At 73.6% G+C, this 55958-nt stretch carries 54 protein-coding genes, 1 tRNA gene and 1 pseudogene (1 of these 56 only partly in view); 27 read left to right on the top strand and 29 right to left on the bottom strand.

Features of this window, described 5'->3' with window-relative positions; translation table 11 throughout:
* The 3 genes from ACQ614_RS03310 to ACQ614_RS03300 form a co-directional block, all read right to left on the bottom strand.
* Positions 1-288: the 5' portion of an aldo/keto reductase gene (locus tag ACQ614_RS03310; protein ID WP_431676630.1), read on the bottom strand. 705 nt of this gene lie to the left of the window's left edge; 288 of the gene's 993 nt are visible here — the first part of the coding sequence; its start codon is at positions 286-288; its stop codon lies beyond the left edge, outside the window.
* Between the two features lie 229 nt (positions 289-517).
* Complete coding sequence (locus tag ACQ614_RS03305; protein ID WP_431676629.1) at positions 518-1513, bottom strand: hypothetical protein; 996 nt, start codon at positions 1511-1513, stop codon at positions 518-520.
* 102 nt (positions 1514-1615) lie between these two features.
* Positions 1616-3205: an oleate hydratase gene (locus ACQ614_RS03300; RefSeq protein ID WP_431676628.1), complete on the bottom strand. Its 1590-nt coding sequence runs from the start codon at positions 3203-3205 to the stop codon at positions 1616-1618.
* Between the two features lie 283 nt (positions 3206-3488).
* Between ACQ614_RS03300 and adhE the strand changes: the two genes are divergently transcribed.
* The 3 genes from adhE (at position 3489) to pflA (ending at position 9393) form a co-directional block, all read left to right on the top strand.
* Positions 3489-6125 (top strand): bifunctional acetaldehyde-CoA/alcohol dehydrogenase, encoded by a 2637-nt coding sequence (adhE, locus tag ACQ614_RS03295; protein ID WP_431676627.1) that lies wholly within the window; start codon positions 3489-3491, stop codon positions 6123-6125.
* A 126-nt stretch (positions 6126-6251) separates the two neighbouring features.
* Positions 6252-8519, top strand: a complete 2268-nt coding sequence (gene pflB, locus ACQ614_RS03290) for a formate C-acetyltransferase (protein ID WP_431676626.1) — start codon at positions 6252-6254, stop codon at positions 8517-8519.
* 76 nt (positions 8520-8595) lie between these two features.
* Positions 8596-9393, top strand: coding sequence for a pyruvate formate-lyase-activating protein (gene pflA / locus ACQ614_RS03285; RefSeq protein ID WP_431676625.1), 798 nt, complete (start codon positions 8596-8598; stop codon positions 9391-9393).
* Between the two features lie 255 nt (positions 9394-9648).
* Here the strand turns inward: pflA and ACQ614_RS03280 are convergent, their stop codons facing one another.
* The gene (locus ACQ614_RS03280; RefSeq protein ID WP_431676624.1) at positions 9649-10296 is read right to left on the bottom strand and encodes a hypothetical protein; all 648 of its coding nucleotides are present in this window, start codon (positions 10294-10296) and stop codon (positions 9649-9651) included.
* Complete coding sequence (locus ACQ614_RS03275; protein WP_431676623.1) at positions 10293-10562, bottom strand: SHOCT domain-containing protein; 270 nt, start codon at positions 10560-10562, stop codon at positions 10293-10295. Before ACQ614_RS03275 ends, ACQ614_RS03280 begins: the two co-directional genes overlap by 4 nt.
* Before the next feature lie 776 nt (positions 10563-11338).
* Between ACQ614_RS03275 and ACQ614_RS03270 the strand changes: the two are divergent.
* A pseudogene (locus ACQ614_RS03270) lies at positions 11339-11552 on the top strand (ATP-binding protein); the annotation flags it as partial.
* 134 nt (positions 11553-11686) lie between these two features.
* On the opposite strand, the gene ACQ614_RS03265 reads toward ACQ614_RS03270, so the two are convergent.
* Both ACQ614_RS03265 and ACQ614_RS03260 read right to left on the bottom strand, forming a co-directional pair.
* Positions 11687-12337 (bottom strand): Rv1733c family protein, encoded by a 651-nt coding sequence (locus ACQ614_RS03265; RefSeq protein ID WP_431676622.1) that lies wholly within the window; start codon positions 12335-12337, stop codon positions 11687-11689.
* A 50-nt stretch (positions 12338-12387) separates the two neighbouring features.
* A complete protein-coding gene (locus tag ACQ614_RS03260) occupies positions 12388-13263 on the bottom strand; it encodes a universal stress protein (protein ID WP_431676621.1) in 876 nt (291 codons plus the stop codon).
* 455 nt (positions 13264-13718) lie between these two features.
* Here ACQ614_RS03260 and ACQ614_RS03255 point away from each other — a divergent pair, with 455 nt between their 5' ends.
* The 8 genes from ACQ614_RS03255 (at position 13719) to ACQ614_RS03220 (ending at position 21227) form a co-directional block, all read left to right on the top strand.
* The gene (locus tag ACQ614_RS03255) at positions 13719-15131 is read left to right on the top strand and encodes an amino acid permease (protein ID WP_431683812.1); all 1413 of its coding nucleotides are present in this window, start codon (positions 13719-13721) and stop codon (positions 15129-15131) included.
* A gap of 15 nt (positions 15132-15146) precedes the next feature.
* The gene (locus ACQ614_RS03250; RefSeq protein ID WP_431676620.1) at positions 15147-16370 is read left to right on the top strand and encodes an arginine deiminase; all 1224 of its coding nucleotides are present in this window, start codon (positions 15147-15149) and stop codon (positions 16368-16370) included.
* A 23-nt stretch (positions 16371-16393) separates the two neighbouring features.
* Complete coding sequence (gene argF, locus ACQ614_RS03245) at positions 16394-17401, top strand: ornithine carbamoyltransferase (RefSeq protein WP_431676619.1); 1008 nt, start codon at positions 16394-16396, stop codon at positions 17399-17401.
* A gap of 2 nt (positions 17402-17403) precedes the next feature.
* The gene (locus ACQ614_RS03240; protein WP_431676618.1) at positions 17404-18381 is read left to right on the top strand and encodes a carbamate kinase; all 978 of its coding nucleotides are present in this window, start codon (positions 17404-17406) and stop codon (positions 18379-18381) included.
* A gap of 22 nt (positions 18382-18403) precedes the next feature.
* Positions 18404-19189 carry a ribosome hibernation promotion factor gene (locus ACQ614_RS03235; protein ID WP_431676617.1) on the top strand — a complete coding sequence of 262 codons (786 nt, stop codon included), beginning with the start codon at positions 18404-18406 and terminating at the stop codon, positions 19187-19189.
* Positions 19190-19377: 188 nt separating this feature from the next.
* Positions 19378-19824: a universal stress protein gene (locus tag ACQ614_RS03230; protein ID WP_431676616.1), complete on the top strand. Its 447-nt coding sequence runs from the start codon at positions 19378-19380 to the stop codon at positions 19822-19824.
* Positions 19825-19897: 73 nt separating this feature from the next.
* Positions 19898-20572 carry a CBS domain-containing protein gene (locus ACQ614_RS03225; RefSeq protein WP_431676615.1) on the top strand — a complete coding sequence of 225 codons (675 nt, stop codon included), beginning with the start codon at positions 19898-19900 and terminating at the stop codon, positions 20570-20572.
* Positions 20573-20681: 109 nt separating this feature from the next.
* Complete coding sequence (locus tag ACQ614_RS03220) at positions 20682-21227, top strand: hypothetical protein (RefSeq protein WP_431676614.1); 546 nt, start codon at positions 20682-20684, stop codon at positions 21225-21227.
* A gap of 74 nt (positions 21228-21301) precedes the next feature.
* Here ACQ614_RS03220 and ACQ614_RS03215 read toward each other — a convergent pair whose 3' ends face one another.
* Together ACQ614_RS03215 and ACQ614_RS03210 are read right to left on the bottom strand one after the other, a co-directional pair.
* On the bottom strand, positions 21302-21895 hold the full coding sequence (locus ACQ614_RS03215) for a hypothetical protein (protein ID WP_431676613.1): 594 nt from the start codon (positions 21893-21895) through the stop codon (positions 21302-21304).
* Positions 21896-22145: 250 nt separating this feature from the next.
* On the bottom strand, positions 22146-22688 hold the full coding sequence (locus ACQ614_RS03210) for a SixA phosphatase family protein (protein WP_431676612.1): 543 nt from the start codon (positions 22686-22688) through the stop codon (positions 22146-22148).
* A gap of 165 nt (positions 22689-22853) precedes the next feature.
* Here ACQ614_RS03210 and ACQ614_RS03205 point away from each other — a divergent pair, with 165 nt between their 5' ends.
* The 3 genes from ACQ614_RS03205 (at position 22854) to ACQ614_RS03195 (ending at position 25798) form a co-directional block, all read left to right on the top strand.
* On the top strand, positions 22854-23096 hold the full coding sequence (locus ACQ614_RS03205) for a ferredoxin (protein ID WP_431676611.1): 243 nt from the start codon (positions 22854-22856) through the stop codon (positions 23094-23096).
* The gene (locus ACQ614_RS03200) at positions 23093-24487 is read left to right on the top strand and encodes an NAD(P)/FAD-dependent oxidoreductase (RefSeq protein WP_431676610.1); all 1395 of its coding nucleotides are present in this window, start codon (positions 23093-23095) and stop codon (positions 24485-24487) included. Before ACQ614_RS03205 ends, ACQ614_RS03200 begins: the two co-directional genes overlap by 4 nt.
* Positions 24488-24562: 75 nt before the next feature.
* Positions 24563-25798, top strand: coding sequence for a cytochrome P450 (locus ACQ614_RS03195; RefSeq protein ID WP_431676609.1), 1236 nt, complete (start codon positions 24563-24565; stop codon positions 25796-25798).
* 99 nt (positions 25799-25897) lie between these two features.
* On the opposite strand, the gene ACQ614_RS03190 is transcribed toward ACQ614_RS03195, so the two are convergent.
* The 11 genes from ACQ614_RS03190 to ACQ614_RS03140 all read right to left on the bottom strand — a co-directional run bounded on the left by ACQ614_RS03190 (position 25898) and on the right by ACQ614_RS03140 (position 34374).
* Positions 25898-26557, bottom strand: a complete 660-nt coding sequence (locus tag ACQ614_RS03190; RefSeq protein ID WP_431676608.1) for an LURP-one-related/scramblase family protein — start codon at positions 26555-26557, stop codon at positions 25898-25900.
* Between the two features lie 56 nt (positions 26558-26613).
* On the bottom strand, positions 26614-27303 hold the full coding sequence (locus ACQ614_RS03185; protein WP_431676607.1) for a TetR/AcrR family transcriptional regulator: 690 nt from the start codon (positions 27301-27303) through the stop codon (positions 26614-26616).
* Between the two features lie 33 nt (positions 27304-27336).
* The gene (locus tag ACQ614_RS03180) at positions 27337-28488 is read right to left on the bottom strand and encodes an FAD-dependent oxidoreductase (RefSeq protein WP_431676606.1); all 1152 of its coding nucleotides are present in this window, start codon (positions 28486-28488) and stop codon (positions 27337-27339) included.
* 133 nt (positions 28489-28621) lie between these two features.
* A complete protein-coding gene (locus tag ACQ614_RS03175; RefSeq protein ID WP_431676605.1) occupies positions 28622-29833 on the bottom strand; it encodes a sensor histidine kinase in 1212 nt (403 codons plus the stop codon).
* Positions 29830-30537, bottom strand: a complete 708-nt coding sequence (cseB, locus tag ACQ614_RS03170) for a two-component system response regulator CseB (RefSeq protein WP_431676604.1) — start codon at positions 30535-30537, stop codon at positions 29830-29832. The genes ACQ614_RS03175 and cseB overlap by 4 nt, the downstream gene beginning before the upstream one ends.
* A 26-nt stretch (positions 30538-30563) precedes the next feature.
* On the bottom strand, positions 30564-31394 hold the full coding sequence (locus ACQ614_RS03165) for a hypothetical protein (protein ID WP_431676603.1): 831 nt from the start codon (positions 31392-31394) through the stop codon (positions 30564-30566).
* A 116-nt stretch (positions 31395-31510) separates the two neighbouring features.
* Positions 31511-32167, bottom strand: a complete 657-nt coding sequence (locus tag ACQ614_RS03160) for a class F sortase (RefSeq protein ID WP_431676602.1) — start codon at positions 32165-32167, stop codon at positions 31511-31513.
* A 31-nt stretch (positions 32168-32198) separates the two neighbouring features.
* Positions 32199-32582 (bottom strand): hypothetical protein, encoded by a 384-nt coding sequence (locus tag ACQ614_RS03155; protein WP_431676601.1) that lies wholly within the window; start codon positions 32580-32582, stop codon positions 32199-32201.
* 143 nt (positions 32583-32725) lie between these two features.
* Positions 32726-33184 carry an NTP pyrophosphohydrolase gene (locus ACQ614_RS03150; protein ID WP_431676600.1) on the bottom strand — a complete coding sequence of 153 codons (459 nt, stop codon included), beginning with the start codon at positions 33182-33184 and terminating at the stop codon, positions 32726-32728.
* Positions 33185-33225: 41 nt separating this feature from the next.
* Positions 33226-33648 (bottom strand): DUF1801 domain-containing protein, encoded by a 423-nt coding sequence (locus ACQ614_RS03145; RefSeq protein WP_431676599.1) that lies wholly within the window; start codon positions 33646-33648, stop codon positions 33226-33228.
* Positions 33649-33714: 66 nt separating this feature from the next.
* On the bottom strand, positions 33715-34374 hold the full coding sequence (locus ACQ614_RS03140; RefSeq protein WP_431676598.1) for an NADPH-dependent FMN reductase: 660 nt from the start codon (positions 34372-34374) through the stop codon (positions 33715-33717).
* A 210-nt stretch (positions 34375-34584) separates the two neighbouring features.
* Here ACQ614_RS03140 and ACQ614_RS03135 point away from each other — a divergent pair, with 210 nt between their 5' ends.
* Complete coding sequence (locus ACQ614_RS03135; protein WP_431676597.1) at positions 34585-34986, top strand: VOC family protein; 402 nt, start codon at positions 34585-34587, stop codon at positions 34984-34986.
* Positions 34987-35015: 29 nt separating this feature from the next.
* Here the strand turns inward: ACQ614_RS03135 and ACQ614_RS03130 are convergent, their stop codons facing one another.
* On the bottom strand, positions 35016-35663 hold the full coding sequence (locus tag ACQ614_RS03130; RefSeq protein ID WP_431676596.1) for a helix-turn-helix domain-containing protein: 648 nt from the start codon (positions 35661-35663) through the stop codon (positions 35016-35018).
* Between the two features lie 59 nt (positions 35664-35722).
* On the opposite strand from ACQ614_RS03130, the gene ACQ614_RS03125 reads away from it, so the two are divergent.
* From ACQ614_RS03125 to ACQ614_RS03115, 3 genes are read left to right on the top strand one after another with little or no spacing between them, the layout of a single operon-like run.
* Positions 35723-36175, top strand: a complete 453-nt coding sequence (locus tag ACQ614_RS03125) for a VOC family protein (RefSeq protein ID WP_431676595.1) — start codon at positions 35723-35725, stop codon at positions 36173-36175.
* Positions 36172-37191 carry a glutathione synthase gene (gshB, locus tag ACQ614_RS03120; RefSeq protein ID WP_431676594.1) on the top strand — a complete coding sequence of 340 codons (1020 nt, stop codon included), beginning with the start codon at positions 36172-36174 and terminating at the stop codon, positions 37189-37191. Before ACQ614_RS03125 ends, gshB begins: the two co-directional genes overlap by 4 nt.
* The gene (locus ACQ614_RS03115) at positions 37131-37532 is read left to right on the top strand and encodes an MAPEG family protein (RefSeq protein ID WP_431676593.1); all 402 of its coding nucleotides are present in this window, start codon (positions 37131-37133) and stop codon (positions 37530-37532) included. The genes gshB and ACQ614_RS03115 overlap by 61 nt, the downstream gene beginning before the upstream one ends.
* 7 nt (positions 37533-37539) lie before the next feature.
* Here ACQ614_RS03115 and ACQ614_RS03110 read toward each other — a convergent pair whose 3' ends face one another.
* Positions 37540-39099 (bottom strand): glycoside hydrolase family 10 protein, encoded by a 1560-nt coding sequence (locus ACQ614_RS03110; protein ID WP_431676592.1) that lies wholly within the window; start codon positions 39097-39099, stop codon positions 37540-37542.
* Positions 39100-39313: 214 nt separating this feature from the next.
* Here ACQ614_RS03110 and ACQ614_RS03105 point away from each other — a divergent pair, with 214 nt between their 5' ends.
* The 4 genes from ACQ614_RS03105 to ACQ614_RS03090 all read left to right on the top strand — a co-directional run bounded on the left by ACQ614_RS03105 (position 39314) and on the right by ACQ614_RS03090 (position 42882).
* The gene (locus ACQ614_RS03105) at positions 39314-40069 is read left to right on the top strand and encodes an alpha/beta fold hydrolase (RefSeq protein WP_431676591.1); all 756 of its coding nucleotides are present in this window, start codon (positions 39314-39316) and stop codon (positions 40067-40069) included.
* 121 nt (positions 40070-40190) lie between these two features.
* On the top strand, positions 40191-40481 hold the full coding sequence (locus ACQ614_RS03100; protein ID WP_431676590.1) for a hypothetical protein: 291 nt from the start codon (positions 40191-40193) through the stop codon (positions 40479-40481).
* Positions 40482-40687: 206 nt separating this feature from the next.
* Positions 40688-41650, top strand: coding sequence for a DUF4396 domain-containing protein (locus ACQ614_RS03095; protein ID WP_431676589.1), 963 nt, complete (start codon positions 40688-40690; stop codon positions 41648-41650).
* A gap of 227 nt (positions 41651-41877) precedes the next feature.
* A complete protein-coding gene (locus tag ACQ614_RS03090; RefSeq protein ID WP_431676588.1) occupies positions 41878-42882 on the top strand; it encodes an aldo/keto reductase family protein in 1005 nt (334 codons plus the stop codon).
* Positions 42883-42958: 76 nt separating this feature from the next.
* On the opposite strand, the gene ACQ614_RS03085 is transcribed toward ACQ614_RS03090, so the two are convergent.
* Entirely contained in the window at positions 42959-43252 is a 294-nt protein-coding gene (locus tag ACQ614_RS03085; RefSeq protein ID WP_431676587.1) for a hypothetical protein, read from the bottom strand.
* Positions 43253-43451: 199 nt separating this feature from the next.
* Between ACQ614_RS03085 and ACQ614_RS03080 the strand changes: the two genes are divergently transcribed.
* Positions 43452-44435, top strand: coding sequence for a cation diffusion facilitator family transporter (locus tag ACQ614_RS03080; protein ID WP_431676586.1), 984 nt, complete (start codon positions 43452-43454; stop codon positions 44433-44435).
* A gap of 112 nt (positions 44436-44547) precedes the next feature.
* Here ACQ614_RS03080 and pntB read toward each other — a convergent pair whose 3' ends face one another.
* From pntB to ACQ614_RS03065, 3 genes are all read right to left on the bottom strand, one after another.
* Complete coding sequence (pntB, locus tag ACQ614_RS03075) at positions 44548-46005, bottom strand: Re/Si-specific NAD(P)(+) transhydrogenase subunit beta (RefSeq protein WP_431676585.1); 1458 nt, start codon at positions 46003-46005, stop codon at positions 44548-44550.
* A gap of 3 nt (positions 46006-46008) precedes the next feature.
* Positions 46009-47568 (bottom strand): Re/Si-specific NAD(P)(+) transhydrogenase subunit alpha, encoded by a 1560-nt coding sequence (locus ACQ614_RS03070; RefSeq protein WP_431676584.1) that lies wholly within the window; start codon positions 47566-47568, stop codon positions 46009-46011.
* Positions 47569-48067: 499 nt separating this feature from the next.
* Positions 48068-50746, bottom strand: a complete 2679-nt coding sequence (locus tag ACQ614_RS03065) for a SpoIIE family protein phosphatase (protein ID WP_431676583.1) — start codon at positions 50744-50746, stop codon at positions 48068-48070.
* 121 nt (positions 50747-50867) lie between these two features.
* On the opposite strand from ACQ614_RS03065, the gene ACQ614_RS03060 reads away from it, so the two are divergent.
* Together ACQ614_RS03060 and ACQ614_RS03055 are read left to right on the top strand one after the other, a co-directional pair.
* Positions 50868-50944, top strand: a tRNA-Met gene (locus ACQ614_RS03060).
* Positions 50945-51072: 128 nt separating this feature from the next.
* A complete protein-coding gene (locus ACQ614_RS03055; RefSeq protein WP_431676582.1) occupies positions 51073-51567 on the top strand; it encodes a hypothetical protein in 495 nt (164 codons plus the stop codon).
* A gap of 41 nt (positions 51568-51608) precedes the next feature.
* Here the strand turns inward: ACQ614_RS03055 and ACQ614_RS03050 are convergent, their stop codons facing one another.
* On the bottom strand, positions 51609-52919 hold the full coding sequence (locus ACQ614_RS03050) for an MFS transporter (protein ID WP_431683811.1): 1311 nt from the start codon (positions 52917-52919) through the stop codon (positions 51609-51611).
* Between the two features lie 231 nt (positions 52920-53150).
* Between ACQ614_RS03050 and ACQ614_RS03045 the strand changes: the two genes are divergently transcribed.
* On the top strand, positions 53151-53810 hold the full coding sequence (locus tag ACQ614_RS03045; protein ID WP_431676581.1) for a GOLPH3/VPS74 family protein: 660 nt from the start codon (positions 53151-53153) through the stop codon (positions 53808-53810).
* A 658-nt stretch (positions 53811-54468) separates the two neighbouring features.
* Here ACQ614_RS03045 and ACQ614_RS03040 read toward each other — a convergent pair.
* A complete protein-coding gene (locus ACQ614_RS03040) occupies positions 54469-55068 on the bottom strand; it encodes a hypothetical protein (RefSeq protein ID WP_431676580.1) in 600 nt (199 codons plus the stop codon).
* Between the two features lie 63 nt (positions 55069-55131).
* Entirely contained in the window at positions 55132-55899 is a 768-nt protein-coding gene (locus tag ACQ614_RS03035) for an MBL fold metallo-hydrolase (protein WP_431676579.1), read from the bottom strand.
* Positions 55900-55958 lie beyond the last annotated feature (59 nt).

Raw genomic sequence — 55958 nt, 5'->3', positions numbered from 1 at the left:
GTTGGCTGCCACCTGGGGTGCGCGCCGGCCCATCTTCGTCGCCACGGTCGGCAGCGCCGCACCGCTCCGGGCACGGGATCTCAGCAGCCTGCCGATGATCTGCTCGCTCCGGCCGTCGCCGTACTCGTCGGCGGTGTCGATGAAGCTGACGCCGGACTCGAGCGCCGCGTCCAGCGTGCCGAGGGCGTCCGCCTCGTCCACCCGGCCCCAGTCCGCCCCGAGCTGCCAGGCCCCGAGCCCGATGACTCCGACCTTCCTGCCCGTCCGCCCCAGCGTCCTGTTCTCCATGATCCCGACTCTAGAGGGAGGACGGGCCTGCCCGCCGGGTTCTCGGGGGACGGGCGTGCGGATCGCGCCCGGCATGGAGGCGCACGGTCGCGCAAAGGGTTCGGCGGCCTCTGCCCATCCATGACCTGGCCCCGGGCAGAGGCCGTTCGGCGGTCACTCTGGCACACCGCCGATCCGGCTCGCCCGGCCGTCTCACCAGTCGAAAAGGCCGCGGTGGGCGGCGGTGCGGCTACGCCCCCGGGGCGGTCGCATCGCCGTGCAGCGGGTGCGGCGCCAGGCTCACCAGCAGGCCGCGCCGGGCGCAGCTGCGCTGCAGGGCCGCGAGGAACAGGCTGGGGTCGTCGTCCTCGTCGAGGTCGTCGGTCACGGCCAGCAGGACGTCGTACGACGACTGCCCGGTCACCTCCTCGATCGCCTCCAGGAGGGTGTCGGGCAGTGCCTCGTCCAGCTCGGAGGCGGGATCGCCCCCGGGATCGGTGAGGCGCCGCCACAGTTCCACCACGGTGGCCTCGTCGAGGTGGAAGGGGCCGGGCCCGGCGACCGCCTCGCCGGCTGCCAGCTGCTCCGCGCGCCGGATCAGGTCGCCGAACCGGGGATGCGGGGCGAAGGCGAGTTCGATGCCGTACTCGGCCGCGAGCCGTTGCAGGCCGACGAAGGCGAGGCTGCGGTCGTCGTCCGGCGCCAGCTTGTCCAGCGCCCAGCCGACGGCGATGAACGCCCGCTCGCCGCAGGCCGTTTCGAGTTCGTCGACCAACTGCTCGGGGAGCCACTCGGCCACCTCGCCCGCGCAGTCGTCGAAGCCGTCGGCGAGCGTGTCCCAGATCCCGGTGACGGCGTCCTCCCCGAGGTGCCACGGCCCCGGCTCGGGCAGGGGTTCGCCGGCCTCCAGTTTCCGGGCCCGTTCCAGCACGTCGCCGTGGTCGGGGTGCGGGGCGAAGACCGTCTCGATGCCGTACTTCGCGAACTCCCGCCGGAACGCGAGGAAGACCTCGCTCGGATCGCCCGGGGAGGAGTCCTCCACGGCCGAGACCAGCACGTCGAAGAAGTCCAGGCCCGACCGAAGTTCGGCCTCCTGCTGCCACTCCTCGGGGAAGACGCCGTAGAGCATCCCCTCCACCCACAGCTTGTTGCCGAACACCTCGCGCGTGTCGAGCCAGATCTGCCGCACCTGCGCGGTGTCGAACTCCCAGACCGTCACCGCGTCGCCGCCCTCACCGTGATTCACGGCGAGGATGCTACAGCGGGCGCTGCACGGTGGCCCCGGAGCCGTCGGGCCCGCCCGCCGGTACCAGGTCTCGGCGGATCACCCGGCCGGGCGTGCGGTTCCTCAGCCGAGGGCGGTTCGCAGCGCGGACAGGACGGCGGCCGGGTCGGCCAGGGCGTGGTGCACCGGCGGGACGGGCAGGTCGAGTCCGAGCAGTCGGTGGACGGCGTGCATGGCGCCGCGCACCGAGTACTCGACGGTGAACACGACGTCTTCCGGGATTTCGACGTACTGGCCGAGGAAGGCGAAGTTCCGCGCCCCGTGCGGGATCACCCGGGGCCGGTCGTGCACCGAGCGGCGGGCGAACTGGCTGGTGATGTAGGGCATCATCACCGTGGTGACCGTGGTGGTGGCGTGCACCTCCTCCGCGATGTCCTCGAAGCCCAGCTGGCCGAGGAGTTCGGTGAGGATCTCCCGCCCGGTGCACTCGGCCATGGCCTTGCCGGTGTACTCGCCCGGGGCGTCCATGAACAGGCCGTACCCCCACAGGGTGAACACGTCCTCGGGCTGGCCGTCGAAGTGCGGCGGGCGGGGGACGACGACCGACATCAGCCAGGGAGAGTCCTTGAAGGTCATCAGCGCGCCGGTGCCCGCCGTGTTGCCGCTGAACTTCTCGATCCGCTCGAGCAGCGCGGGGCTGCGCATGGTGAGGGTGAAGGACTCCCAGGCGGCCTCGGCGACATTGCCGTTGAAGACCGCCGGCCGGCCGAAGTCGGGCGCCTTGCGCGACAGGGTCTCCCACAGCGTCCAGCTGCCGTCCCTCTTGTCCCGGACCAGCTCGGGAACGGTGTCGTCGCCGCCGTGCGCGGCGTCGGCGGTCATCGAGCCGAGCGTGATGAACGCCAGGTCCAGGTCGGCGAGTTCGACCGTCTCTCGACCACTCTCCCGCCGAAGGTGGATGCGCCGGGCGCGGCGGATGCCGTTCTGCTCGATGAAGTCGACGTCGGTGACGGTGACACCGTGCTCGATGCGCACCCCGCGCTCCAGCAGCCACCTGGTGAGGGGCCGGACGATGGAGTCGTACTGGTTGAGCCGGGTGCGCCGGACGCCGGACAGGGTGTGGATGCGCGGGAACTCCTGGAGGAAGCGCAGGAAGTAGCGCTTGAGCTCGATCGCGCTGTGCCAGTTCTGGAACGCGAAGGTGGTGCGCCACATCGCCCAGAAGTTCGTGGCGAAGAAGTGCTCGGAGAATACCTCGTCGATCCGCCGGGTGCCGATCGCCGACTCGGGTGTGACCAGCAGCCGGGCCAGCTCCAGCCGGTCACGGGTGTCGAGACCGAGCCGGGACGCATCCACGATCCGGTGGTCGCGGTCGATCAGCCGGGCCCTGGCGTCGGTCGGCCACTCCCGGTTGAAGTCGATGATCTCCTGGCGGACGGAGACGCTCTCGTCGTCCAGGGTCGGGATCGACTCCAGCAGGTTCCACAGGCAGGTGTACGCCTCGTCCTCCAGCATCCGCCCGCCGCGGGTCACATAGGCCCCGTCCGGCGTGCCCCGCCCGTCGAGCGAGCCGCCGGGGAGGGGCATCTGCTCGAGGATGCGGATGTTCTCGCCGGGGACCTCGCCGTCCCGGATCAGGAAGGCCGCGGCTGCCAGAGCGGCTATCCCGCCGCCGACCATGTACGCCTTCGTGGTGCGCCCGCTGTCGATCATGCCCTGTCCCAGTCTCGTGGAGTCCGCCTGCACCCGTCGGCAGGCGCTGTCCAGCCTCCGGCACCCGGGAGCGGCCCGGGCAGGGACCCGAAGTCCCCTCTCCAGGGCCGCAGGTCCCTCCCGGAGGCCGGGACTGCAGCCGGGACCTTCGGCCCCTCGGTGTACCCCCACCGGCCGCTCTCCGGGGCGGCGCCCGGGCCGCAGTCTGGAGCCGGAAGCGCGGCGACCACCGCAGCGCCCCACCACACACCGAGCGACGCCGATCCGAAAGGCTGGTCCCGCCATGCCCCGCCGCCCGCACCCCGAGCAGCAGCCCACTCCGGGCGACGCCCCGGGAGCCGTCGCCGTGCTCGTCACCCGCGCCCTGACGGCCCTGCAGGAGTACGCGGACTTCACCCAGGAGCAGGTCGACCGCACCGTCAAGAAGGCGTCCCTGGCTGCCCTGGCCCGCCACACCGATCTCGCGGTGTCGGCGGTCGAGGAGACCGGGCGGGGCCCCTTCGAGGACAAGGCGGTGAAGAACGTCTTCGCCTGCGAGAACGTCACCCATGCGATGGCCGGGACGAAGACGGTCGGGGTGGTGCGCCGGGACGAGATCGACGGGATCGTGGAGATCGCCGAACCGGTCGGTGTCGTCGCAGGCGTCACCCCGGTCACCAACCCCACCTCGACCACGATCTTCAAGTGCCTGCTGGCGCTGAAGACCCGCAACCCGATCGTCTTCGCCTTCCACCCCTCGGCGCAGCGCTGCTCCGCCGAGGCGGCCCGGATCGTCCGGGACGCGGCGGTGGCCGCCGGGGCGCCGGAGCACTGCATCCAGTGGATCGAGGAGCCGTCGATGGCGGCCACCCACGCCCTGATGAACCACCCGGACGTGGCCACCGTCCTGGCCACGGGCGGCAATGCGATGGTCCGGGCGGCGTACTCCTGCGGCAAGCCGGCCCTCGGGGTGGGGGCGGGCAACGTCCCGGCGTACGTCGAGAAGAGTGCCGACCTGAAGCGCGCCGTGAACGACATCGTGCTGTCGAAGACCTTCGACAACGGCATGATCTGCGCCTCCGAGCAGGCCGTTGTCCTGGACGCCGAGATCCGCGAGGCCGCACTGGCCGAGTTCCGGAAGCTGAAGGCGCACCATGCGAGCGCCGAGGAGAAGGTGCTGCTGGAGCGCCACCTGTTCGGTGCGGGCGAGGGCAACTCCTGCGCCGGGGAGCGGCTGAACACCGAGGTGGTGGGGCGATCGGCCGCGCAGATCGCCGAGGCGGCCGGCTTCGAGGTGCCGGCCGACACCTCGGTGATCCTGGTGGACGCCGAGCTGGTCGGGCCGTCGGAGCCGCTGACCCGGGAGAAGCTGTGCCCGGTACTGGCCGTACTGACCGCCTCCTCGCGTCGTCACGGTGTCGAACTCGCGGCCGCCATGGTGGAGTTCAACGGCCTCGGGCACTCGGCGGCGGTGCACACCGAGGACGCGGCGTTCGTCGAGGAGTTCGGGCACGCGGTCAAGGCGTGCCGGATCATCTGGAACGCGCCGAGCTCCCAGGGCGGCATCGGCGACGTCTACAACGCCTTCCTGCCCTCGCTGACCCTCGGCTGCGGCAGCTACGGGCACAACTCGGTCTCCGGGAACGTCTCGGCGCTGAACCTCGTCAACATCAAGCGGATCGGGCGGCGCAACACCAACATGCAGTGGTTCAAGGTCCCGCCGAAGATCTACTTCGAGCGCAACTCCGTCAAGTACCTGGCGAGCATGCCGAACGCACACCGGATCGTGATCGTCACCGACCGGACGATGGTCGAGGTCGGCCACCTGGAGCGGATCAGGGGCATCCTGGACCGCCGCAGTGAGCCGGTCGAGGTGCGGGTGGCCGACTTCGTCGAACCGAACCCCAGCATCGACACGGTCCGCAAGGGCGCCGAGCTGATGCGGGGCTTCCGGCCGGACACCATCGTCGCGCTCGGCGGCGGCTCGCCAATGGACGCCGCCAAGGTGATGTGGCTGATGTACGAGCACCCGGAGGTGGAGTTCGCGGACCTGAAGGAGAAGTTCTTCGACATCCGCAAGCGCGCCTTCACCTTCCCCGACCTGGGGGAGAAGGCCAAGCTGGTGTGCATCCCCACCACCTCGGGCACCGGGTCCGAGGTCACCCCGTTCGCGGTGATCACCGACACCGCCACCGGTCAGAAGTACCCCCTCGCCGACTACGCGCTCACCCCGAGCGTGGCCATCGTCGACCCGGCCCTGACCACGCGCCTGCCGAAGGACGTCACCGCAGACTCGGGCTTCGACGCCCTCACCCACTGCATCGAGACCTACGTCTCGGTCTACGCCAACGACTTCACCGACGGCCTGGCCCTGCAGGGCATCCGGCTGATCTTCGACCACCTGGAGCGGGCCGTCCTCGACGGACCCGGCGACCCGGTGGCGCGGGAGAGGATGCACAACGCCGGCACCATCGCCGGCATGGCCTTCGGCTCCGCCTTCCTCGGCGTGGTGCACGCCATGGCGCACACCCTCGGCGCGACCTTCCACATCGCCCACGGCCGCACCAATGCGCTCCTGCTGCCGCACGTCATCCGCTACAACGGCTCGGCCCCGTCCAAGGTCACCAGCTGGCCCAAGTACCGGAGCTACATCGCCCCCGAACGCTACCGGTCGATCGCCCGGACGCTCGGCCTGCCCGCCGACACCCCGGAGCAGGGAGTGGAGTCGCTGGCCGCCGCGGTCGAGGACCTGCGCGACCGGGTGGGCATCCCGCGCTCCTTCAAGGAGGCGGGCGTCGACGAGGCGGCCTTCCTGACGGCGCTGCCGCAGCAGGCGATGAACGCCTACGAGGACCAGTGCGCCCCGGCCAACCCGCGCATGCCGATGCTCGCCGACATGCAGCAGATGATGCGCCAGGCCTACTACGGCGTCCGCGACTGAGACCGACCGGTACACGGGGGGCGGGAGAAGGACCATCGGCCCGGCCCCGCGGGCCCCACGGACCTGGGCCGGGCCGTCCGTCCAGCACCACCATGGTGTCAGGAACCCACGACAGGAGCAGCGAAAATGACTGTCCGACAGGCGCAGACGGCCACCCGCGGAGCCTGGGACGGCTTCCGGGGCGGCCTGTGGCGGGACGCGATCGACGTGCGTGACTTCGTCCAGCACAACTACACCCCGTACGACGGCGACGCCGCCTTCCTGGCCGGCCCGACCGGGCGGACCCTGGCGGTCTGGGGCCGGATCACCGACCGCCTCCCCGAGGAGCGGGCCAAGGGCGTCCTCGACGTCGCGTACGACATCCCCGCCGGCATCACCGCACACGCGCCGGGCTACATCGACCGGGAGAAGGAGCTGATCGTCGGCCTGCAGACCGACGCCCCGCTGAAGCGCGCGATCATGCCCAACGGCGGCTGGCGGATGGTCGCGGGCGCGCTGAAGACCTACGGCTACCCCGTCCCGGCCGCGCTGGAGAAGGTGTTCACCGAGTACCGCAAGACGCACAACGACGGTGTGTTCGACGCGTACACCCCGGAAATCCTCGCCGCCCGGAAGGCCGGCATCATCACCGGCCTGCCCGACGCCTACGGCCGGGGGCGGATCATCGGCGACTACCGGCGGGTGCCCCTGTACGGCGTGGACAGGCTGATCGAGGCCAAGCGGGCCGAGAAGGCGCAGCTCGACGCCCCGCCCCGCGACCCGCACCGGCTCGAGGAGGTCCTGCGCGAGCGCGAGGAGCTCGCCGAGCAGATCCGTGCACTGGGCGAGCTCAAGCAGATGGCGGCGTCCTACGGCCACGACGTCTCCCGGCCGGCCGCCACCGCCCGCGAGGCCGTGCAGTGGCTGTACTTCGCCTACCTGGCGGCGGTGAAGGAACAGAACGGTGCCGCGATGTCGCTGGGGCGGACCTCCACCTTCCTCGACATCTACCTCCAGCGAGACCTCGACGCCGGCCTCCTGACCGAGCAGCAGGCCCAGGAACTGGTCGACGACTTCGTCGTCAAGCTCCGGATCGTGCGGTTCCTGCGGACCCCGGAGTACGACGAACTGTTCTCCGGGGACCCGACCTGGGTCACCGAGTCGATCGGCGGCATCGGCGAGGACGGCCGCCCCCTCGTCACCCGCACCTCCTTCCGCTACCTGCAGACCCTCTACAACCTGGGCCCGGCCCCGGAGCCGAACCTGACCGTCTTCTGGTCGCCCCGGCTGCCGCGGGGCTTCAAGGAGTTCTGCGCCAAGGTGTCGATCGACACCTCCAGCGTCCAGTACGAGTCGGACGAGCTGATGCGTCCGCGCTTCGGCGACGACACCGCGATCGCCTGCTGCGTCTCCGCGATGCCGGTCGGCAAACAGATGCAGTTCTTCGGCGCGAGGGTCAACCTCGCCAAGACGCTGCTGTACGCGATCAACGGTGGACGCGACGAGATCTCCGGCGCCCAGGTGGGCCCCGAGACCGCACCCCTCACCGGCGAAGTCCTGGACTACGACGAGGTCGTGGCCGCGCTCGACGTGCAGATGGACTGGCTGGCGGCCACCTACGTCCACGCGCTGAACGTCATCCACTACATGCACGACAAGTACGCCTACGAGCGCCTGGAGATGGCCCTGCACGACCGGGACGTCCGGCGTACCATGGCCTGCGGTATCGCCGGCCTCGCCGTGGCCGCCGACTCGCTGTCCGCCGTCCGGTACGCCACCGTGCGGCCCGTGCGGGACGACACCGGGCTGGTGGTCGACTACCTGGTGGAGGGCGAGTACCCGGCGTACGGCAACAACGACGACCGGGCCGACGGGATCGCGGTGCGGCTGGTCGAGGAGTTCATGGAGAAGGTGCGCAGGCACCCGACCTACCGGGGTGCCGAGCACACCCAGTCCGTGCTGACCATCACCTCCAACGTCGTCTACGGCAAGAAGACCGGGAACACCCCGGACGGCCGCCGGGCCGGCGAACCGTTCTCCCCGGGAGCCAACCCGATGAACGGCCGCGACCGGCACGGCTACGTCGCCGCCGCCCTGTCGGTCGCCAAACTCCCCTACGAGCAGGCCGAGGACGGCATCTCGCTCACCAACACCGTCACCCCCGAGGCGCTCGGGCGCACGGACGAGGAGCGGACGGCGAACCTGGTCGGCGTGCTGGACGGCTACGTCGCCTGCCGCGGCTTCCACATGAACGTCAACGTCCTCCAGCGGGACACCCTGCTGGACGCGATGGAGCACCCCGACAGGTACCCCCAGCTGACCATCCGCGTCAGCGGCTACGCGGTCAACTTCGTCCGGCTCACCCGGGAGCAGCAACTCGACGTGATCAACCGGACCTTCCACGAGGCGCTGTAGCCCCGCCCGCCCGGGCACGGTGCCGACGCCCGCGACACAGGCGCCGGCACCGCGCCCCCGCACAAGGAGAACGAGGATGACCGGAGCAGCCGTACCCCCCGCCACTCCCGCCGTCACCCCGGCCGGCGCCGCCACCCGGCGCGCGGTGACCGGCATGCTGCACTCCTGGGACCTGTCCACCGGCGTGGACGGCCCCGGCACCCGATTCGTCGCCTTCCTCGCCGGCTGCCCGCTGCGCTGCCTCTACTGCCACAACCCCGACACCTGGCACATGCGCGACGGCCGCCGCACCTCGGCCGACGAGATCGTCCGTGAAGCCGCCAACTACACCGGGTTCATCCACACCTCCGGCGGCGGCGCCACCATCAGCGGCGGCGAACCGCTCCTCCAGCCCGTCCTCACCGGCGAGCTGCTCCACCGCTTCAAGACCGAACTGGGTCTGCACACCGCCCTGGACACCTCCGGATACCTCGGCGACCGCGCCACCGACGCGCTGCTCGCCGACACCGACCTCGTCCTGCTGGACATCAAGTCCTGGGACCGCACGCTCTACCGCCACCTGACAGGCCGGAAGCTCGCGCCCACACTGGACTTCGCCCGCCGCCTGGCCGACCTCGGCAAGGAGGTCTGGGTCCGCTTCGTCCTCGTCCCCCACCTGACCGACGCCACCGAGAACGTCGAAGGCATCGCCGCCTTCGCCGCCTCACTCGGCAACGTCAGCCGGGTGGACGTGCTGCCCTTCCACAGACTCGGCGCCGCCAAATGGCGCGCACTCGGCCTCGACTTCACGCTCGCCGACACCCCGGCACCCACCGCCGACCAGACGGCCGCCGCCCGCGCCGTCTTCGCCGCGCACGGCCTCCACGCGGTCTGACCCCGCGCACAGGACGCCTCCTGCTGCCGTGGCGGTCGGGCGGTGCAGGGTTGGGTCCGGCCCTGGCCGGTGGCCGGCATCAGTCGGCGGGTGCGATCAGGCCGTAGTGGCCCGCCATGGCGGTGGTAGAGGATGTTGCCGCGCCCGGTGCCCGTGTCGGCGAAGAACACGAACGGCCGGCCGAGTTCGTCCATCCGCCGCTTCGCGGTGGCGGGGCGCCCGAAGCGCCGCCCGTGCGTCGCACCGGTGCCGGATCTACTCGTTGCGCCCTGGATCGGTTTCGGGGTGTTCCTGCAGCTGGATGAAGGTGCCGTGCCAGGTGTGGTGCCAGACCTGGCCGGTGGCGGCGTTGACGGAGAGCATGCCGGTGATCCGGCCCGTGCCGTCCAGGGTGTGGAGGGTGTAGTAGCCGGGGAAGGCGTCCGGTTCGGCGGCGTGCTCGCCGGGGCGGTGGCCGGCCAGCCACCGGTCGGCGATGTCGACGGCCCGGTCCGGGCCGACCGCGGTGGCGCGGGTGGGCACGGGCATCCTGCCGTAGGCGGTGTTCCACATCACGGCCGGGCCGTATTCGAGACGGACGGTGCCGCTGCCGGGGTCGATGAGGACCTCGGTGGCACGCCGGCCTGCCCGGTCGAGGAGTTCGGCGTAGTAGCCGTTGCTGAACAGCATCACTTCGCCGACGTGCAGCTGTCGCGGTGCGGCGAAGCGTTCGGCGGCCCGGTCGGCGTCGGCGAACGAGCGCACGGGGGCGCCGGTGGAGACGGAGCCCATCATCGCGCCCGGGCCGGTACGCCACGGAGAGCTACCGGTGCCGCCGGTGACCCACACCAGGGAGGCGACGAGCGCGGCCACGGCAACGACGAGCACTGTGAGCGGCAGCCGGCGTCCGCGCAGCCCGGTCATCGTTGCCTCGGCGGCTGGTCGGCGAGGTGCTCGCGGGCCTCGCGGTAGGTGTCGCTGTCGATCTCACCGGAGGCGTACCGGCGGTCAAGAATTTCGCGCGGCGTCTCGTGGCGCGGCCCGGGGCCGGGCCGGTCGCCCTCGCTCTGCCCGCCGCCCGGCCGGTGGGCGAGACGGACGGCCGCCCAGACGATCAGGCCGATCAGGGCAATCCACAGCAGCGGCATGAACATCATCCACGCCCAGCCTCCGCCGTCCCAGTACATCACCGTGACCACCTCCTCGGCGTCCCCCCTCTCTTGCAGCCTTTCCGCAAGGGGCGGTGGTCAGCCTGGGCCGTCCGGCCCCGGACCGGGCGCCGAACGGCACGACCTGCCCGGTCTCGTCGTACACCGGCGCGGCGGCCGGTGCCGACACCGTCTGCGTCGTAGCCGGCCGGTCCCGACTGCGCACAACCGTCGCAGTAAGCCGCCGCGACCCGCCCGGCCCAATCGACGGGACCCGAAAGCCCCTGGTATCCACCAGGACTCGTGGGGTTCGGTGAACTGGGGGACAGGAGGTCCGGGTATGACCGAGCTGCACGGGGACGAGCAGACGGTACGGCGTACGGCCCACGGCCCGCGCGACCGGCTGGAACCGGCCCTGACCGCCGTCACCGGCGCTGCCCCGGCCGTCGGTGGGATCGCCTGGCTCGTCGGCGCCGAAACGCTCGCCGATGCGTGCTGGGCCGCCGGCACCGCGTTGGCGATCATCCCCTCCCTCGCCTGGGCGGTCAGCGCCCTGCGCCGGTGGCGGGCCGGTGTCGACCTGATAGCAGTCCTCGCACTGGCGGGCACCCTCGCCACCGGCGAGTACCTGGCCGGTGCGCTGATCGCGCTGATGCTCGCAACCGGCCGCTGGCTGGACGCGGGCGCGGAACGCCGTGCCTCCCACGACCTGCACCACCTGCTGGAGCACGCCTCTCGATCGGCCCGCCGCCGTACCGGTGACCAGGTACGCACGGTGCCGCTCGCCGAGGTCCGGGTCGGCGACCTGCTGGCCGTGGGCCCGGGCCGGCCGGGTCGAGGTCTCCCTCCGGGCCACCGGCACGCAGGTGGTGCTCGCCGTGCAGGACGACGGCGTCGGCATCCCCGAGCAGGGGCGGCGCAGTGGCCTGCGGAACATGGCGGAGCGTGCGGAGAACCTCGGTGGACTGCTCGAACTGTCCTCTCCGGCCGGGAGGCACCCACCTGGTCTGGTCGGCCCCGCTGGGGCGCTGAGCACGCCGGTCCACCGACAACGGCGGCCTGAACGCGCCGCTCGACCGGTCGGCCCTCTTCGCCCGGCGACGTGCCCGACCGTGCACCTCGGTGACGGCCCGTTCGGTCGGCCCCCGACCCGGGGCGGTGCCTGCTCAGTCGCGACGGACGTCGCCGTTGCGGGGCTTGCGGGCGGCGCGTCCGGTCCAGACCGGTTCGAACTCGGCCCAGGACTGCTGCCAGGCAGCGTCGGCCCGGCGGTTCAGGCCGGTCAGCCGGAGGCCGAGACCGCAGGCGACGGGGGCGAGCAGTCCGCCGAGGACGAGCAGGCCGGAGCTCACGGCGCCGGGGAGCAGCTCGGCGGTGCTCGGTGGGGCAGTGGCGAGCCGGCCGGTGTCGTCGACCCAGACGGCGGTGGTGGAGCCTGCCCGGGCCCACCGGGCCAGACCGACCGTGCCGGTGTTGGGCTGTCCGGAGGGGTAGGTCCATGCCGCGGCGGCCCGGTAGCGGTCGGTCTGCGCGTCGGGGGTGCCGGCCGTGGAGCGGGCCGCGGTGAGCAGGACCGCGTCGACGCGGTGCAGGCGGGATGCCGCCGCCTCGGCGCGGCGTTCGGCCGTACCGAGGTCGGCCCTGGCGAACGCGGCACCGAGCACCGCCGCCAGGCCGACCACCAGCGCGGCGAGGACCAGTGAGCGGCTGCGGGCCCGGTCCACCGCCCGCGCCAGGTCGTTGTGCTCTGTGCCGAGGGCCCGGCACAGGTGCCTGCGCCATGGGCGGGGGATGCGGGTGCGGCGCGTGCCGGCCATCGGGAACTCCTCTACGGATGGGTACGTGCTCGGGAGCGGGCGGACATGCCCTAGCCGTGGGGGACCACCGCAACCGGGGCGGCGGAGTGGTGGAGCACGGCGTGGGCGACGGAACCGAGCCGTATCCCCACGGGGTGGTGGCGGTCGCGGCGGCCGACGACGACGAGGTCGGCCCCGGCGGAGGCGGCCACCACGGCGTGGGCCGCCCCGCCGAGCCGGGTTTCGGCGACCAGGTCGACGTCCGGGTGAGCGGCGTGTGCCCCGGCGAGCGCCTTGGCGAGGGCGGCCTGCTCGGTGGCCTCCCGGGTGGTGGCGTTCACCTGCGGCGGCACCCAGCCGGCGGCCGTCCATGCGGGCACCAGGTCCCAGCCGTGGACCGCGCGCAGCCGTGCTCCGCGTCGGGCGGCCTCGGCGAAGGCGAAGTCCAGCACGGCCTCCGATGCGTGGTGGCCGTCCACGCCGACGACGATCTCCCGACGGGCCGGTCCGGCGTCCTCCGGCTCGGCGGTGCCGTTCGATCGGACCAGGACCAGCGGGACGTCCACGCGGGCCGCCACCGCGAGACCGACCGAGCCGACCAGCAGCCCGGCGAAGCCGCCGAGCCCGCGCGAACCGAGAACGAGCAGCTCCTGGCCCTTGGCGGCCGAGAGCAGGGCGTCGGCCGGGTCCTCGTCGACCACGGCGGTCTCGACGAGCAGACCGGGGTGGGCCCGGCGGACCCGTTCGGCGGTCTCGGCCAGGGCACGCAGCGCGGCCGGGCGCAGGTCCGAGGCGAGGGAGCCGTGGGCGTACGCGGTGTCCGGCCAGGGCCGTGCGTGCAGGATCCGCAGGCCGGTGCCGCGGCGGACGGCCTCCTCGGCGGCCCACCGCACCGCCGACTCGCTCCGGGGCGATCCGTCGGTCCCGGTCAGAACCCAGCGCGTCATCTCTTTCCTCCTGTGGCGATCGGGCGGTGTGCGGCCGGAACCGTTGTCGATCCTGCGCCCTGAGAACTCTGTCGGCGTCGACCCGGCGGGCACAGGGACCGACCGGGCCAAGGAGAGGGCCAGTGGTCCCTGACGGCCCCGCAATCCCGGGACCGGCCGGCCTCCGGCGGTCGACCTCCCGTCGGTCGGACCGCCCGTGCGGGACCACCGGGGCCCGGAGGCGGGACTGACGGCCGGTCGGACAGGGACCGACGGTCCCTGGGAACGGACCCGGCCGCGCTCGGAGGATCTTCACCGTGAGCGACGGGCCGACCGGTGCCGTCCGTTCGCCCGAGCAGATCGCAAAGGAGCGCCTGATGTCGATACACGGCAGCGCAGAGTCCCGACCGCCGAACACACATGACGGTCCGTCCGGACCGGCCGGCGGCTTCGGCCTGCCGACCGCGACCGCACTGGTGGTCGGCAGCATCATCGGCACCGGCGTGTTCGCACTGCCGTCCGCGCTCGCCCCGTACGGGCCGATCGCGCTGGTGGCGTTCGTCCTGGTGACGCTCGGGGCGCTGGCGCTGGCGGTGACGTTCGGCCGGCTGTCGGAGCGGGTGCCGGGCAGCGGCGGGCCGTACGTCTACGCCCGGGAGGCTTTCGGCGAGTTCGCCGGATTCCTGACGGCGTGGTCGTACTGGATCACCGCCTGGGCCGGGAACGCGGCCATCGCGGTGGCCTGGGTGGGGTACGTCGAGGTGTTCGTCAACAAGGGCCACCACACCTGGGGTTCGATCGCGATCGCGCTGGTCGGCCTGTGGGTGCCCGCGATCGTCAACCTGACCGGCGCCCGCACCATCGGCGCGTTCCAGGTCGTCACCACGGTGCTGAAGTTCCTGCCGCTGGCGTTCATGGCGACGGCCGGTCTGCTGTTCGTGGAGCCGGGGAACTTCGGCGCCTTCAACGCGAGCGGCACCTCGGCGCTCGGAGCGGTCTCGGCGGCAGGTGCGATCGCGCTGTTCAGCTACATCGGCCTGGAGACCGCCTCGGTGGCCGCCGGCCGGGTCCGCGAACCGAGACGCAACGTCCCGCGGGCCACGCTGTACGGAACGCTGGCCTGCGCCGCGATCTACCTGCTCGGCACCCTGGCGGTCTTCGGAGCCGTGCCGCACGCCGAACTCGGCGCCTCCACCGCGCCGTTCACCGACGCGATGAACAACATCGCGGGCGGCCACTGGGCCGGGAACCTGGTCGCCGCCGCCGCGATCGTCTCCGGCATCGGCGCGCTCAACGGCTGGACCCTGATCTGCGCCGAGATGCCGCTGGCCGCCGCGCGCGACGGACTCTTCCCGGAGGCCTTCGGCAAGGTCCGCGGCCGCGGCGAGGTCCCGGCCTTCGGCATCGTCTCGGCGACCGTGCTCGCCTCCGCCCTCACCGTGATCAGCTACACCCGGTTCACCGAGGTGTTCACCGGAATCGTGCTGCTCAGCGTCCTGACCGCGGTCATCCCCTACCTGGTCTCGGCCGCCGCCCAGCTCCACCGGCTGGTCCAGCACGGCCGTGAGGAGACCAACCGGCGCCGTTTCGCCCGGGACGTGACCGTCACCGTCCTGGCCCTCGCATTCTCGTACTGGTCGATCCAGGGCAGTGGCTACCAGACCGTCTACTACGGCCTGTTCACCGTTCTGATCGGCATCCCGGTCTACATCTGGCTGAAGCGCCCGCACGGCGACGCCGCCGGAACGGACGCCGTCACCGCAACGCCGCTCGCCGAGACCGGCGGGGCCCCGCACGACCGGCCGCTGCCCGCGGCGGCCCGCACCACTCGCCACGCGGGCCTGCCGACCGTCCTCCGCCGCGCGCTGATGCCGCGCCACCAGCACTGAGACCAAGGAGCACCCATGTCCACCCTCCGTGTCGACTCGGAAGCCGGCAAGCTGCGCCAGGTCGTCCTTCACCGCCCGGGCCTGGAACTCACCCGGCTCACCCCCGGCAACGTCGACGAGCTGCTCTTCGACGACATCCTGTGGGTCAAGCGGGCCCGCGAGGAACACGACGCCTTCGCCCAGGTGCTGCGCGACCACGGGGTGCGCGTGCACCACTACGCCGACCTGCTCGCCGAGACCCTCGAACTGGCTCCGGCACGTGCCTGGCTGCTCGGACAGGTCGTCACCCCCGGCACCGTCGGACCGGCCCTGGTGGAACCCGTCCACGAACTGTGCGGTCAGCTGGACGGCACCACCCTCGCCGAGTACCTGATCGGAGGCGTCCTCAAGGACGACCTGCCGATCCGCAAGCCGCACAGCCTGCTCTGGGACACGCTGGGCGACCAGGACTTCGCCCTGGCGCCACTGCCCAACCACCTCTTCCCCCGCGACAACTCCTGCTGGGTCGGTGCCCGCTACAGCCTCAACCCGATGGCCAGGCCCGCCCGCCGTCGGGAGACCCTGCACACCGCCGCGATCTACCGCTTCCACCCGCTGTTCGCCGAGACCGTGCCACCGCTGATGGACGGCACCGACGCCGTCCCGGGCATCAGCCTGGAAGGCGGTGACGTCCACGTGCTCGCCCCGGGCGTGGTCATGGTCGGCATGGGGGAGCGCACCACCGCCCAGGCCGTCGAAGCCCTGGCCCAGCAGCTCTTCCTGACCGGAACCGCCTACCGGCTGATCGCCGTCCGGCTGCCCGAGAGCCGCGCGTTCATGCACCTCGACACCGTCATGACGATGATCGACAAGGACGCCTTCGCCGTCCACCCGGGTCTGGCGGACGGTCTGCGCTCGTGGACCCTCACCCCTGCCCCCGAGCGGCCCAGCGGCTTCGAAGTCACCCCGGACGCCGACCTGGCGGCCTCCCTCGCCGAGTCGCTCGGCGTGGACAAGGTGCGCTTCCTGTCCGCCGAGCAGGACGTCCGGGCGGCCGAGCGGGAGCAGTGGGACGACGGCAGCAACTTCCTCGCCCTCGAACCCGGCGTCGTCGTCGGCTACGAGCGCAACACCACCACCAACACCCACCTGCGCAAGCAGGGCATCGAGATCGTCACCGTCGCCGGCTCCGAGCTCGGCCGCGGGCGCGGCGGCCCGCGCTGCATGAGCTGCCCGATCCAGCGCGACCCCGCCAACTGACCGGCCCCGAGGAGCAACCCGTCATGACCGTCGACCTGCACGGCCGCCACTACCTGAGCGAGTTCGACTTCACCGCGACCGAGATCCACCACCTGCTGGACCTCGCCGCCGAGCTGAAGGCCGCCCGGCGGGCCGGTACCGAGACCCAGCGGCTGACCGGCCGCCGGCTCGCCCTGATCTTCGAGAAGAACTCCACCCGTACCCGCTGCGCCTTCGAGGTCGCCGCCGCCGACCAGGGCGCCACCACCACCTACCTCGGCCCCGACAGCTCCCACATCGGGCACAAGGAGTCGGTCGCCGACACCGCCCGAGTACTGGGCCGGATGTACGACGGCATCGAGTACCGCGGCTCCGCCCAGGAGACCGTCACCGAACTCGCCGCGCACGCGGGCGTCCCCGTCTACAACGGCCTCACCGACCAGTGCCACCCGACCCAGAGCCTGTGCGACGTCTTCACCATGCGTGAGCACAGCGGCAAGCCGCTGGAGCAGATCTCCTTCTGCTACCTCGGCGACGCCCGCAACAACACCGCCAACTCGCTGCTGGCGATGGGCAGCCTGCTCGGGATGGACGTCCGCGTCGCCGCACCGCGAGAGCTGTGGCCGGACCCGACGCTGGTGTCGGAGTGCCTCCTGCTCGGCCGGGCAAGCGGCGCCCGGTTCACCCTCACCGACCAGGTGGCGGAGGCCGTGCGCGGCGCGGACCACCTCTACACCGACGTCTGGCTCTCGATGGGCGAGGACCACCGCCTCTGGAAGGAGCGAATCGACCTGCTGCTGCCGTACCAGGTCAACACCCAGGCGATGGCCGCGACCGGCAACCCGGACACCGCCTTCCTGCACTGCCTGCCCGCCCTACACGACCGCCGGACCGACCTCGGCACCGAACTCGCCGAGCAGCACGGACCGGACGGCGGCCTCGAAGTCACCGACGAGGTGTTCGAGTCGCCCGCCTCGCTGGTCTTCGAGCAGGCCGAGAACCGGATGCACACCATCAAGGCGATCCTCGTCGCCACCCTCGGGAGGGACTGACCATGCGCATCGTCGCCGCCCTCGGCGGGAACGCCCTGCTCCGGCGCGGGGAGCACCCCGACGCCGCCGTCCAGCAGAAACACGTCCACGACGCCGCCCGATCGCTCGCCGAACTCGTCCTCGCCGGGAACGAAGTGGTGATCACCCACGGCAGCGGTCCGCAGGTCGGCCTGCTCGCCGCCGAGAGCGAGGCCGACCCGGCGCTGGCCGCGCCCTATCCGCTGGACGTCGTCGGGGCCGAGACCCAGGGCATGATCGGCACCCTGCTCGCCCGCGAACTGGCCTCCCGCCTGCCCGGGCGGAACGTGACCGCGCTGATCACCCACACCGAGGTCGACCCGCACGATCCGGCGTTCCGGCGGCCGGGCAAGTTCGTCGGAGGACACCTCACCGATCGTCAGGCCAGGCTGATGGAGGCCGAACGGGGCTGGACGACCGCCCGCGACGGCGTCCGGCTGCGCCGCACGGTGCCCTCGCCCCGGCCGGTCGCGATCACCGAAATGCCGGCGATCCGGGCGCTGCTCGCCGCCGGATCCGTGGTCATCGCCGCCGGAGGCGGCGGCATCCCGGTCGTCCGCGACCCCGACACCGGACGCGTCCGCGGCGTCGAGGCCGTGGTCGACAAGGACCTCACCGCCGCCCTGCTCGCCGATCGGCTCGACGCGGACGCCCTGCTGATCCTCACCGACGTCACCCACGTGTTCACCCGCTTCGGCGCCGCCCACCCGGGCCCGATCACCGACGTCACCCCCGACCGGCTGCGCGAACTCGACCTGCCCGAAGGATCGATGCGGCCCAAGGCCGAGGCCGCGGCCGCCTTCGCCGACCACGCCGGGCGCGTCGCCGTGATCGGACCGATGGACGACGCCCTCGGCGCGCTCCTCGGCACCACCGGCACCACCGTCCGCGCGCTGCCGCCGGGACCCGCAGCCCCGGCCCCGGCAGCACCCCGCCCGCCGGCGCCCCGAACCGCAGCCTGAACCCACCACGAAGGGAACCCTGATGAACCGACTGCAGATCCGGCCCGCCACCGGCGTCCAGGTGGAGACCCGCGGCGAGGTCACCCTGGCCGCGCCCGACTACGCCAGGACGAAGCTGCTCGCCGTACTGGACCGGCTGGACGAGCCGGTCCTCGCCGCCCGGGTCAAGCTCACCCAGGAGCCCAACCACGCGGTGGCCAGGCCCTCCGTCGCCCAGGCCGTCGTCGACGTCAACGGCAGGCCGGTGCGGGCCCACGTGGCGGCCGGCACCATGCAGGAGGCGATCGACCTGCTCCAGGACCGGCTGAACGCCAGGATCGCCCGCGTCCGCCGCCATCGGGACCACCACCGCCACCACGGGACGGCCCCGGACGCCGGGGGCGACCGCACCGGGCGCGGGCACCGTCCGCAGCGCCACGAGCGCCACAGCGAGGACCGGCGGATCGTGCGGCACAAGTCCTACAGCCTGGCGAGGCAGACCGCCTGGGAGGCGGTGCTCGAACTGGAGGCGATGGACTACGACTTCCATCTGTTCACCGACGCCGCGACCGGCTTCGACAGCGTGGTCCACCGGGACACCGACGACGACGGGTACCGGCTGGCCACGACCCGCCTGCAGGCCGAGCCGGTGCCGGGGCTGCCGACGAGCACCGTCGGCTCGCCGGAGCTCACCGTCACCGAAGCCCTCACGCGGCTCGACCTCGGCGGCCTGCCGTTCGTGTTCTTCACCGATGCCGCGACCGGCCGCGGCAACGTGCTCTACCACCGCTACGACGGCCACTACGGCCTGATCACTCCGGTGCTGTAGGGCCGGAGCGCGGCGCGCCGGTGGCGGAGGCCCGTGGACCCCGCGCGGTGGGCCCGGGCGGTCCCGTCACCGGCGCGGGACAACGGGCCGGGCTGAAGGTCCCGGCGATGCGGGCCCGCAGGGCCCTCACCAACCACCGCCGGACAAGCGATGGTTGAGGAAATCGGACACGACAGGGAGAGAAAGCCATGAGTGAGCGGACCGGATCGGGGCGACGGATCGTGGTCGGTGTCGACGGATCACCCGCCTCGATCGACGCCTTGCGGTGGGCCCTCGAACAGGCCCGTCCGCAGGGTGCCGTGGTCGAGGCGCTGACCGCCTGGCAGTACCCGGTGGCCACCGGCTGGACCGTCCCGGTCGAAGTGGACCAGGACCTCGCCGGCATGGCACGCAAGACGCTGGAGGAGAGCATCGCGTCGGCGGCCGGAGCGGTCGACCCGGTCGAGGTCCGTACCGTCGTGGTGGAGGGCGGCGCCGTGCAGTGCCTGCTCGACGCGGCCCGCGGTGCCGACCTCCTCGTGGTCGGAAGCCGGGGACTCGGTGGGTTCACCGGCGCGCTGCTGGGATCGGTCAGTCAGCACTGCGTGCAGCATGCGCCGTGCCCCGTGGTCGTGATCCGCCACCCCAAGCCCTGATCCCGGCGTACGGCCCCAGCACGCCCGCGGCGCCCGTCCGGGCCCGCCCGAATCGGAAAGGAGCACCGTCCCCATGCGGCACCGCATCGTAGGAGAGCTGATGACCTCCGCCGTCGTCCATGTACCGCCCGGCACCGGCTTCAAGGAGATCGCCCGGCTCCTGGCCGAGCACGACATCACCTCCGTACCCGTACTCGACCACGAGGACCGGCCGATCGGCCTGGTCTCCGAGGCCGACCTGCTGCTCAACGAAGCCGCCCAGGAGGATCCCGCAGGCCTGCTGCTCACCCCGCACCTGGAGCCCCGTGAACGCGCGCGCAGCAGGGCCACCACGGCAGCAGGTTTGATGACCAGTCCGGTGGTGTGCGCCCGGCCCGAGTGGACCGTCGTCGAGGCCGTCCGGCTGATGCAGGGCAAGCGGCTCAAGCGGCTGCCGGTCGTGGACGAGGCGGGACGACTCGTCGGCATCGTCAGCAGCAGTGACCTGCTGCGCGTCTTCCTCCGCCACGACCGGGCGATCCGGGAGGAGATCCGCCGTGACGTCCTCCGCAATACCCTGGACATCGACCCGGACACGCTTGACGTCCAGGTGCACGACGGGCTCGTCACCCTGGTCGGCACCGTCGAACACCGCGGCCAGGTCCCGATGGTGGAGCGGCTGTGCCGGAGCGTGGACGGCGTCATCGGCGTGACCAGCCACCTCGGCCACCGGACGGACGACACCGTCGTTCCCGACCCGACCCGCTGATTGCGTGCCCGGCAGGAGCGGGTGCCGCTAAGGTGCGCGCATGCGTTCGAATGCCCAGGAATGGGATCTTGAGAGGTTCGGTCCCGGCGCCCGCCGATGGCTGGCAGGCGTGTCCGTGGCACTTTTCGTGGTGGTGCTGCTGGTGGTGGTCCCCGGGCTGTGGCGCTGGCTGGACAGCGCCCCGCTGCTGGGGGCGGCGTCGGCGGCGGTGCCCCTGGAGGGCGGCACCCGCTGGGGAAGGTTGTACAGTGCCGCCTACTTCCTCTCCCTCGCCCCGGCGCTGGCTGCTGTCGGCGGGTACGTGTCCTGGGCAGCCTTCCGTAAGTCCGGCAACCGGATGCCCACGCTCCTCCTGGTCGCCGTCGGCGCCCTGGTCGTCAGCCAGTGCGGGTTCGTCACCGCGGGCTGGGGAGAGCCCGCCACCGGGAACGCGCTGGCCGAGAGTCTGGACCGGGCAGGCATCAGCCTGTGGGGCCACGATGTCATCGAGCGCGGCTGGTACGTCGGCTATGCAGCACTGGCCGCCGGCTTCGGAGCCGCCGTATTCGCTTCGACCCGGGCCGCTCACCGACGCACGTGGTTCGCTGTGCTCTTGATCCCCGCCGTGGTACTGCCGTGGCTGCTGCTGTCCGGCCCTCACCTGTCCTGGCCCTGACCGTCGGCCGTCACTGCACCGGAGCCACGGCAGCGGGCTGACCCCGGCACGGCCGATGCCGGTGGCGACGGTGGTCAGAAGCGGATGTCCGGTGCCTGGAGCACCACGCGCAGCAGCTCGTCGGCGCGGTCCACGCCGACCTCGTGGCGGAGCCACACATTGTGGCGCGGATCGGCGTCGGGGCCGTCGCTGATCATCACCCAGAGCAGCAGCCCCCACAGCACGGTGGGCGCGTGGCCCTCCAACTGGAGCCCGAGGCCGACGGGGACGGCCGCACCGATCCGGGGCGGTGGTGGTGCGTCGAAGTCGGGAACGGCGAAGTCCGAGGCGTCGTGGCCGGCGAGGACGAGCGGGCTGTCGGTGACCTTGAGCCAGTGCACGCTGATCCCGTCGGCGACCCGCTCCAGCGCGATGGCCAGCCAGCCGCGGACCATCTCCTCCGGGTCGTCCAGCCAACTCAGCGGCCCGTACGGGTCGGTGACCCGCAGCAGGTCGTCCTTGGGCGGTCCGAAGCGCTCGTTCTCCACGGGGCCTTCGAGCACCTCGCCGTTGACATCCAGCCGCCACCAGCGCCGGACGGACTCCGGGGGAGCCCAGGTGTCCGAGGAGTACTCCCCGGCGACCTCGTAGACCCACCGGCTGCCGTCCTCCCCGTCGCCGACCGGCATCGGCCCGTCCTGCGGTCCGGTCGGCCTCGGCGCCCCCGCGGGAGGCACGGGCTTCACCGCAGGAGGCACGGGCTTCACCGCATCCTGCACGGCGCCGTGGGCCGACCGTTTCCTCCGCCCGAAGATCCCCATCCCCGCCCCCCTTGCCAGGCCCGCCGCCGCGGCGGGCGCGGGAGTCATCCTTCCCCCGGCGCAGGCCCGCCAGACGAACGGAACCACGGCCGCCGCTTCCGGCCCTGGGGTGCGGGCGTCAGCCGCGGGGGACGGTGAAGGCGAGCAGGCGGGCGGTGCCCTCGGCGGTGCGGCGCCACGGGCCGCCGAGTCCGAGCACGGCGATGCCGCTGGTGGGGTACTTGGCCTGGAGCCGTTCCATGTCGTCGCCGCTGCTGCTGTCGTCACCCGCCCCGGCGGTCATCAGCAGCACGAGCTCCTGCACCCCGGGCATGTGCCCGACCAGCAGGACGGTGCCGAGCGCCGGGTCGAGGCCGCGGATGACGTCGAGCAGTTCCTCCGCCTCGGCCGCGTAGATCCGCTCGTCGAAGACCGTGGGCGGCGCCCCGTCCCACTGCTCGGCGGCCAGGCCGAGGGTCTGCCGCGTCCGCAGGGCGGGCGAGCACACCACGGCATCCGGTACGAGGCCCTGCTCGCGCAGCCACCGGCCGGCCGCCGGTGCGTCCCGCAGGCCCCGCGGGCCGAGCGGGCGGCGGGCATCCGCCACACCCTCGGGCCAGGCGGACTTCGCGTGCCGCAGCACGACCAGCGTTCGGGCTTCGGGGGACTCGGGCGCGCTCACACCCCGCATCCTCCCCCGCGGGCACCCGGGACGGCCAGCACCGGAACGGACCGGCGCGGCGGACGGCCGGGGACGGCCGGTCACCCTCCGGGCAGCTCCGACGCGCACGACCGCGCGCCCTGCCCGAGGCTGGCAGAGAACGTGCCCCCTCGAAAGGCGGAGCCGATGAGGCTGGTGGTCGACCTCAACCGCTGCCAGGGATACGCGCAATGCGCCTTCCTCGCCCCGGACGTCTTCACCATGCACGGAGACGAGGCCCTCCTCTACAACCCGTACGCCGATCCGGACCAGAAGGAGAAGCTGGAGAGGGCCGTCGCGGCCTGCCCCGTCCAGGCGATCCTGCTGGACGACCGCGACGACCTGCCCGAGCCGGCCCGTGCCGGGGCCGCGGAAGGGGGCGCGCGGTGAACGGCGACTCCTACGTCGAGCGGCTCAGGCGCGAGGGCCGCATCGTGGTCGTCGGCGCCTCCCTCGCGGGCCTGCGGGCCGCCGAGACGCTCCGGGAGAAGGGCTTCACCGGCTCGCTGACCATGGTCGGCGACGAGCCCCACGAGCCGTACGACCGGCCGCCGCTGTCCAAGCAGGTGCTGCTGGGCAAGGCGTCCGCCGAGCACACCGCGCTGCCCCGGCGGCGCGACCTGGACGCCGAGTGGCGGCTCGGCTGTGCGGCCACCGGCCTGGACATGGCCGCCCGGAAGGTCAAGCTCGCCGACGGCGACGAGCTCGAGTACGACCGGCTGCTGATCGCGACCGGTGTCCGGGCCCGCCCGTGGTTCCACCCGGCCGAGGCCGAACTCGACGGCGTCTTCGTGCTGCGCGGCCGCGACGACGCGGCGCGACTGCACCGCCGGCTGGAGGACGGCACCCGCCGGGTGCTGGTGATCGGGGCGGGCTTCACCGGCTCGGAGATCGCCTCCGCCTGCCGGGAGCGGGACCTCCCGGTGACCGTCGCCGAACGCGGCGCCTCCCCCCTGGTGGGAGCCCTCGGCGGAGTGATCGGCGAGGTGGCCACCGGGATGCACCTCGACCACGGCGTCGACCTGCGCTGCGGCGTCATGGTGACCGCCCTGGAGGGGGACGCGGCCGGCAGGGTGCGCGCCGCCCACCTGTCCGACGGCGCCACCGTCGAGGCCGACGTGGTCGTCGTCTCGCTCGGTGCCACCCGCAACACCGAGTGGCTGGCCGGCTCCGGGCTGGGCGCCGGCCCCCGCGGCATCGCCTGCGACGCGGGCTGCCGGGCCTTCGACGTCCGCGGCATCGTCACCGACGACGTGTTCGTGGCCGGCGACGTGGCCCGGTCCCCGCACCCGCTGTTCGGCTATCAGTTCCTGTCCCTGGAGCACTGGGGCAATGCCGTCGCCCAGGCCGAGATCGCCGCGCACAACATGATCAGCGCTTCGACCGACCGCCTCCCGCACCTGTGGGTGCCGGCCTTCTGGTCCTCCCAGTTCGGGGTCAACATCAAGTCCGTGGGAGTGCCCTCGATGGGCGAGGAGATCCTCGTCACCCAGGGCTCGCTCGAGGAGCGCCGGTTCACCGCCGTCTACGGCCACCAGGGGCGCGTCATCGGCGCGGTCACCTTCGACCACGGCCGCTGGCTCCAGTTCTACCAGCGGCAGATCGAGTCGATCGCACCCTTCCCCCCGCCGTACCCCACGGTGGACCGGCGTTCCGAAGGACGGAAGCCCGTCCCCGCCGCCTTCCCCGACCCGTCCGTGCCCACGCACGGCCCGACGGTCAGCGTCAGCGGCTACTCCCCGGCCGACCAGCGGATCACCTTCACCCCCGCCCGGGCGTGACCCGCGCCGGCCCCGGCACACCGCCCGGGTCGACGCCCACCACCGGCCCACCGAGGACCCGTACAAGGACCCGCCATGACACACGCCCCGCTCGCGCAGCAGATCACCGACTACGCCAACCGCGCCGACCCGTACCCCGTCTACGCGGAGCTGCGGAAGAACCCGGTGCACCGGGAGGGGAACGGCCCGTTCGTGGTCAGCACCTACTGGGACATCCAGGGCCTCCTCCACGACCCGCGGATCAGCTCCGAGCGGCGCAACCGGGCCGATGCCGCCGACTCCGGGCTGCCGGAGGAGGAGGGGGGCGACGACGTGCTGCCGCCGAACTTCCTGCGGCTGGACCCGCCCGAGCACGACCGGCAGCGCGCGATGACCAACCGGCCCTTCGGCCCGCCGCACAGCCCCCGCCGCATCGACGGCATGCGCGGCGAACTGCACACCATCGTCACCGGCCTGATCGACGGTCTGGAGGGCGACACCATCGACCTGGTCGACCGGTTCTCCTACCCCTTCCCCGTCACCGTGATCTGCCGGCTCCTCGGCGTCCCCCGCGAGGACGAGCCGCAGTTCCACGGCTGGGCCGACACCCTCGTCAGCACGCTCGACCCGCGGCCCGACCAGGACTCCGCCGAGCGCCTCAAGGTCGCCAAGGACGCCCGGATGCAGCTCGGGATGTACCTGGCCGGGCTGATCGAGGACCGCCGCAAGTCGCCCGGTGACGACATGCTCTCCCAACTCGTCGCCGGCCACGGGCCCGACGGCCCCATGAGCACCATGGAGGTGCTCAGCACCGCCGCCCTGCTGCTCATCGCCGGCCACGAGACGACGGTCAACCTCATCACCAACGGCATGCTCACCCTGCTGCGCCACCCGGACGTCCTGCAGCGGCTGCGCGACGAGCCGCGCCTGGCCGTGCCGATCGTCGAGGAACTGCTGCGGTACGAGCCGCCCGTGCAGCTGCTGCCCAACCGCACCCCCATCACCGACATCGAGATCCGCGGCGTCACCATCCCCAAGGGCTCGGCGATGTGGCTCGTCCTGGCGTCGGGCAACCGCGACCCCGAGCGGTTCGAGAACCCGGACCGGTTCGACCCCGACCGCAAGGACATCCAGCACCTCGGGCTCGGCAGCGGCATCCACAGCTGCTTCGGTGCCCCGCTCGCCCGCCTGGAGACCCAGATCGCCCTGGTCGAACTCGCCCGCCGGCTCGACAACCCGCGACTCGTCGACGACCCGCCCCCGTACCGTCGGAACGCCGTCCTCCGCGGCCCCCGCCACCTGCGGATCGCCATCGACGGCGTACGGCCGTAGGGCGCCTCCGCCCACGGCAACCCCGTGCCCGGCACGACTGCGGCGCCGGACCGGCATCGACACGGACTCCGCGGTGCCGGAAGCGGGTTCGCTCGACTCTCAGTCGCCGGGGTGGGCCATGGAGTCGATGGCGACGGTCGCCGCGAGGACGGTGGGGTGGTCGGCGCCGGGGCCGATGTTCACGCCGTAGGTGTCCCGGATCCGGAACCACTTCTTGGAGACTTCGGCGATCTTGTAGCCGTCGCGCTCGATGGTGTACTCGTGGTCGACGACGTTGCCCTCGACGGAGAGTTCGTCGCCGTCCTCCTGCTTGATGGTCCAGCGGTTGCGGAGCGGGCTGATCATGGCCTTCTTGACGACGGCGACCCGGTGGCCCTCGCCGTCCTCGATCGCCATCGAGTCCTTGATCCGCATCGGCCGGCTCTGGACGGTCGCGACCCGGTGGCCCTCTCGGTCCTCCAGGTGGTAGGTGCGGCGGGCGCGCAGCGCCTTGCCGTCCACCTTGTAGACGTGCTCCCCGGAGTCGTTGTCGATCCAGTAGTCGTCCCCGATGGAGACCATCTTCTGCTGCATGCGGTAGTGGGTCACCCCGTCGCCGTGGTCGAAGGCCCGGTTGGCCTCCCGGCGCTCCCGTCGGTCGTGGAACATGGTGCCGTCCTTTCCGCCCTCACCGCCCCGTGCGGCGGTGTGCGAGGAGCCGGCCGGACGCCGCGGGGCGGGAGCCGCCGGCGGCAGGTCCGGCCGGGCGTCCTGCGCCATGCCTTCAGTATGGGTCGGCATCCGGGCGCCCGCGGCACCGGAAGGCAGGACGGCGGTCAGGCGGTCCGGGGCGTGGCCAGGGTGCCGTTGATGACCGCGCGGAACGTCCAGGCCAGGCGCTCCTCGGGGGTGCCGGAGACGAGGTCCGCGCCCAGGGCGGCGATCCGCGGGTGCGAGTCGGCGGACACCGCCCCGAGGGCTCCCATCAGGGCGCGGTGGTCGGACTCGGCGGCGGTGTCGTGGTCGCGGGCGGACTGCTCGGCCGCGGTGGCGGTGGCCACCTGCAGCAGCACGTCCACGCCCCAGGCGGCCTGTGCGTCCGGGACCCCGCCCTCGTGGAGCAGGGCGAGGACGGCCTCGGCCAGGGCCAGGTAGTTCGGGCCGAACGGCCTCGCCAGCAGGGCGGAGTGGGCGAGCGCCGGGTGCCGGAACAGCACCTGGGTGTAGGAGCCGAGGACGGCGGTGAGCCGCTCGCGCCAGTCGCCGTCCGCGGTGGCCGGGCCCAGGTCCACCGCGCCGAGGAACTCCTCCAGGATGGCGGCGTGCAGGTCGGCCGTACTGGAGACGTAGACGTACAGCGAGGCCGGACCGGTGTCGAGCTCCTGCGCCAGGCGGCGCATGGTGACCTTCTGCAGCCCCTCGGCCTCCATCAGCCGTACGGCTGCGGCGACGATGCCCCGGTGGGTGAGGGCGGGCTTGGCCGGCCGTTCGCGGCGGCTGCGGGGGCGAGGGCTGGGCGTACTCATGCCCCCACCGTAGCGAGCCGTGTTCGTGACGAACTAGTTCGCTCCGTCCGGGGCGTGCGCCGCGAACTGCTCGAGCAGGCCCTGGAGGCCGTCCGGGCCGAACATCATGGCCATGCTGGCGGCGGACATCTCCGCCGAGGCCGCGCTGCGGGGGAAGAGTTCCTGCTCGTAGGCGGCGAGGGCGGCCTCGGTGTCGCCGGGGTGGGCGGCGAGCGCCTTCCCCAGCTCGGCGCCGTCCAGCATCGCGAGGTTGGCGCCCTCGCCGGCGAACGGGGACATCAGGTGCGCGGCGTCGCCGAGCAGCGTCACGCCGGGCGTGCGGTCCCACCGGTGACCGGCCGGCAGGGCGTGGATGCGGCGGCCGACCAGCGTGCCGTCCGCGTCGGCCACCAGGGCCCGCAGGCTCTCGCCCCAGCCGTCGAACTCGGCCAGGACGGCCCGCTTGGCGGCGGGCGTGTCGGCGAGGTCCAGGCCGTCCAGCCAGCCCTCCGCGGCCTGCAGCGCCGCGTAGACGTGGACGCTGCCGTCGGGCTCGCGGTGCGCGAGGAAGCCCTTCCCCTCGCCCACCGAGAGGAAGAAGCCGCCGCCGACCAGGGCGGCCACGGCGGGGTGGCGGGCCTCGGCCTCGCGGAGGTCGGCCTCCACGAAGGACATGCCCGTGTACGCGGGGACCGCCGCGGACAGCAGCGGGCGGACCCGCGACCACGCCCCGTCGGCCCCCACCAGCAGGTCCGCGGTCACCGCGGTGCCGTCGGCGAACTCCACCTCGTGCCGGCCGGTGGCGAGGGCCCGGACGGCCACCGCCTTCCTGCCCCAGCGCACCGTCCCGGGCGCCAGCGACGCCAGCAGCAGGTCGCGCAGGTGGCTGCGGTCCACCTCCGGGCGGCCGCCCGCGCCGTCGTCCGCCCGGTCCAGGCGCACCGTGCCGTCCGGAGCCACCACCCGCAGCGCCTCCCCGCCCTCGTGGACGAGCGTGCGGAAGCCCTCGTACAGGCCGGCGGCGTGCAGGGCCTGCTGGCCGGACTCCTCGTGGATGTCGAGCATGCCGCCCTGGCTCCGCGCCTCCGGCGAGGCCTCCAGGTCGAAGACGGCCGCCTGCAGGCCGTTCACCTGCAGGACGCGCGCCAGGGTGAGGCCACCGAGCCCGGCGCCCAGGACGACGAGGGGAAAGTGCTGGTCCGACATACTGCTCCTCCTTCGGGCGGCGAGGCGTCCACGCCGGGCGCCCCTGCGTTCGAGCGTAACGAACATGTTCGTAACGAACAAGTTCGTCAATGCGAACGCCGCCCGGGCCGGGATCGCGGCTGCCCGGCCGGGTTCAGCGGGCGCGGGGGAGGTGGAGCTCGGCGACGGCGCCGCCGTCGGGGTGGTTGCGCAGGCGGAGGGCGATGCCGACGGCCTCGGCGTGGCCCTGGGCGATGGTGAGGCCCAGGCCGTGGCCGTGGCCGCGTTCCTGGGCGCCGGTACGGAAGCGCTGCGGGCCGTCGCGGAGGACCTCCTCCGGGTAGCCGGGCCCGTGGTCGCGGACGGTGACGACCGACCCCTCCACCCGGACGGCGACCGGGGGCGCGCCGTGCCGATGGGCGTTGGCGACCAGGTTGGCGAGGATCCGGTCGAGGCGGCGCTGGTCGGTGGTGACCACGGCGTCGGCCGCGACCACCAGCTCGACCGGGCGTCCGGCGGCGGCCGCCGTACGGGCCACCAGGTGCGCCAGCGGCAGGTCGGCGAAGTCGGGCGTCTCCGCGTTGGCGTCCAGCCGGGAGACCTCCAGCAGGTCCTCGGTGAGGTCGCGCAGGGTCCGGACGCGGTTGCGCACCAGCTCGGTCGGACGCCCGTCCGGCAGGAGTTCGGAGGCGGTGAGCAGGCCGGTCAGCGGCGTCCGCAGCTCGTGCGCGACATCGGCGGTGAAGCGCTGCTCGTTCTCCAGCCGGCGGCGCAGGGCGGCGGCCATCGAGTCGACGGCGGCGGCCAGTTCGAACACCTCGTCGCGGGGACGGCCGAGCGGCCCGATCCGGGCGTCCAGGTCGCCGGCGGCGATCGTACGGGCGGTGCGGGCGGCGGTGCGCAGCCGGTGGCTGATCCGGTCCGCGGCGAGCACCCCGGCCAGCACGGTGACGACGACGGACAGCGCGGCGGCGATCTGCACCGCGCGGTCCAGGTCGGCGACGGCCTGCTCGTCGCCGGTGAAGTCCAGCCGGACGGAGACGACGTGGCCGCCGACCCCGGCCGCCGCCCACATCGCCCTGCCCTCCGGGCTCGGGCCGAGCACCGAGCCCTGCCGGCCGCGTCCGGCCAGCGCCCGCAGCTCGGCCGGCACCGCCGGGTCGTCCATCGCCGCGTGCCAGCCGCCGACCAGCTCACCGGAGCGGTCGTAGCCGGTCAGCACGGCGTCCAGGGCCGCCTCGGCGGAGGCGCGGGCCTGGTCGGTGTGCTGGTCGACGGACGCCCGGTGGACCAGCACGGCGACCGTCAGCGCGACCAGGCAGGAGACCAGCGCGATGACGGCGGCGATCTGCCGGCGGAGCGTCACGGCACCCGCCTGAGCCGGTAGCCGAAGCCGCGGACGGTCTCGATCCGGCCCGCCCCGATCTTGGCGCGCAGCCGCTGCACATGGACGTCCACCACACGGCTGTCGGCGTCCCAGGAGTAGTCCCACACCCGGGACAGCAGGGTCTGCCGTTCCATCAGCACGCCCGGCGCCGCGGTGAACTCGAGCAGCAGCCGCAGCTCGGTCGGGGTGAGCGGCACGGGTGCGCCGGCCACCCTGACCTCCATGGCGTCGGTGTCCACCTCCAGGTCGTCGATCACCCGCACCGCGGAGCGCCCCGGCGGGGGCGCCTCCGCGACCGTCTCCGGCACCGGCGCGGGTACCGGACCGGTGCGCCGCAGCACCGTCCGGATGCGGGCCACCAGGACGGCGATCTCGAAGGGCTTCACCACGTAGTCGTCCGCGCCCGCCTCCAGACCGGAGACGACGTCGACGGCCTCCGTCCGGGCCGACATCATCAGCACCGGCAGGCTGCTCTCCTCACGGATGCGGCGGCACAGGCCGACACCGTCGAGCAGCGGCAGCATCACGTCGATCAGCACCAGGTCGGGCGGCGCGGCGCGGAACCGCTCCAGCCCCTGGAGGCCGTCCGCGGCCGTGTCGACCGGGAAGCCGTACCGCTCCAGCGCCATCTGGGTCGCCTCGCGGATCACCTCGTCGTCCTCGACGAGCAGGATGCGGGGCATGGGCGGAGGGGGCGTCGGCGGGGCCGTCATCGCTGCCTCGTCGGGGTCGGACGGACGGGGGAGGGGACCGCCGACGGCGCGGCGCGCCGCCCGTCGGGGCCGACCGGCGGATCGTCCGCGGCGGTGGGCCGGGCGGACGGCAGGGTGGGCTCGGGGGTCGGGCAGCCGACCGCGCCGTCGGCGGGCCCGCTCCAGACGGTCTGCCGGTCGACGAAGGCCATCCGCACCGACTCCCAGCGGTAGGTGCTGGTGGTGCGGGCGAGCGGCCCGTTCGGCTCGTGCACGACGAGGTCCCGGCCGACCGTGTCGGCGGTGAACCCGGCCTGCACGGAGACCGACAGCGCCGGCAGGACCTGTCCGTCCCGCGCGGTGTAGACGCGGAGCGTGGCCCACCGCAGGCCGGCCGCGGGCATCAGCACGGCCGTGATCAGCTCCGGCCGGCCGTCGCCGCTGAGGTCCCGGTAGCGGGCGGGCTGCACCGTGCAGCCGGTACAACCGCCCGACAGGGCGCGCTGCTCGAGGTCGCTGAGCCCGGGATCGTGGGACAGCACCGCCTTGGCGTCGAGCTGCCCGAGCCCGTCGGCCGGCGCCGCCAGCCCCGGCAGCGGGGACGGCGGGGGTTCCTCCGTGGCCGACCGGGTCGCCGCCGGCGCGGTCGTGGCCGCCGCCGGCCACAGCGGCTCGGGGCTCGGGTGGTCCGCGACCTGCCGGGCCGGCCCGGCGTCGTGCAGGGTGCCCGGGCTGTCGCAGCCGGCGAGCAGCAGGACCGCCGCGAGGGCGGCGGCGACCGCCGCGGCGGCCCCGGCCGCCCGGGAGGTGCGCCCGGTGAGGGCGGTGGGAGCTGTCCGTTTCCTCACGCGGAGCGGTGCCTTTCCATGACGGCCCGTCGGGACTTCCGGCGGGGCCTGACAGTCTGCCCCATGGCCTTCCGGCCGCCCTCGGGCGGGCGCGGGAGGGGTTCTGCGGGCACGGTTCACGGAGCGTCGGTCCGGTCCGCGAGGACGACGATGTTGTCGCTGAAGTGCCCGTCGCCCCCGAGCGATCCGCCGCAGGTGACCAGCCTGAGCTGTTCGTCGGGCGTCGCGCCGTACACCAGGTCGGTGGGGAACTGCGCCTTGGGGAACTGCCGCACCGCCCGGACCCTGTACGTCACCGTCAGACCGTCCTCGCGGCGCACCCGGACCACGTCGCCGGGGCGCACCGACGGCAGGAGGTTGAAGACCGCCGAACCCTTGCGCGTCCGGTAGTGGCCGAGCAGGACGGCCGGGCCGCGCTGCCCCGGCCCCGGGCCGTTGCGGTACCAGCCGACCAGCCCGGGCTCGTCCAGCGGCGGGACCTCCACCGTCCCGTCCCGGTTCAGCCCGACGGACCCGACCGGTGCGTCCACCCCGATGCGGGGGATCAGCAGGCGGACGGGCGGCGAGAACGGCAGCTCCGCCGTGCGGGCGGTCCCGGCTCCGGCCGCACTCCCGGTTCCGGCCGGGGCGGCCGTGGGGCCCGGGTCGCCCGGCGGGGGTGCGTCCGGGCCGGTGTACGAGATCCGCACCGGCTCGGCGTCGGGGGCCACCCCCAGGGCCACCGTCCCGAGCCCGAGCGACAGGGCGAGCGCGCCGGCCGACGCGGCCGGCACCCACGAGGGGTGCCGGCCGCGCCGGTTCCGGCTACGCCTGTGCGCTGCCACGCCGGCGGCGGACGACCGCGGTACCGATCCCGGCCGCGCCGGCCAGCGCCAGCGCCGAGCCGAGGACCACCGCGGTCGGCGAGCCGCCGGTGTCCGCCTCACCGGTCTGGGCGCCGCCCCTGGGCACCGCCCCGCTCCTGCGGGTGCCGTCGGGCCCGACGGGCGGCAGGCTCGGGACGGCGCTGGGCCGCGCCCCGGACTCCGCCGGCAGGGTGGGCTCGGCGCTGCGGGTCGCCGTCGGCACCGGCGAGGCCGAAGGACCGTCGGCGAGTGCGGCCCCGCCGGACAGCACCACCGCGGCCACCGCCCCGGCACCGACCAGTGCGGAACGCACCGCGCGGTGCGCGGACGAGGTACGTGACATGAGGATTCCTCCGAGTGCTCACCACTCCCGTTCCGGTGAACGCGAGCTGGTGCGCCACACGCTAGGAACCGCCCCTCACGGCCTGCCGCCGACCGTGTAACAGCCACCGCGCGGTCCCGTAACAGCCTTCGGCCCGGCGGGTCTCAGGCCGGGGCACCTCCCGGCCGGGGCTGCGCCGGCCGGACGGCGCGCGGGCCGACGACGTCGGCACCGAGGGCGGTGACGCGGTCGCGCAGCCCGCGGTCGGCGGTGACGACCAGGCAGTTGCGGTCCGGGTGGTCGGCGAGGGCCGCCCGGACGAGGTCGACGATCCGGTCGTCGCCGCTGCCGGATGCGGAGTCGGCCCGGACCAAAGGCACCGAGGCCACGCCCCGCGCGGCACCCTCGACGACGAGGACCAGCTCCAGCGGCCCGGTGCGCGACCACTCCGGCGCGCCGGAGCGCTCCGCCAGCCCGTCCCGGGCGACGGCCGCCAGCGCATCGCGCAGCCGCTCCGCCGCACCCCTCCGGTCCCGCCACCACCCGTCGGGCACCGAGCCCACCACATTGGCGGCATCCACCAGCACCAGCGGCGCAGTCTCCACGGCCTCGCTCTCCCTCATGGCCCGAAGCCTGCCACGAGGAGGCCGCGGCGGTTGCGGCGTCACGGTGTCACGGTGCGGCCGTTCAGGCGGTCGAAGGCGGCGGCGACCATCTCTGCCAGGGCGTCCCGGTCGACGTCGGCGAGGCGTTTGAGGTAGAGGCAGCCCTTGCCGGTGCTGTGCGGGCCGAGCCTCGCGAGCAGTTCGGTGTGGGGCTCGAAGCCCTCGGCGATGTACAGCACCAGGGCCTGTTTGCGCGGGGCGAGGGCGACGGGCGGCCAGTCGCCCTCGCGGCCGCTGGCGTAGCGGTAGTGGTAGGTGCCGAAGCCGACCATCGCCCCGCCCCACATCCGGGGCGGGGCACCGGTGGCCTCGGCGATCAGGGCGCACAGGGCCTGGGCGTCGGTGCGGCGGCGTTCGTCGGGGACGCCGGCGAGGAAGTCCTCCGGGCTGGCGTCGGTCGGGACGGTCTTCGGCTCACCCATGCCACCAGCATGCCCGTACGGTGCGGGCACCTGATGCGTGCCACGCGGTCCGGCGCGGCCGGGGGATCAGGCCTCGGAGCGTTCGGTGACGGGTGCGTCGGTGCGGTCGCCGAGGAACTCGTACCAGCGGCGCTGCAGGCAGACGTACCGGGTGTCCGCCTCGACCAGGCGGAGGAAGGCGCTCACGGCCTCGGCCAGCCGGGTCTGCAGCCCGGCGTCGGCGAGGTCGCCCTGCTCGGTGAAGCCCTGGTGCGCCCGGGCCAGGCTGAACATGTCCGGGTAGACCCGGGTGCCGAGGTGTTCGAGCGGTACGCGCAGCGCCCACAGCCCGCGGTTGCCGCCCACCATGGACGGGGAGGCGGAGACCAGCAGGGCGTGCTTGGACTTGAACGGCTGCGGCCGGACCCGGGAGACCCAGTCGACGGCGTTCTTCAGCGCGCCCGGCACGGAGGCGTTGTACTCCGGTGCGGCGATGACGAAGCCGTCGCAGGCGGCCAGCCGCTCGCGCAGGGCAAGCGCCCCCGGCGGCAGGCCGGTGTCGGCCTCGACGTCGCCGTCGTAGAGCGGCATGTCGAACTCCCGCAGGCCCGCGAGGTCGACGTCGGCGCCGTCCTCCTCGGCCAGCCGGGCGACCAGTGCCGCCAGCCGGGTGTTGAGCGAGTCGGCGCGCAGCGAGCCGCCGAGGACGAACACCCGCACCGGTCCCGGTCGCTGATCGGTCGTCATGGGCGCCTCCCAGGGCGTGTCGTGAGCAGCGCCCGAGGGCCCGGCCGCTGCTCCGGGCCGCCGTCCGGCCCGGCCTCCATCCTGCCCGGGCAGGCGGGCGCTGCCCGGGAACGGCGGTGGTCACCGGCGGGTGTGTCGCTGCCCCGGGCGGCGTTGCGGCTGAACAAGAATGACGGAGGATCGGCCGACCGGCCGTCGGAGGAGGACGGCGTGGCGGCTTTTCCGACCGAGGGCATGGAACTGACCCGGCTGCTGGTGGTCTCCGACGTCGCCCGCTCCCGCGCGTGGTACGAGGGAGTGCTCGGCGCCGAGGTCGAGCGCGAGTACGAGGGTGCGTGCGTACTGCGGCTCCTGGGCGCCTGGCTGCTGCTGGTGACCGGCGGCGGACCGACCCCGGACAAGCCCACCGTGGTCTTCGGGCCCCCGCTCGACCCGGACCGGGTCAGCGCCGAGACGATCTTCAGGGTGCCGGACTGCTCCGGGGCGTACGAGACGCTGCGGGCGCGCGGCGCGCAGTTCCTCGCCCCGCCGGTGGACCGCGGGTACGAGATCCGGGCCTTCTTCCGCGACCCGGACGGCCACCTCTTCGAGATCAGCGAGCTGACCGGCTGACCCGACGGGGAGGCACACCCCGGCGGGGATCACGCCTGCCCGGTGAGTTCGCGGACGGCGGCGGCCTCCAGCCAGGTCCGGTACCGCTCGGCGCTCCAGCCGCGGTGGCGGCGGAGCAGTTGGTGCATGTGCGGGGAGACCAGGGCGTAGAGGATGTCGGCGGCGGCGGTGGCGTCGAGACCGGGGCGCAGCGAGCCGCGTTCGGCCAGCGACCGGGTGAGCGCCAGGTAGACCTGGTGGGTGGCGGCCGCGCCGGCGTCGGCGGCCGCCCGCATGTCCGGGTCGGCGCCGGCCGCCTCCACACTGACCATGATCAGGTCGCCGGCCCGCTCGAACAGACCGGCGGCGTAGGCGACGGTCTGCGCGATGGCGGCCGCGGCGTCCGGCTCCCGGCGGGAGGCCTGCACCTGGGGGCGGTCGGCCACCCGGACGGGTTCCTCGTCGCCGACCGTCGCCACGCCGAGGGTGTGCCCGAACAGTGCCGCCTTGCTGGGGAAGGCGTCGTACAGCGTCCGCTCGCCGACCCCGGCGGCCCTGGCTACATCCCGCAACTTGGTTGCCACGTAACCCTGTTCGACGAACAGGCGGGCGGCTGACTCCCGGATGCGGGCGCGGGTGGCGGCGGCCGAGGCGGCGCGCCGTTCGGAGTGGTAGGGCCTCTTGACGGAGTCGGACATACCGAGCATCCTAAGCATTATTCACCGCAGTCGAGCTGCGCTGAAATCTGGAGGCTCCCGTGCCCGCACCCTCACTCGCCGGAATCCACCACGTGAAGATCCCGGTCACCGACCTTCCCCGCTCCCGCGCCTGGTACGAGCAGGTCTTCGGCTTCCGGGTGGCGATGGAGTTCCCCGACGCCGACGGCACCGTCCGGGGCGTCGTCGGCGAACTGCCCGGCCTGGGGCGGACGCTGCTCGCCCTGCGGGAGAACCCGCAGGCCGCCGCCGGCTGCCGGGGCTTCGACCCGCTCGGCCTCGCCGTCGACGGCCGGGCGGACGTCGAGGCCTGGGCCGCCCACCTCGACACGCTGGGCATCGCCCACTCGCCGGTCATCGAGGCCTCCATCGGCTGGCTCCTCGTCTTCGGCGACCCCGACGGACTCGAACTGCACCTCTACACCTGGGCGGAGCACGGCGCGGACCACTCCGGCCGCGAGGGCTACGGCCGCCGGGTGGACGCCCCGTCATGAGGATCGCGTTCGTCACCGACCCGCTCGACTCGCTCGACCCCGCCACCGACACCAGCATCGGGCTGATGCACGCGGCCCAGCAGCGCGGCGCCGAGGTCTGGGCGACCGAGGCCCACCTGCTGGAGGCCGTCGGCCACCGCCCGCGGGCCCGCGCCCGCAGACTCCGGCTCGCCGAGCACGGGCCGGAGCCGGCCGCCGCCCGGCCCTGGTACCGGGCCGGCGAGCCGCAGAACGTCCGGCTCGACGAGATGGCCGCCGTGTTCATGCGCACCGAGCCGCCCGTCGACGGCACCTACCTCGCCGCCGCCTTCGTCCTCGACCTGGTCGACCCGGACCGGACGGCACTGGTCAACGACCCCCGAGGGCTGCGGCTGTGCAGCGAGCACCTGTTCCCGCTGCGCTTCCCCGACCTGACACCGCCCACCACCGTCACCGCGGACCCGGCCGCCGTCCGGGCGTTCCTCCGCAGCCACGGGACGGCCGTCCTCAAACCCGTCGACGGCTACGCCGGCCGCGGAGTGCTGCGGCTCGACGAGCACGACCCCAACCTCGCCTCCCTGCTGGAGCTCGGCACCCGGAACGGCACCCGCGCGGTCGTCGCCCAGGCCTTCCTTCCCGAGGTCGCCGACGGCAACAAACGGATCTTCCTGGTCGACGGCGAACCCGTCGCCGCCGTCCACCGCTACCCGGCCGACGGCGACTTCCGGATCGGCCCGCCCGGCGCCGAAGCCGCCCTCACCGCACGCGACCGGCAGATCTGCGCCCGGATCGGCCCCGAACTGCGCCGCCTCGGGCTGCGGACGGCCGGGCTCGACGTCATCGGCCGCCACCTCATCGAGGTGAACGTCACCAGCCCGGGCGCGCTCCGCAAGGCCGACACCCTGCTCGGCTGGTCCCTCTGCGCCGACCTGCTGGACACCGTCCTCCGTACGCCCTGCCCGAAGGAGCCACCGACATGCCCGTCGCCATCGCCTGCACCGCCGTCCTCGGCGCGCTGCTCTTCCTCCTCGGCCTGAACGTCTCCCGCATGCGGGGCGCCACCGCCAGGGCCGGCGGTTCGCAGCTGCCCACCGACCCGGCCGACCGCCTGTTCATCGCGATCCGCGCCCACGGCAACGCCGCCGAGTACATCCCCACCCTGATCGTCCTGTTCCTGCTGCTCGGCGCCAGATCCCCGGGCCCGCTGGCAGCGGTCCTCACCGTCGGCGCCACCGCCGCCAGGCTGCTGCACGCCTGGGGCATGCTCACCGCGCCCTCCCTCGCCGCCCGGTCGGGGTTCCGCGTCAGCGGGGCCGTCGGCACCTACGCCTTCGGCGTCGCCCTGGCCGTGGCCGCCCTCGCCTCGATCTGGCGGTGACACGCCGTCACACCGCGGGGAAGCGGAGGGGCCGGCCGGTCGCGCTCTCGCGGCCGGCGCGGTCGACGGCCGTGGCGGCGTACCAGGATGCGGACGAGCCGGCCGGCGGACGGTACCGGTCGACGGAGAGTGCGGGGAGCAGGGCGGCGAGGCGGTCGGGGTCGGCCGGCGGGTGCGGGCCCGGGTCGGCGTCGTACGCATAGACGGCGTACTGGAACGGGTGCGGGCGCCCGGGGCGGGGCCACGGGGCGACCTGCAGGCCCTGCCCGTCGGGGGAGGCGCGCAGCTCCGGCGCCGCGGGCGGTGCGGTGCGGGCGAGCCTCGGCAGCAGCGGGACGAGCGCGGGCCGGGACCAGTGGTCGGCCGCCAGCTGCCGGATGGCGCCGATGCGGTCGGTGCGGGCGCTGCGGGCACTGAAGAAGACGTCCCCGCCGATCTGCGGGACGGTGGCGTTGAGCGCGAGGTGGCGGGAGAGCTCCGCCGGGTCCTGCCAGGGGGCCGGGCGCCCCGGGGCACCCGGGCGGGAGGCGGACTGGCCGATCCACAACTGGGTGTCGGTGCCGTCCGTCTGCGCCGCCCACCACCGGGCGAGGACGGCGTAGTCGGCGATGGCGAAGCCGATGTGCCAGTACAGCTGGGGTGCGATGTAGTCGACCCAGCCCTTGCGGACCCAGCCGCGGGAGTCGCAGAACTGCGCGTCGTACGACTGCAGCGCGGTGGTCGCCGAGCCGGCCGGGTCGGTGGACCTGTTGCGCCAGACACCGAAGGGGGCGATGCCGTAGGCGGCATCCGGCCTGGCGGCCCGTACCCGGTCGCGGAGCTGCCGGACGGTCAGGTCGATGTTGTCGCGCCGCCAGGCCGCCCGGTCGGTGAAGCCGCGGCCGTGGGCGGCGAAGGCCGCATCGTCGGGGAAGCCCCGGCCGTCCGGCGCCGGATACGGGTAGAAGTAGTCGTCGATGTGGACGCCGTCGACCTCGTAGCGGGTCACGGCGTCCATCACGGCGTCCAGGACGAACTCCCGCACCGCGGGGATGCCGGGGTCGTAGTAGAGCTCGCCGTCGAAGGCCACCGTCCAGTCCGGGTTGCGCCGCGCCGGATGGTCCGCCACCAGGCGGCCCGGGTCGGTGTGGATCGCGATCCGGAAGGGGTTGAACCAGGCGTGGAAGGCCAGCCCGCGGAGGTGCGAAGCCTCGATCATGAAGGCCAGCGGGTTCCAGCCCGGGTCCTGCCCCTGAGTGCCGGTCAGCCACTGCGACCAGGGTTCGAAGGGGGACGGCCACAGCGCGTCGGCGGTCGGGCGGACCTGGACGAACACCGCGTTGAAACCGGTCGCCACGGCCGCATCCAGCATCGAGACGAAGTCCGCCTGCATCTGCTCGGTGCCGAGCCGTCTGCGGGCGGGCCAGTCCGTGTGGTTCAGGCAGGCGATCCACAGGCCGCGCATCTGCCGCTTGACGGCGCGTGGACTGCCTGCGGCCGGGAGCGCGGCGGTACCGGCGACGGCGGCCGCCGCGAGCAGGGCCAGGAACTCACGGCGCCCCGGGCGCCGCACCCACGGCACGTCCATCCATCCGCTCCAAGGCACTCGGCCGACGACTGGGATTGCGCAGTTCCCCGCGCCCCTCGTGGGCTTTCCGCGGGGCGCCGGAGGGTCCCTCGAAGGAGGTCGGGGATGCCGCCGAATGCGCGGCGCGCGGATGGCGCGATCGGTTCTGGCGTCGGGCGGGTGGCCGGGTGGGATGATCGACCGGTCCGGCATCATCACGCAGAGGGAGCATGCGATGGCTATCGGTCACCGAACCGTCGGAAACGGTCCGCACAAGGTCCTCGTGCTGCACGACTGGTTCGGCAGCAGCGCGGGCTGGGGAGGGTTCCTCGACATCCTGGAGCCGGACGAGTTCGGCTACGCCTTCCTCGACTACCGCGGGTACGGCGAACGGATCACGGTGGACGGCGAGTTCACGCTCGCCGAGATCGCCGCCGACGCCCTGCGGCTGGCGGACGAGCTCGGCTGGGACACCTTCTCGCTGGTCGGGCACTCGATGGGCGGCAAGGCGGCCCAGCGGATCCTCGCCGAGGCGCCGACCCGGGTGCGCAAGCTGGCCGGCGTGGCGCCCGTCCCGGCGAGCGCCTTCCCGCTGGAGGGCGAGGCGTACGACCTGTTCCACGGCGCCGTGCAGTATCCGGCCAACCGCAGGGCCATCCTCGACATGGTCACCGGCAACCGCGCCTGCGGCCGCTGGCTGGACCGGATGACCGCCCGTTCGGTGACCGGTTCCCGGCCGGAGGCCTTCGCCGGCTACCTGGAGGAGTGGACGACGCAGGACTTCGCCGCGAAGGTGGCGGGCAGCACGCTGCCGGTCGGCGTCTTCGTCGGCGAGCACGACCCGGCGCTCTCCGCCGAGGTGATGCGCGGCACCTGGCTCACCCACTACCCGAACGCCGAGCTCACCGTGCTCGCCAACAGCGGGCACTACCCGATGTACGAGGTCCCGGTGGCGCTCGCGACCGCCCTGGAGGCCTTCCTGCGGACGTGACCGAACCGCCGCCGCCGGGGCACGGCCGGGCCCCGGCGGCGGCCCGTCGGATTGTCAGTACCCCCGCCTAACATGGGATTTGTCAGCGAGCGCCCCCAACCACCGCACCAGGAGGTCGTCGATGTCCGCTGCCCTGTCCACCCGCCGCACGCCCACTGCCCGAGGAGCCCGGACCGTCCGCCGGTCCGGCCCGCCCGCCGTCCGACCCCTGCCGCCCGGGATGCCCCGCGAGTGGTACGTCGACCACAACCGCCGGCTGAAGGCCATGCGCCTGGCCGTCGTCCTGCTGGACTCCGGGGTGTACCTGCCCCAGCACGCCACCAACCGCCGAATCCGCGCGCTCGCCGTCCGCCTCGGCATCCACCGGCCGTCCGCCATCACCTGCCGGGCCGTGCGCGCCCTGCTGGTGTAGCGGCTGACGATCCGTCGGGTACGGGGGCGCGCACCGCCGCGCCCCTGTACCCGGGTCGCACCGGTTCCGGGTCGCCGAACGGGTGAGGCCGCACCGCCGACCGGTCGAGTCCCGGGTACGCCGGGCGGGCCGCACGGCGCTCCGGCGGGCACGATGGCTCCCTTCGGGAGTCGTCTCCCGAACCGACCGGGAGGCGGAGGCACGCGGTGGACCACCTGGCGACGGCCGGCGGAGTGGGCGGCAGCACGGCGGAAGCCCTGATGTACGCCTGGTTCGTGCTCGTTCTGCTGTCGGCGGCCTACGTGGCCCACGACGCGTTCACCGTGAACCCGGAACTGACCGTGATGAAGTGGGGCTGGGTGCTGGTGACCCTGTACATCGGCCCGGTCGGCGCCGCCTTCTACGTGCTGTCCTGCAAGGAGCCGCGGCCGGGCACCCACGAGCGCTTCGTGGCGCCGCTGTGGAAACAGGCGTTCGGGTCCACCGTCCACTGCGTCGCGGGCGACGCCACCGGCATCATGGCCGCCGCCGTGCTGGCCTCGCTGATCGGGCTTCCCCCGTGGGCGGACAGCCTGGTCGAGTACGCCCTGGGCTTCGGGTTCGGCCTGCTGGTCTTCCAGGCGCTCTTCATGCGCGACATGCTCGGCGGCAACTACCTCAAGGCCGTGCGCTCGACCGTGGTCGCCGAGTGGCTGTCGATGAACTGCGTGATGGGCGCCATGGTGGCCGTGATCGTCATCGTCCGCAGCCATGTGCCGGGGGCCGACGACGTGGCCGACGTACGGTTCTGGGCCCTGTTCTCGCTCGCCGTGGGGGCCGGGCTCGCCTGCGCCTACCCGGTCAACGTGTGGCTGGTCGCCAACCACCTGAAGCACGGGATGGGCACGGTGCGCGTCCTCGGCAAGGGCGGGGAGCCGATCCCCGTACCGGCGCCCGCCCACGGCCCTGCTGCGGCGCAGCACTCCGCAGCAGGGCACGGCTCGCCGTCCGGCCACGACCCGGCGCCGGTGGGCACGCCGAACCCCGGAGGCGCCGCGCCGGACGGCATGGCGGCCGCCGTGCACCAGAGCGAGGTGACGCGTGAGCAGGTCACCGCCGTGGCCGTGCTGACCCTGGTCTTCCTCGCCTCGGGAGTGCTGCTCGCCGGCATCTTCGGACACCTGAGCTGACGGCCGCGCCCCAGGGCCGACCGCGCCGTCCCGGGCGGTATCAGGAAGCTGCGCCGTCACAGGGCCGCCACGGTGGCCGCCGCCACGGCACCGACCGGGAGCGAGGCCGCCGCGAGCACCGGGTACGCGTACTCCCGCAGGCCGGGCCGTCCGGCTGTCGTACGGCGCGCACGGGGCTCCGCCGGGGCATGATCGGAGCTGGTAGCCCCGCGGAGAGGACCTGCACCATGGAGTTCCGCCACCTGGGCCGCAGCGGCCTGGTCGTCAGCGAGATCGCCTACGGCAACTGGCTCACCCACGGTTCGCAGGTGGCCGAGGAGACCGCCGCGGCCTGCATCCGCGCCGCCCTCGACGCCGGCATCACCACCTTCGACACCGCGGACGTGTACGCCGAGACCCGGGCCGAGTCCGTGCTCGGCCGCGCCCTGAGGGGCGAGCGCCGGGAGGGCGTCGAGATCCTCACCAAGGTGTACTGGCCCACCGGGCCCGGCCGCAACGACAGCGGGCTGGGCCGCAAGCACATCCTGGAGGCCGTCGACGGGTCGCTGCGCCGCCTGCAGACCGACTACGTCGATGTGTACCAGGCGCACCGCTACGACCACTCCACGCCGCTCGAGGAGACCATGGAGGCCTTCGCCGACGTGGTGCGCTCCGGCAAGGCCCTGTACATCGGCGTCTCCGAGTGGACGGCGGAGCAGATCCGCGACGCGCACGCGCTCGCCCGCGAGCTGCGGGTGCCGTTCGTCTCCAGCCAGCCGCAGTACAGCGCCCTGTGGCGGGTGATCGAGGCCGAGGTGGTGCCGGTGTGCGAGGAGCTCGGCATCGGCCAGGTCGTCTGGTCGCCGGTCGCCCAGGGCGTGCTCACCGGGAAGTACCTGCCGGGTGCCGAGCCGCCGTCCGGCTCCCGGGCCACCGACGAGAAGGGCGGCGCGGACTACGTCGCCCGGTGGATGCGGCCGGACGTCCTGGAGCGCGTCCAGCGGCTGCGCCCGCTGGCGGAGGGGGCCGGGCTCAGCATGGCCCAGCTCGCCGTGGCGTGGGTGCTGCAGAACCGGAACGTCGCCGCCGCGATCATCGGCGCCTCCCGCCCCGGGCAGGTCGCGGAGAACGCCGCCGCGGCCGGTGTCCGGCTGGACCCGGGCCTGCTCGAGGCCATGGACGAGATCCTGGCCCCGGTCGCCATGACCGACCCGGCCCGGACGGCCGACCGCTCCCCGACGGCCCGCCCCTGACCGGCCCGCCCCTGACCGGGCCGGGGCCGACGGCGCGGGCGGGCCCTGCGCCGTCGGCCCCGTGGCGCCGGTGCGGTCAGAACGCGATGTGCGGCAGCGGGTCGGGGGCGGGGCCGTCCAGCAGCCCGGCCAGCGGGTCGTCCGCGGTGCCTGCGTCGGCGAGGCAGGGGAGGTCCTGCACCGGAGCGAGCGCCGACACGTCCTGGACCCCGACCTGGAGGGCGGCGACGGCCTGCTGGAGGCCCATCTGGGCGATGTCCGCGCAGGTCGCCGCCGCACGGGGCGCCGGCCGGCCCGCGGCTGCGGCGGCCGGAGCGGCCGGCACCAGGGCGACGGCCGCCAGGGCGGTGACGGCAACTGTCTTGATCATGGCTTCTCCCTCGGTGGGAAGCGTCGTGAGGACCGTCGGCGGTGCCGCCGGCCGTAGGCGACGGGCAGATCCGCGCCGACTCCGATCGTTTCCACCCGGCCGGTCCCGCCCCCGCGCCCGCCCCGGAGTTACCGCCGACGGCGGACACCCGGCCGTGCGGACGGGGTGCACATTCCGCCGGGCGGGACAGACTCCTGCTGTGGACCTCCGAACCGACCAGCCCGTGGAGGCCGGTGCACCGCAGTCCGGCGGGAACGCCGAGAGCACCGTCACCGTGATCGTCGCCGGTCTGTGCAACCTCGGTGTCGCCGTCGCCAAGGCGGTCGCGGGGCTGGTGAGCGGCTCAGGCGCGATGCTGTCCGAGGCCGCGCACTCGCTCGCCGACACCGTCACCGAGGTGCTGCTCTTCCTGAGCCTCAAGCGCAGCTCCCGGCCCGCCGACGACGCCCACCCCTTCGGCTACGGGCGGGAGCGGTACGTCTGGGCGCTGCTCGCCTCGTTCGCGACCTTCATCGGCGGAGCCGTCTTCTCCGTGACCGACGGGGTGCGGACCCTGCTGCACGGCGAGGACCTGGGCAGCCCGCTGGCCTCGTACCTGGTGCTGGCCGTGGCCTTCCTGCTGGAGTCGGTGTCGCTGGCGCGGACGGCCCGCCAGGTCCGCGGCGAGGCGGGCCGGCTGGGGGTGTCCGGCGGCCGGTACCTGCGGCGCACCCCCGACACCGCGGTCAAGGCCGTCTTCCTGGAGGACGTCGCCGCGCTGATCGGCCTGGTGCTGGCCTTCGGCGGCGTGCTCGGCACCGAACTGACCGGCGACTCGGCCTGGGACGGCGCGGCCTCGCTGCTGATCGGCGCCCTGCTGGCCTGGGTGGCCGTGGTGCTGGCCCGGGCCAACGCCTCACTGCTGATCGGCCGGGCCCTGCCGCAGACCGCCGAGGACCGGATCTCCGCCACCCTGCGGGAGCAGCCGCAGGTCCGGCAGGTGGTCGAACTGGTCACCCTGGTCAGCGGCCCGCAGGACGTCCTGGTCGCGGCCAAGGTGGCGTTCCGGGAACCGGCCACCGCGCGGGACGTGGAGCGTGCCTGCGAAGAGGCCGAGCGGGCGATCCGCGCGGCCCACCCCGCCGTGGTCCGCGTCTACCTGGACCCGACCCCCGGGCAGGCGGCCGACCGGCTGACCGGCTGACCGGGGCGCCGTGGGTACCGGAAACCGCGCGAGGCGGGAGGAACGGTGCCGTTCCTCCCGCCTCGCGGGTACTCCGCCCACCTGCGCGGCCACCGGTGGCAGCCGGCGGCCGTCAGGCGACGGCGGTGGTGCGCCGTTCGGCCGGGGCCTGGGGCGCCTCCGCCTGCAGGGCCTGCAGGATGCTCTCGACGGTCTGCTTGGCGTCGCCGAACAGCATGCTGCTGTTCTCGCGGAAGAACAGCGGGTTCTGCACGCCCGCGTAGCCGGACGCCATGGACCGCTTGAAGACGATCACATGACCGGCCTCCCACACCCGCAGCACGGGCATGCCCGCGATCGGGCTCGCCGGGTCCTCCGTCGCCGCCGGGTTGACGGTGTCGTTCGCACCGATCACGAGGACCACCGAGGTCTCGGTGAAGTCGTCGTTGATCTCGTCCATCTCCAGCACGATGTCGTACGGCACCCGTGCCTCGGCGAGCAGCACGTTCATGTGGCCGGGCAGGCGGCCCGCCACCGGGTGCACGCCGAAGCGGACCTCCACACCGCGCTCGCGCAGCACCCGGGTCAGCTCCGCGACCGGGTGCTGGGCCTGGGCCACCGCCATGCCGTAGCCGGGCGTGATGACCACCGAGGTGGCGTCGGCCAGCATCCGGGCCGTCTCGTGGGCGCTGGTCTCCCGGTGCTCGCCCTGCTCCGCGTCCTGCGCGGCGGGCGCCTCGATGCCGAAGCCGCCGGCGATGACGGACAGGAAGGACCGGTTCATCGCCTTGCACATGATGTACGACAGGTAGGCACCGGAGGAGCCGACCAGCGCACCCGTGACGATGAGCAGGTTGTTGTTCAGCAGGAAGCCGGCCGCGGCCGCGGCCCAGCCCGAGTAGCTGTTCAGCATGGAGACCACCACCGGCATGTCGCCGCCGCCGATCGAGGCGACCAGGTGCCAGCCCAGGAGCAGAGCCAGCAGCGTCACCGCGATCATCAGGCCGAGGCTCGGGCTGATCGTGAACCACACCGTCAGCGCCACGAACGCCACCAGCGCCGCGACGTTGAGCGCGTTCTTGCCCGGCAGCATCAGCGGGCTCGACTTGATCCGCGCCGACAGCTTCAGGTAGGCGACGATCGAGCCGGTGAAGGTGACCGCACCGATGAAGATGCCGATGAACACCTCCGCGTGGTGGATGCGCAGCAGGTCCGACCCGATCAGGGTCTGCGCCGCGCCGTGCCGCTCCACCTCCAGGTAGCTGTTCCAGCCCACCAGCACCGCGGCCAGGCCGACGAAGCTGTGCAGCACGGCGATCAGCTCGGGCATCTGCGTCATCTCGACGCGGCGTGCCCGCCACAGGCCGACCGCCCCGCCGGCGGCCATGGCGACCACGATCAGGGACACCGCGGCCGCCGACACGTCGTGCGCCGCGACCACGGCGGTGGCCACGAGCGCCAGCGCCATGCCGGCGATGCCGTAGGCCACACCGGCCCGCGAGGTGCGGTGCTGGGAGAGCCCGGCGAGGCTGAGGATGAACAGGAGGGCGGCAACGAGGTCGGCGGCGTGCGCGGCCGTCGTGTACGTCATCGGTCATCGGCCTTTCGAGAACATGCCGAGCATGCGGCGGGTGACGGCGAAGCCTCCGAAGATGTTCACGCTCGTCAGCAGGATCGCCACGAAGGCCAGCACGGTGACGAGCGCGCTCTCGTGGCCGATCTGCAGCAGCGCGCCGATGACGACGATCCCGGAGATCGCGTTGGTGACCGACATCAGCGGAGTGTGCAGGGCGTGGTGCACCTTGCCGATCACGTAGTAGCCGATCACCACCGCCAGCGTGAACACCGTGAAGTTCTCCGCCAGCTGCGCCGGGGCGAAGGCGATCAGCAGGAACAGCGCCAGCATGCCGAGGCCGATCAGCCCGAAGCGCGCCGCCACGGACAGCCTGGGCTTCTCGGGCGCGGCCGGTGCCGGTGCGGCGGCCGGTGCGGCGGCGGGCGCCGCGGACACCTGGACGGGCGGCGGCGGCCAGGTCAGCTCGCCGTCGCGGACGATCGTCACCGAGCGCTGGACCACGTCCTCGAAGTCGATCACCAGCCGGCCGTCCTTGCCGGGCGTGAGCAGCTTCAGCAGGTTGACCAGGTTGGTGCCGAACAGCTGCGAGGCCTGGGCCGGCAGCCGGGAGGCGAGATCGGTGTAGCCGATGAGCGTCACGCCGTTGTCGGTGACGACCACGCGGCCGGCGACGGTGCCCTCCACGTTGCCGCCCTGGGCGGCCGCCATGTCGACGATCACGCTGCCCGGCTTCATCGAGGCGACCTGCTCGGCGGTGATCAGCCGCGGCGCCGGACGGCCCGGGATCAGCGCGGTGGTGATGACGATGTCCACGTCCGCGGTCTGCCGGCCGTACAGCTCCGCGGCCGCCCGGTCGTAGTCCGCCGAGGTGGCCTTGGCGTAGCCGTCGGTGCTGCGCTCCTGCTCGACGTCGACCGGCAGGAACTCACCGCCCAGCGACTTCACCTGGTCGGCGACCTCGGGCCGCGGGTCGGTGGCGCGGACCACCGCTCCCAGGCTGCTCGCCGCGCCGATCGCGGCGAGGCCGGCCACGCCGGCACCGGCGACCAGGACCTTCGCCGGCGGGACCTTGCCCGCGGCGGTGACCTGCCCGGTGAAGAACCTGCCGAAGACGTGCGCGGCCTCGATGACGGCCCGGTAGCCGGCGATGTTCGCCATCGAGCTGAGCACGTCCATCGACTGCGCCCGGGAGATCCGCGGCACCGCGTCGAGCGCGAGCACCGTGATCCGGCGCGCCGAGAGGCGCTCGAGCAGCTCGGGGTTCTGGGCCGGGCCGATCAGGCCGACCAGGGTCGCGCCGTCGCGCAGCCGGGCGATCTCCTCGGCGGACGGGGCGTTGACCTTGAGCACGAGGTCCGCCTGCCAGGCGTCGCCGATGGCGGCACCCGCGTCGAGGTAGGTGTCGTCGGTGAACCCCGAGGCCGAGCCGGCGCCCGACTCGACGACGACGTCGTAGCCCAGGGCGAGCAGCTGACGCACCGTGGCCGGTGTCGCCGCGACCCGCGTCTCCCCGGTGGCGGACTCGGCCACCACACCGAGGGTCTGGGGCGGGGGCTGGGCCGGTTCTTCAGCAGGCATGGCAGGTGTCTCCCTTGTCGGAGGCGCAGCTGTGGGCAGGCAGAACGCAATCGGGGGAGGCCTCACCCCTTGGTCGCAGGAACGTACACCCGTGCCACGAGCTGTGACGACGGGCCGCTCGGTGACCTTGCTCACTTGAGGCAGGTGTGGGGCTGTGAGGTCCGGCGCCACCGCTCTCACCTGCGGGAACGTCCCGATGTGGCCCGATCGGGCGCAGGTGCGGGGGTGGCACGGCGCCCGTGGCGGGGTGCCGCACCGGACGGTTCTCGTACCTCACCGTGTCGGCTGCGACGCTCGGCGCCCGCCGCGGTGGCACCCGGCCCGGCGGGGCGTGCCGCCGCCGGCCGTCCGGCTCCCTTGCCCGTGTGCACCTGTCATCCGTCCATCCTGGCCCGGGGGCGGGGATCGGTCCATGGTGCCTCCCCGGCGCGTCGCGAAGCTGCACGCGGAAGGACAAACTCCGCGCAGGCGGGAAAGCGCCCGGGGGACGCCCATTGCCTCAGGGCTCCGGGGTGGGGAGGGCCTGTTCGGCCCAGATGGTCTTGCCCCGGGGGTTGTAGCGGGTGCCCCAGTGGGTGGTGAGCTGGGCCACCAGGAACAGTCCGCGGCCGCCCTCGTCCGTCGTGGCCGCGTACCGCAGGTGCGGGGCGGTGCTGCTGCCGTCGGAGACCTCGCAGATCAGCGCCCGGTCGCGGAGCAGCCGCACCCGGGCGGGTTCGGTGCCGTAGCGGATGGCGTTGGTGGCGAGCTCGCTGAGGATCAGCTCGGTGCCGAAGGACAGGTCGCCGAGGTCCCACTTCTCGAGCGTCGAGGCCGTCCAGGCCCGCAGGTCGGCGACGGCCTCCGGGTCGAACGGGATGTCCCGTTCGGCGATGTCCTCCGCGGCGATCACCCGGGTGCGGGCGATCAGCAGGGCCACGTCGTCCTGCGGCCGGGCGGGCAGCAGGGTCTCGAGGACGGCCCGGCAGTTGTCCTCGGGCTCCCGGTCGTGGGAGAGGGCGTTGCGCAGGAGGTCCATGCCGACGTCGAAGTCCCGCGCGCGGTCCTCGATCAGGCCGTCGGTGTAGAGGACGATCTGGGTGCCTTCCGGCAGGTGCACCTCGGCGGTCTCGAAGGGCCCGCCGCCCGCTCCCAGCGGCGGCCCGACCGGCAGGTCCGGGAAGTCGACGCACCCGTCCGGGCGGACCAGTGCGGGCGCGGGGTGCCCGGCCCGGCTGACGGTGCACAGCCGAGACACCGGGTCGTAGATGGCGTACAGGCAGGTGGCCCCGGAGACGCCCGTCCCGGTGCCGTCGTCGCTCTCCTCCTGGTCGATGCGGTCGACGAGTTCGTCCAGGTGTCCGAGCAGCTCGTCCGGCGGGATGTCGAGGGCCGAGAAGTTGTGGACGGCGGTGCGGAGCCGGCCCATGGTGGCCGCGGCGTGCAGCCCGTGGCCGACGACGTCGCCCACCACCAGGGCGACCCGGCTGCCCGGCAGCGGGATCACGTCGAACCAGTCGCCGCTGACCCCGGACTGCGCCGGGAGGTAGCGGTGGGCGACCTCCAGCGCGGTCTGCTCCGGCAGGGCCCTCGGCAGCAGGCTGCGCTGCAGGGTCACCGCCATGGCGTGCTCCCGGGTGTAGCGGCGCGCGTTGTCGATGCTGACCGCCGCCCGTGCGACGAGCTCCTCGGCCAGCGACAGGTCCTCGTCGTCGAACGGCTCGGGCTTCTCCGACCGCCAGAAGTTGGCGACGCCCAGGATGATGCCGCGGGCCGACAGCGGCGTGGTGATCAGCGAGTGGACGCCGTGGTCGAGGACCCCGCCGGTCCACATCGGGTCCTGCGCCTTCCACCCCTCCGCCACCGACAGGTCCGGCACGACCTGCGACACCCCGCTGTCGAAGCCCTGGGCCTGCGGCGTGGACGGGATGAAGGTGATCAGCCGGCCGCGGGGGTAGAAGGGGTGGTCCTCGTGGATCCCGCTGACGGCGACGCGGCGCAGCTCCATCCCGCCGCCGGCGGGCTCGTTGCCCTGCAGGACGGGGTCGGCGAGGTCGACGGTGACGAAGTCCGCGAGGCCCGGGACGGCGACCCGGGCCAGTTCCTCGGCCGTGCGCACCACGTCCAGGGACGAGCCGATCCCGACGCCCGCCTCGTACAGCAGCGCAAGGCGCTTGTTGGCCACCTCGGCCTTGCCGGAGACCGCCATCAGCTCGGTCGAGTCGCGGATCGTCGCGACCGTCCCCATCGCGCCGCTGTGGCGGTCGGTCGGCCGCTGGTTCACCACGAGCAGCCGCCCGCCGGCCCGGTGCACCTCGTCCGCGGCCACCCGGCCCGACCGCAGCAGCCCGGCCGTGTCCGGGTCCAGCCGGTCCAGGTCGGAGACGTACCGGCCCTCCGCGTCGGGCGGCAGGCCCAGCAGCTCCTTCGCCTCGTCGTTCGCCAGGACCAGCCGCCCGTCCTGTCCGATGATCACCACGCCCTCGCGCACCGCGTGCAGCACCGCGTTGTGGTGCTCGTACATGCGGGTCATCTCGGCCGGGCCGAGACCGCCGGTCTGGCGCTTCAGCCGCCGGGCCGCGAGAGCGGTGCCGGTGGTGGCCACCGCGAGGGCGGCGGCGCCGGTGAACAGGATGATCGGCAGCTGCTTGTTGCCGGCGGAGGTGACGTTCTTGACCTTGAGCCCGGCCGACACCAGGCCCACCACCGAACCGTCCGCCCCCTTGACCGGCACGACCGCCTGGACCTCGTCGCCCAGCGGGCCGTGCACGCTCTCCGTGTGGATGCGGCCCTCCAGGGACGGCTCGATCGTCCCCACGAACCGCTGCCCGATCCGGTCCGGCAGCGGGTGCGTGTAACGGATTCCCTCGGTGTCCATGATCACGATGAAGTCGACGCCCGCGTCCTTGCGCGCCGCCTCCGTGAGCGGCTGCAGCACCGACGAGGGCGAGGACGACTTCAGGGTGTCGACGAGGCCGGGGGAGTGCGCGAACGCCTCCGCCACGGCCACCGACCGGTTGCGGGCCTCCGTCTCACTGGCCCGCCTGGACTCCAGCACCAGCGCCAGGATCGCCCCCAGGACGAGGAGCACCACCACGATCACCTGCACGACGAACATCTGGCCCGCGACGCTCCGCGGGCTCCTCGCGAGCAGTGACTGCTTGGAAGCCCCTCGGGGTCGGTCGGCGCGTTCGACCATGGGTCCTTTCTAACACCGAGCCGTGGGCGACCACGAAGCGTCGCGAAGCCGCGGCGGGCGCGCGCCGCGGAGAACCGATTTCCCACCGGCCCCATCCGTACCGTAGAGTCGGGTTCACCGACGCGGGGTGGAGCAGCTCGGTAGCTCGCTGGGCTCATAACCCAGAGGTCGCAGGTTCAAATCCTGTCCCCGCTACCAATCGCGAAGGGCCCGGCACCTCCAGGTGCCGGGCCCTTCCGCATGCCGGGACCGCCGGAGGACCCCGGGCTCCGGAGTGCGTGCGGGCGGCCGTTGACGGTCGGTGCGGGGGCTGACACGATCACCGGATGACCGCCGACCGCCCCGCCGACCGCCCCGCCGGCCCCATCCGCCTCCGCAGCCACTGGCAGCGTGCCGTGCTGGCACTCTGCGGTGCCGTGTTCCTGGTGATCGCCGTCGGGATGCTCGTCGAGGGCCCGTGGGGCACGCGGCTGCTGGGCCTGGTCATCGGTGCCGCCGCCTCCTGGTGGACCTGGCGGGCCGTCCGGCTCGGCGTGACGCTCGACGAGACCGGCGTGGCCAGCCACGGCATGGAGCGCACCCACCGCACTCCGTGGTGCACGATCGCCTCGGTCTCCGCCCAGACCCTCCCCGGGCCCGGCCTGGGCACCGTCACCACCCTGGTGCTCACCCGCTACGACGGCGAACCGATCGCCCTGCGCGGCATCGCCGGGTACGCGAGCGACCGCAGTGCCGCCCGGATGCGGGAGCTGCAGGACCGTATGGAAGCGCTGCGCACCGCGCACCGCGCCGGCTGCGAGAGCTGCCCGGCCGGGGCCTGAGCACGCGAGGCGTTCCGGGCGCCGAGCCGCTGCACGGTCCCCTAGCCCGCGGGCCGCTCCGGCGGGGCAGGGATGCACAGGCGTGCGAGGACGGCCGCCGTGAGGTAGGCCGCTGCGCCGACGGCCATGCTGGTGCGGAGGCCTTCGCCGTAGTCGGTGGCGGTGGCGAGGAGGGTGCCGCCGAGTGCCACTCCTGCGGCGCTGCCGATCTGGCGGGTGGTGTTGAACAGGGCGGACGCCGTGCCCGCGTATGCGGTGGGGGCGGCCGCCATCACGGTGGTGGTCGCGCCGGTGAGGGCGAAGGACGTGCCGAAGCCCGCCGCCATCATCGGGGCCACCAGCAGGGCGTAGGCGGGGTCGGTCCCGGCGGCGGCCCAGGCGGCCAGCCCGGCGGCCGCGACGAGCATTCCGGAGACGACCAGCGGGCGGTGCCCGGTGCGGCGGGCCAGCAGGCCGGCCAGGGCCGAGGCGAACATGGTCATCGCCACGGCGGGGAAGAGTGCGGCCCCGGTGCCGAGCGCGCTGTAGCCGCGCTGGTGCTGGAAGTAGAGGCTGGCGGTGAACACCATGCCGTAGAAGGCGAAGTTGAACAGCAGACCGATGGCGGCGCCGCCGCTCAGGGCGCGCGAGCGGAGCAGGCCGAGCGGCAGGACGGGGGAGCGGGCCCGGTGTTCGCGGGCCACGAAGGCGCAGGCCGCGGCGACCGACACGGCTGCCGCCCCGAGGACGAGCGGGTCCGTCCACCCGCGCCGGCCGGCCTCGTTGAGGGCTGCGACCAGCAGGGCGACGGCCGCGAAGACGGCGACCTGCGCGGGCAGGTCCAGCGGGCGGTCGGGGCGGCGCGGCGAGGCGGCGACATGGCGCAGGGTCAGTGCGATGCAGGCGGCCCCGACGGGCAGGTTGATCAGGAAGACCCACCGCCAGCCCACGGTGGAGACCAGCAGCCCGCCCAGCAGCGGCCCGGCGGAGGCGGCGATGCCGGCCATCGCCCCCCACAGGCCGAAGGCGCGGGAGCGCGCGTCCGGCGCCGGGTAGGACTGCTGGAGCAGGGCGAGCGAGCCGGGCACGATCAGTGCCGCGCCGAGGCCCTCCACCAGCCGGGCGGCCACCAGGACGGGCGTGTTCGGGGCGAGCGCGCAGCCGGCCGAGGCCGCGGTGAACACCGCCGCGCCGGTGCAGAAGATCCGCCGGTTGCCGAGGCGGTCGCCGAGCGCCCCGCCGGTGAGCAGCAGTCCGGCGAAGACCAGGGTGTAGCCGTCGGTGATCCACTGGATGCCGGTGAGCGAGGCGTGCAGCTCCCGGCCGACCACCGGCACCGCGACATTGATGATCGTCACATCGAGGATCACCATGAAGTACCCGGCGCACACCGCCAGCAGGGGAGCCCAGGCCCGCCCTGCCGGGCTGCGGCCACCGGACCGTTCCGCTCCCGCCACGCCCGACGCTCCCGGCCTGCACCAGCCCGCCCTGGACACGATCCACCTTACGAGACGTCAGCTGCCCCACCCGGTACGGCTCGACGGGAACCATCGCGCGGGCGCCGGCGTCGATCGGTTGTACGAACACACGGAGGAGAAACGCGCGTGGCTGTGACCCTGCCCGAAGAGATGATGCTGCTGTCGCTGGACGACGAGTCCGGCCAGGCGAAGGACGGGCTCATGCTGGGCTTGCCGCTCTCGGGCGCCATCGTCCTCGAGCTCGCGTTCGCCGGGCGGGTCACCCTCGCCGACGGCCAGGTCCGGGTGGTCGACACCAGGCCGACCGGGGTCGAGCTGCTGGACGGCCGGCTGGCCGCGCTCGCCGCGTGGACCGAGGGCCGGCGCAGGACGAAGATCGGCGACTGGCTGATGAAGGACCAGCGCACCTCCGTCCGTGCCGCGGAGGAGAGCCTGTGCCGGCGCGGCCTGGTCACCGAGGAGAAGCACAAGCTGCTCGGCCTCATCCCGGTCAGGCGGTACCCGGAGGCGGACGGCTCGGTCGAGCGCGAGCTCCGCGAGCGGCTGACCGGTGCCGTGCTGCGCGGCGAGGAGGCCGACGACCGCACCGCGGCGCTGATCGCCCTCCTCCAGGCGGGGCTGCTGCACCGGATCGCCTTCCCCGGCGTGCCGCGCAGGGAGGTCGAGCCGCGGATGAAGGCGTTCACCGAGGGCCACGGGGTGACCGAGAGCATCCGGGTCGCGGTGGGCGCCATGTACGCGGCGGTCGCGGCCACCATGGTGGCCACCGCCGCCGGGGCGGTCTGACCGCCCCGCCGTCCGGCGGCGGCGTCGTCGCCGGTCGGCCGTATGCTCCGGCGCACGGCTCGGAACCTGATGGTGTACGACGGCACGACGGGCGAGACCGCGCCGCAGGCTCGCACCGGCGGCGTGCCGCTCCCACCCGCCGGCTTCACCTGGCCGACCTGCCCACCGTGCGGTCGGGCGGCGTTCCTCACCCAGAGCCGAGCCCGCCCGCGCACACTCCTGCCCGCCGGAGGGAGGAAGTACGGGCCCCTCCGGCCGCGCAATGCCGGGGCCGGAATCCCCGCCGGCTCCGGCATTGCACGGCGGCGATCGTAGACAGCCGTGCAACGGCCGTGCCAAGGCGGCAGCGCCGGTGCACCCGACCCGCGCACTCTTTCGGTCAATCACCGGTCACGGCGTTCCGCGGTATGGCATCCTCGGCCGTTTTCGGCCCGCGGCGCCCGGAACTCAGGAGCGGAGGATCCACTTGTCCCCGTTGGTTCCGATGTAGCGTCCGCATGTCGCGGGAGGAATTCGGGATTGACACCTTCCCGGCCGCCTGCAGTCACCCGCCGCCACCCGCATCCGGCTGCACGTCCACCGCTGATGTTGGCGCGAATTGCGCCTGCGGGCGCTCCCGGCGGACAGGAGCCCGCTGACGGCAGATTCGGAGCCGGGCTCAGAGGACGGTGCGGAGGAGGATCATCACCAGCAGCAGCACGAGCATGATCCCGCCGACGGCCCAGCCGACCGCGGTTGCGACCGCGGCCGGCCTGAGAGCGGTCAAGGGGGTCGTCGGCTTCTCGGGAACGGGCCGGGGGAAGAGCCCGCCGATGCAGGCGGTGACCGCGGCCGGCAGCAGGACGCAGGCGAGCCACGCCGGGTACAGGGCGCCGCTGTCGTAGCGGCTCGAACCGTGCGACAGCTCGGGCGCGGCGCCGGCCAGCAGCCAGGCCGCTCCGGCGACGAGGGCACTGTGGGCGAGCAGTACGCCGGCCGCGCCCCAGGCCGCGGCGATCCGCCGGGGCTGCGCCAGGTGGGCCAGGCTGTGGGCCGCGACACCGGAGGCCACGGCGGCCAGCTGGAACGCGAACAGCCCGAAGCCCTCGGGCCGCAGCGCGAGCTGAACGCCCTCCAGCCACCTGGTCCGGTCGGCGGTCTTCTGGAGCCGGACCGTTGCGGCGATGCTCGCCGCGACGCAGAGCGCGGCGAGCACGATCCGCGCGGTCCTGCGGACCGGGGAGGCCTTCACCACCGGGGGCGGGATGTGATCGAGCATGCCCGGCAGGCTACAGACCGCCCCCGGATGCGGAACAGGCCCCTCCCCGTCCATGGGGAGTACTCAGCACATGTGCGGTCCGGGGCTCTCCGTCCGTACGCGCAGGCGGCCGGCCGCTGCCAGTGCGTCCAGGCGGCGCTGCTCGTTCGCGGCCCAGGTGGCGACGCGCGCAGGGTCGAGCGGGACGCCGTGGCCGACGTGCAGCCTGGTCGGCCCGAGCGCGAGCATTTCGCGCAGGCTGGCCAGGTTGCGCTGCGGGTCGTCGTGGAAGGGCGGGTTGGCGGGGCGTCCGGGGATCAGGCCCATGAACGAGTTGGCGACCATGTCGCCGGCCACCAGGTCACCGTCGTCGGTGAGGACGGAGATCGAGCCGGCGGTGTGGCCGGGGGTGGGCATGATGCGGGCGTCGACGCCGAAGTCGTGCAGGCCCGTCTCGCCGCGGACCAGGACGTCCGGCTCGAACGGTTCGGCGGCGGCGTGCAGTCGGGGGTCGCGGTCCATCAGGCGGCCCATCGGCCCGGTCGGCAGGTAGGGCTCGCGGACCCGGCCCGTCCGGAACGGCCGGAGGTCGTCGACGTGGCCGGCGACGGGCGCCCCGGTGAGGCGGTGGAGTTCGGCGGCGGACCCGAAGTGGTCGATGTGGCCGTGGGTGATGACGATCAGTCCGATGTCGGCGGGGTCGACGCCGTGCCGGGCGACGGCATCGCGGATCAGACGGCCGCTGCCGGGGGTGCCGGCGTCCACGACGATCGGCCGGCGTCCCAGCAGCAGGTAGGCGTTGATGGCGTGCCTGCCGAGGACCGGGATCGCGACGACCTTGGTGCGTGACATGGGGGCTCCCTTGCGAGCGTGCGTGTGCGTGCCCGCCCGTGTGCGGGCAGGGCGGGACG

The sequence above is a fragment of the Kitasatospora dryopteridis genome (assembly GCF_050749075.1).
Lineage (GTDB): Bacteria > Actinomycetota > Actinomycetes > Streptomycetales > Streptomycetaceae > Kitasatospora.
This window is presented reverse-complemented; position numbering and strand designations above follow the sequence as displayed.

Bases quoted from the DNA above. Each gene is read 5' to 3' on its own strand.
- ACQ614_RS03070 (WP_431676584.1), bottom strand. From the start codon at position 47,568: ATGCCTGCTGAAGAACCGGCCCAGCCCCCGCCCCAGACCCTCGGTGTG.
- pflA (WP_431676625.1), top strand. From the start codon at position 8,596: ATGACCGGAGCAGCCGTACCCCCCGCCACTCCCGCCGTCACCCCGGCC.
- ACQ614_RS03055 (WP_431676582.1), top strand. From the start codon at position 51,073: ATGACCGCCGACCGCCCCGCCGACCGCCCCGCCGGCCCCATCCGCCTC.
- ACQ614_RS03090 (WP_431676588.1), top strand. From the start codon at position 41,878: ATGGAGTTCCGCCACCTGGGCCGCAGCGGCCTGGTCGTCAGCGAGATC.
- ACQ614_RS03130 (WP_431676596.1), bottom strand. From the start codon at position 35,663: ATGTCCGACTCCGTCAAGAGGCCCTACCACTCCGAACGGCGCGCCGCC.
- ACQ614_RS03250 (WP_431676620.1), top strand. From the start codon at position 15,147: ATGTCCACCCTCCGTGTCGACTCGGAAGCCGGCAAGCTGCGCCAGGTC.
- ACQ614_RS03235 (WP_431676617.1), top strand. From the start codon at position 18,404: ATGAACCGACTGCAGATCCGGCCCGCCACCGGCGTCCAGGTGGAGACC.
- ACQ614_RS03230 (WP_431676616.1), top strand. From the start codon at position 19,378: ATGAGTGAGCGGACCGGATCGGGGCGACGGATCGTGGTCGGTGTCGAC.
- ACQ614_RS03240 (WP_431676618.1), top strand. From the start codon at position 17,404: ATGCGCATCGTCGCCGCCCTCGGCGGGAACGCCCTGCTCCGGCGCGGG.
- ACQ614_RS03155 (WP_431676601.1), bottom strand. From the start codon at position 32,582: ATGTCACGTACCTCGTCCGCGCACCGCGCGGTGCGTTCCGCACTGGTC.
- ACQ614_RS03150 (WP_431676600.1), bottom strand. From the start codon at position 33,184: ATGAGGGAGAGCGAGGCCGTGGAGACTGCGCCGCTGGTGCTGGTGGAT.
- ACQ614_RS03300 (WP_431676628.1), bottom strand. From the start codon at position 3,205: ATGATCGACAGCGGGCGCACCACGAAGGCGTACATGGTCGGCGGCGGG.
- cseB (WP_431676604.1), bottom strand. From the start codon at position 30,537: ATGCCCCGCATCCTGCTCGTCGAGGACGACGAGGTGATCCGCGAGGCG.
- ACQ614_RS03190 (WP_431676608.1), bottom strand. From the start codon at position 26,557: ATGGCGCAGGACGCCCGGCCGGACCTGCCGCCGGCGGCTCCCGCCCCG.
- ACQ614_RS03140 (WP_431676598.1), bottom strand. From the start codon at position 34,374: ATGACGACCGATCAGCGACCGGGACCGGTGCGGGTGTTCGTCCTCGGC.
- ACQ614_RS03040 (WP_431676580.1), bottom strand. From the start codon at position 55,068: ATGCTCGATCACATCCCGCCCCCGGTGGTGAAGGCCTCCCCGGTCCGC.
- ACQ614_RS03265 (WP_431676622.1), bottom strand. From the start codon at position 12,337: ATGGCCGGCACGCGCCGCACCCGCATCCCCCGCCCATGGCGCAGGCAC.
- ACQ614_RS03215 (WP_431676613.1), bottom strand. From the start codon at position 21,895: ATGCCGGTCGGCGACGGGGAGGACGGCAGCCGGTGGGTCTACGAGGTC.
- ACQ614_RS03280 (WP_431676624.1), bottom strand. From the start codon at position 10,296: ATGACCGGGCTGCGCGGACGCCGGCTGCCGCTCACAGTGCTCGTCGTT.
- ACQ614_RS03260 (WP_431676621.1), bottom strand. From the start codon at position 13,263: ATGACGCGCTGGGTTCTGACCGGGACCGACGGATCGCCCCGGAGCGAG.
- ACQ614_RS03065 (WP_431676583.1), bottom strand. From the start codon at position 50,746: ATGGTCGAACGCGCCGACCGACCCCGAGGGGCTTCCAAGCAGTCACTG.
- pntB (WP_431676585.1), bottom strand. From the start codon at position 46,005: ATGACGTACACGACGGCCGCGCACGCCGCCGACCTCGTTGCCGCCCTC.
- ACQ614_RS03195 (WP_431676609.1), top strand. From the start codon at position 24,563: ATGACACACGCCCCGCTCGCGCAGCAGATCACCGACTACGCCAACCGC.
- gshB (WP_431676594.1), top strand. From the start codon at position 36,172: ATGAGGATCGCGTTCGTCACCGACCCGCTCGACTCGCTCGACCCCGCC.
- ACQ614_RS03180 (WP_431676606.1), bottom strand. From the start codon at position 28,488: ATGTCGGACCAGCACTTTCCCCTCGTCGTCCTGGGCGCCGGGCTCGGT.
- ACQ614_RS03145 (WP_431676599.1), bottom strand. From the start codon at position 33,648: ATGGGTGAGCCGAAGACCGTCCCGACCGACGCCAGCCCGGAGGACTTC.
- argF (WP_431676619.1), top strand. From the start codon at position 16,394: ATGACCGTCGACCTGCACGGCCGCCACTACCTGAGCGAGTTCGACTTC.
- ACQ614_RS03100 (WP_431676590.1), top strand. From the start codon at position 40,191: ATGTCCGCTGCCCTGTCCACCCGCCGCACGCCCACTGCCCGAGGAGCC.
- ACQ614_RS03205 (WP_431676611.1), top strand. From the start codon at position 22,854: ATGAGGCTGGTGGTCGACCTCAACCGCTGCCAGGGATACGCGCAATGC.
- ACQ614_RS03185 (WP_431676607.1), bottom strand. From the start codon at position 27,303: ATGAGTACGCCCAGCCCTCGCCCCCGCAGCCGCCGCGAACGGCCGGCC.
- ACQ614_RS03035 (WP_431676579.1), bottom strand. From the start codon at position 55,899: ATGTCACGCACCAAGGTCGTCGCGATCCCGGTCCTCGGCAGGCACGCC.
- ACQ614_RS03110 (WP_431676592.1), bottom strand. From the start codon at position 39,099: ATGGACGTGCCGTGGGTGCGGCGCCCGGGGCGCCGTGAGTTCCTGGCC.
- ACQ614_RS03225 (WP_431676615.1), top strand. From the start codon at position 19,898: ATGCGGCACCGCATCGTAGGAGAGCTGATGACCTCCGCCGTCGTCCAT.
- ACQ614_RS03050 (WP_431683811.1), bottom strand. From the start codon at position 52,919: ATGGTGATCCTCGATGTGACGATCATCAATGTCGCGGTGCCGGTGGTC.
- adhE (WP_431676627.1), top strand. From the start codon at position 3,489: ATGCCCCGCCGCCCGCACCCCGAGCAGCAGCCCACTCCGGGCGACGCC.
- ACQ614_RS03105 (WP_431676591.1), top strand. From the start codon at position 39,314: ATGGCTATCGGTCACCGAACCGTCGGAAACGGTCCGCACAAGGTCCTC.
- pflB (WP_431676626.1), top strand. From the start codon at position 6,252: ATGACTGTCCGACAGGCGCAGACGGCCACCCGCGGAGCCTGGGACGGC.
- ACQ614_RS03115 (WP_431676593.1), top strand. From the start codon at position 37,131: ATGCCCGTCGCCATCGCCTGCACCGCCGTCCTCGGCGCGCTGCTCTTC.
- ACQ614_RS03085 (WP_431676587.1), bottom strand. From the start codon at position 43,252: ATGATCAAGACAGTTGCCGTCACCGCCCTGGCGGCCGTCGCCCTGGTG.